Here is a 57,671-nt window from a genome sequence, read left to right on the forward strand (position 1 = left end):
GCAGCGTCAGATGTGTATAAGAGACAGCCGCCAGACTCTCGGTTCTGTCTTCCGACGCACGGCGCGGCGGGGGCACCAGCTTCGGCCCGTTCTTCAATGCCGCGAACGGATCGTTGCGCGCCTCCTCGGTGGCGTCGTCTGAATGGAAACATTGATCTGATACGCGTCGATGTACAGCAAGTCGCCGTTGCGCAACTGCTGCGGCTGCCCTCGTGTCAGCCGATTGTCAGGCGAATTGATGAATACGCCGTTGGTGCTGGTGTCTTCGATGAAGAACTTGCCGTTGACGTAGCGGATCAATGCATGCCGACCCGACACATACGGGTCGGGGAACACCCAATCATTGTCCGGCAGGCGCCCGATGGTGCCGCCGATGGCCTTGAAGACCTTGCGACCGGCGGCGCCTGTCGCCTGGGCCTGCGGGCCGGTCACTTCGAGGGTGAGAATCATGCGAAGCCACTGCCAGTCGATGGATATCCAGTCGATAATTGGTACTTATATCGGGCATTACACCAGCCGACCAAGCATCGCAGTATCGGCCAGAGGTCTGCAAGAATGATGAGTAAGAACCCACACTTCCCTGTTAAAACAAGCGTTTCGGCGCGTTGCACCGGTTTGTTACAAGGCTGGGCACGCGTCCTGGGCGCGGTGCTCTTGAGTGTGGCCGCGGGGTGGTCGCAAGTCACGCTGGCCGCCGAGCCGCAGGTCACCGAGGGATTTATCAACGCCTCGCCGGCTGAGGTGTGGCGAATCTTCACGACCGCCGAAGGTTACAAACGCACTGGCGTGGCGGCGGCGGACGTAGACTTCAGGATCGGCGGCACCATCCGCACGCACTACGACCCCAAGGGCCAGCTCGGCGATGCGCACACCATCGTCAATGAAATCCTGGCGTACGAGCCGGAGCGCATGCTGGCAACCCGCATCAAACAGGCGCCGGCGGATTTCAAATATCCGGATGCCATTGCGGGCACGTGGACGGTCATTTACTTGGCGCCCGCCGGGGACGGCATGACTCAGGTGCGCATCGTCGGGCTGGGCTATACCGACGCCCCGCAATCCCAGGCCATGCGCAAATTCTTCGCCGACGGCAACCGCTGGACGCTGGACCACATCGCCAAACCCTATTGGCCGAAGTGCGCCAAGTGCATGGCCGAGGAGGCCGCTCAGTCAGCCACGCCCTGACACTGACTAAAGTGTGTGCTGAATCTCACCGTCGAGTGATTTTGCGGACCGGCTCGACATTTCCGCCTACGTCCTTTTGTTAACCTGCCCCGCGTTATGGCAATCGGGCCGACGCGGATGGATCGCAAGTACATCGAGAATGAACATGTCGTAGATCGCTATCTGTCTGGCGATCTGACCGTGCGCGAAGCGCGCGACTTCGAGAAGTTCTGCCTCGACAACCCGGCCTTTTTGCAGGCGCTCCCCATTCCGGTGCGTTTGAAAACGCGCCTGTCGCGCCGCCCGGTCGAGGGCAGCGAGACCGGCGTGTTCGATGCCATTCCCTCCAGCTCGACCCGGGCAGTGCTGGAAGAAACCGAGGATGGCTTCGATCCCGAGGAAGCACGGGAAGAGATGCGCCGGAGCAGTGCCGGCGGCGCCATCAATCGCGTGCTCGTCCTGGCCCTCGGTTTGGGATTGTTGATCGCTGCGGCCGCAGCCGTGATCTTCGGCTTGCAGGTCCGCTCGCTTTCCGAACAGCTGCACGGCGCGACCAAACAGCTCACCAGCACACAGATGCAAGCGCCAGGCACTGTGCAGCGATACAAACTGCAGATGGTGAAAGCCAGGCCCGAACGGCCGACCTTCGCGCTCGGCTGGCTCGACCCGGCGCAACTGCTCGACATCAGCATCGATGCGACCGAAGGCAAGATCACTCAGTTCCAGATCACCATCGACAGGACCGATGGCGTGCGCGTGATGCAGATCAAACGCATCATGCGCGACTCCAACAAAGAGGTGCGCCTCAGCCTGAACTCATCGGCGTTCGGTCCAGGCGACTATCTGGTGAAGATCGAAGGTTACAACTGGCGCGGCCAGACCGAACCGGTCGGCTGGCTGATGCTCGGGTTGCAGTGATCAGCCACCGCGCAACGTGGCGATGGGCGGATGATTCACGACCGACCTCGTCGCCAATGTGCCACTGAGTCCAACCAGCACGGCCCCGGCGACCAACCCCACCGCCCACACGGTGATGTCGAACGTGTAGTCGAGATTGAAGACCCTGGTCGCGAGGAAATATCCCGCCGCCGTCGCACCGATCGCCGCGAGCGTGCCCGATAGCAGCCCCAAGGTCGTGAACTCCGCTGCCACGCCTTGCAACACAACGCGACGGCTCGCACCCAACGTTCGCAACATCGCGCTCTCGTAACGCCGCTCGTCACGAGTCGCTTGAATCGCAGCGAGCAGCACGGTGACGCCGGCAAGCAGCGTGAATCCGAATACGTACTGCACGGCCAATGATGCCTTATCCATCACGCCCCGGACTTGAGTAAGAATGGCTTCAAGATCGATGGCGGTCACTTCGGGGAACTGGCGCACGAAGTCCATCAGCACCGGGCGCTGCTCGTGAGGAATATGCACGCTCGTGATGTACGTGCCGGTGCTGTCGTTCAGCGTGCCGGGCGAGAACACCATGAAGAAGTTCGGCCGGAACGAATCCCACTGCACCTCACGGAAACTGGTGACCCGAGCCGTGATGGACTCGCCGGCGACGTCGTAAGTGAGCTCGTCGCCGAGCTTCAGGCCCAACGCTTTCGCCATTTCCAACTCCACCGACACGCGCGGCCCGCCCCCGTCGTTGGGACGCCACCATTCGCCGGCGACCAGCTTGTTGTCGTCCTGCATGGTCTCGGCCCAGGTGAGATTCGCTTCGCGATCCAGGAAATCCCGGCCGCGATCGCTCTTGATCTGCAGATCGCTCGCCGAGGTGCCGTCGATCTTGACGAGGCGAGCGCGAATCATCGGCACCAGCTGCGGCGGGGCGATCGCATGCTCAGCGAAAAAGTCGCGGACCTGCGTGGTCTGATCCGGACGAATATTGATCATGAAATGATTGGGTGCATTCTCCGGCAGGCTGGCGCGCCACTCCTGCATGAGGTCGTTGCGCACGACCGCCAGCAACAACAGCACCATCAGGCCCAAACCGAACGCGACGATTTGAATCACGCTGTCGCGACCCCGTCGCGCGATGTTCGCCATGCCGTAACGCCATGACACACCGACGCTGCCGCGCAGCCCGCTCAGGGCGCGCACCAGGAACCAGCCCGCAAGCATCAGTACTGCGAACGTCACAAACGTCCCGCCGAATACATACAACAACAGCTGGGCGTCGCGAACCAACCAGCCCAGCAATGCGATTAACGCGGCGAGTGCCATTCCGTAGACGGTCACATAGCGCAGCGGTGGTGGCTCGAGATTTCGCCGCAGCACTCGCGCCGGCGGCACGAAGCGCAGCTGTAACAAGGGCGGCAGCGCAAAGCCGATCAGTATCAGCACCGACGTGACGATGCCCAAGCCGCCGGCACTCAGCGAGGGACGCGGCAGCTCATTGCGCACCAGATCCTTCAACAGATAGGCGATGCCTTCCTGCGCCGCATAGCCAATGACCGCGCCGACGAGGCCGGCGATCAAGCCGATCATCAACAACTCGAGCACACTGATGGACAGCACGAGTCGCTGTGGCGCGCCCATGCTCTTCATCAACGCGACGGTGTCGAGATGTCGAGCAACATAGCGTCTGGCTGAAATCGCCACGGCAATTGCGGCCAGCAGGATGGTCACCAGCGCAGCGAGATTGAGGAATCGGCCCGCACGATCGATGGCGGAACGAATCTGCGGACTGGCATCGGCCAGATCGACGATGCGCTCACCGGGCTGCTTGATCTGCGTCAGCCGTTCCTTGAACGCCGCAATGACCTGCGGCGCGCCGGCGAACAATGCGAAGTGCGAGATGCGACTGCCTTCCTGCGCCAGTCCAGTGGCCTCGACGTCTGCGAGACGCATCAGCAAGGTCGGCGCGAGGTCGACGAATTGCGAGCCCTGATCGGGGCGATAGTCGAGCACCTTGGTGGCTGTGAGCTCGCTCGATCCGACCCGGATCTTGTCACCCACATTGGCGCCAAGCTGCGCAAACAAGCGCGCTTCGAGCCAGGCTTCGCCGGGGCCCGGCATCGTGTCGACTTCATGGGCCGGGCCGAACGGCACGTCCGCGACTTTGACACGACCTCGCAATGGATATTCGGGAGAGACGGCTCGGATCGCTGTCAGCGCGCTGTCTTCGCCCTTGAATACGACGCTCGGAAAGTTCGACAGCTCCGCCGTCTTCAGGCCGGCCTGCTGGGCCATTTGAAAATACTCGGGCCGCAGCGCCGAGCGCGCTTGCAGCCGCAGATCCGCGGCCAATACTTCGCCCGCCTGCTGATCGACCGCAAGGCTCACTCGGCTCGTGAAGAATCCGACGGCAGTCAGCGCCGACACGGCGACCAGCAATGCCAGCAGCAACACTCGCAACTCGCCCGACTTGCCATCGCGCGCCAGTGCGAGAATCGCGAGTCTCAGCGCTCTCATGCAGCGACCCTGCCGGCGTCGATGCGAATCGTGCGACCGCATCGTTGCGCAATTGCATTGTCGTGAGTGACCACGACCAGTGTGGTCTGCGTGGCGCGATTCAGCTCGAACAACAATTCGATGATGCGCTCGCCCGTGGCCGAATCGAGATTGCCCGTCGGCTCGTCCGCGAACAGCAGCGCCGGCCTGGTCACGAATGCACGTGCAATCGCTACACGCTGTTGCTCGCCGCCCGAGAGTTGACGTGGATAGTGCTCACGTCGCGGCGTCAAACCGACCTTCGCCAGCACTTCCGCCGCGGCTTCGCGCGCTCCGGATTTTCCAGCCAGCTCCAGCGGCAACATCACGTTTTCGATCGCGGTGAGCGAGGGCACGAGGTGGAAGCTCTGGAACACGAAGCCCACGTGCTGGGCGCGTACTGCGGCGCGGCCATCTTCATCCAATGCAGTGAGCTCCGCGCCGTTCAGCCAGATCTGTCCGTTGGTCGGTTCATCCAATCCCGCGAGCAACGCCAGCAACGTGGACTTGCCCGCGCCCGAGGCGCCGATGATGGCGACGGTCTCGCCGGCCTGAATGCTCAGATCGACGGCTGCGAGGATGGTCAGCGTTCCCTCCGGACTGCTAACCTGCTTGCTGATTTTTTCCGCTCTGAGGACCGGTTGCGCAATGCTCATGTCGGGATCTGAATCTGGATCGTTGTGCACGTCGGAATCGCGAGCGCTACCAGTGTTCGAACGTGTAGCGCGTGCCGCGGCAGTCTGCCATCGCAAACTTAGCGGAAACTTACGCAGGACTGTCACGATTGGTTTCAGCCTGGCAGTGTTCAGCCTGCTGGGGCTGGGACTGACGCTGCCTGGTTTGGTTCACGCCGCCGCGGCAACCCACACCATCCTGGTGCTCGGCGACAGCCTGAGCGCCGGCTATGGCGTCAAAGTGGATGCCACCTGGGTGGCCTTGCTGGAACAGCGCCTGGCCAAGCAAGGTTACGGGTACCGCGTAGTCAATGCCAGTATCAGCGGTGAAACGACCGGCGGTGCGCGTAGCCGGCTGCCTCGCGCTCTGGAGCTGCACCAGCCCGCAGTGGTCGTCATCGAGCTCGGCGGCAACGATGGTCTACGTGGCCTGCCTCTGAAACAGGTGCGTGGCAATTTCGAATACTTGATCGAGACCAGCCAGGCGGCGCAGGCCAAGGTGGTGCTGGTGGGCATGCGCATGCCGCCGAATTACGGTGCCGAATATGCCAATTCGTTCCACGCACTGTATGGTGAGCTGGCGAAAAAATACGACGTGCCGCTGGTAGATTTCTTTCTGGACGGCGTAGCGCTCGATGACAGCCTGATGCAAGCCGACGGCATCCATCCGAACGCGACGGCACAACCCAAACTGCTGGACAATCTGTGGCCGGCACTGAGCAAGGTACTGAAGAAATGAACGCAATTGCGCAGGGGGCGCCGATGACCGCCGAGTCCACCCAGCCCTGGCTGAAGAGCTACCCGGAAGGCGTGCCGGAACGGATCAATCCGGATCAGTATGCGTCGGCGGTCGAACTCATCGATGGCGCCTGCGCCCGCTTCGCCGAGAAGCCGGCGTTTACCAGCATGGGGCGCACCATCACGTTCGCGGATTACGACCGGCTGTCACGCGATTTCGCCGCGTACCTGCAGAACATCTTGCAGCTGAAGAAGGGCGACCGCATCGCGCTGATGATGCCGAACGTCCTGCAGTACCCGATCGCGCTGTACGGCGCGTTGCGCGCCGGCCTGACGGTCGTCAACACCAATCCAATGTACACCGCACGCGAGCTGGAGCATCAGCTCACGGATTCCGGCGCGAAAGCGATCGTCATCCTGGAGAATTTCGCGCACACGCTCGAACACGTGATCGCCAAGACGCAGCTCGAGCACGTAATCATCACGGGTGTCGGCGACCAGCTGCATTTTCCGAAGTCGGTGCTGGCCAATCTGGTACTGCGCTATGTGCGCAAGCAGGTGCCCAGCTACACCCTGCCGAACGCCGTGCCGTTCAACAAGGCGCTGCAGCGGGGGCGGTACGAGATCTTCAAGCCGGTGCCAACGACTCACGATGACATCGCGTTCCTGCAATACACGGGAGGCACGACTGGCGTCGCCAAGGGCGCGATGCTGACGCATCGGAATATCGTCGCGAACGTCTTGCAGGCGGAATCATGGATCGGCACAGCAGCGCGCGTCGGCCAGGACACGATCATCACTGCCTTGCCGCTGTATCACATCTTCGCGCTCACCGGGAATTGGGTGGTATTCGTGAAGCTGGGCGCGCACAACGTGCTCATCGTCAATCCACGCGACTTCCCGGCGTTCGTCGCCGAGCTGAAGAAATTCCGCTTCACTTACATCAGCGGCGTGAACACGCTGTTCAATGCGCTGCTGAATACGCCGGGCTTTTCCGAGGTTGATTTCAGCGCGCTACGGATCACGTTGGGTGGCGGCATGGCCGTACAACGCTCGGTCGCAGAGCACTGGAAGAAAGTCACTGGCAACGTGCTGACGCAGGCGTGGGGTTTGACGGAGACGTCGCCGGCGGCCTGTATCAATCCGTTCGGCGAGGATTTCAACAACTCGATCGGCCTGCCGATTCCTTCGACCGAGATCAGCATCCGCGATGACGATGGCAACGATCTCGGCATCGATCAGGTCGGCGAGATCTGCATTCGCGGGCCGCAGGTGATGCGCGGCTACTGGAATCGCCCGGACGAGACGGCGAAAGTCATGATGGGCGACTGGCTGCGCACCGGCGACATCGGCCGGCTCGACGCCAAGGGGTACGTGTTCATCGAGGACCGCAAGAAAGACATGATCCTGGTGTCCGGCTTCAACGTCTATCCGAACGAAATCGAGAGCGTCGCGGCCGCGCATCCCGGCGTGCTCGAAGTCGCCGCGGTCGCGCAGCCCGATGAGCACTCGGGCGAGGTGGTCGCACTGTTCGTCGTGAAGAAGGACGCGTCGCTCACCGAGCAGGCGCTGATCGACTTCTCGCGTCAGCAACTCACCGGGTACAAAGTGCCCCGGCATGTGCATTTCAGGAATGAGCTGCCGAAGACCAACGTCGGCAAGATCCTGCGTCGCGCGTTACGCGACGAATTGAAGAAGAAGTAACGACAGGGCGCGGCAAGCGCGCCCTCTGACTATTCATCAGTCACCAGTCATTAGTCACTTCTGCAAGTGATATTGCGGGCTCAGCTCGTGCACGGCGGCGATCATCGCGCCGGCGTGCTCGGGCGGCACCGCCGGATGAATGCCATGGCCCAGGTTGAACACGTGGCCGTGGCCGTGGCCGTAACTCGCAAGCACGCGCGCTACTTCCTCACGAATCTTCTCGGGCGCTGCGTACAGGCAGTTGGGATCGAGATTTCCCTGCAACGCCACGCGATCGTTCACTATGCGGCGCGCGTCGGCGAGGTCAGTCGTCCAGTCCACGCCCAGTGCGTCGCAGCCGGTTTGTGCCATCACGGCCAGTTGGTCGCCGGCTCCTTTCGTAAACAAGATCACCGGCACACGTCGGCCATCCGCCTCGCGCGTCAAGCCATCGAGGATGCTCTGCATGTAATGCAGCGAGAACTCTCGATACTGCGCTGGCGTGAGCACGCCGCCCCAGGTATCGAAAATCATGATGGCCTGCGCACCCGCGGCGATCTGCGCGTTGAGATACGCTCGCGTGGAATCAGCGAGCAGCTGTAGCAAGGCCCGCAGCGTCGCAGGCTCGTTGTACATCATCGTCTTGATGCGCGAGAACTCTCGCGAGCTGCCACCCTCGACGATGTACGTGCCCACGGTCCACGGGCTGCCCGCAAAACCGATCAGCGGCACGCGACCGTTCAACTCCTTTCGAATCAAGCTGACTGCATCCATAACGTAGCGCAGCTCGACCTGCGGATCCGGAACGCCCAGCTTGTCCACGTCCGCCTTGGAGCGCACCGGACGCTCGATTCGCGGGCCTTCTCCGGTCTCGAACTGCAGCCCCAGGCCGAGCGCATGGGGAATCGTCAGGATGTCGGAAAACAAAATCGCCGCGTCGAGCGGATAGCGATCCAGCGGCTGCAGCGTCACTTCGCACGCCAGTTCCGGCGTCATGCACAGTTTCAGAAAACTCCCTGCACGCGCTCGCGTCGCGCGGTACTCCGGCAGGTAGCGCCCGGCCTGACGCATCATCCACACAGGAGTGCGCTCGACCGGCTGCTTCAGCAGCGCGCGGAGGAGGAGGTCGTTGGTCAAATTGGGTCTGGGATTACCGCTCATGGTGAGTGGTAATTTAGCACTTGTTCGACCCGCTGGCCTGACGAAAGACACCGCCGGCACGCGGTGCCCGTGCACTCAATCGAGAGGATCTGGGATGGCGATCTTGCTGGGGGTGCTCGCAGCTTCTCGCGTCGAGGTTGATTCGGGCTGCTCGGTTTCATCGACACCAGCCGCATCCTTGAGCCATCCGGGCCAGCGGTCAATTCCCTGACGGGCCAATTCAATCTGCTCGGCGAGCTCAAAACGCTTCGGTGAGTTGCTCATTCTGAGGACTCCTGAGACATAGGCGAAACACCGCCGCGCCGGAGTGTGGCGGGCAAGACCTTACCAAGCACCTTATCCTCGATCAACATGTAAGACGGCACGAAGCGCTTCAGACGGGGCTCGGCTGTACCGTCGATCCACGTCACGGCATTTCCGTTGCGGTCCTTTCGCTCAGGCGCGCGAAACATCTCCGTATAAATGCTTGGTGCAATACCAACGAATGGTTCAAACGTAACGCGATCCGATCGTGTGGCGCGCGGATCGACATCGATCATGTCATCGTATAATTCACGCGCAAGGCTCTTCGGATACGGTTCGATATACACCACGCGACGGATTCCCGCAGAAATAATGTGCCTTGCGCATAAATGACAGGGAAACGTCGTGCTGTACATGCTGGCGCTCTCGACTGCAATTCCTCGATGAGCCGCTTCAGAGAGAGCCGACATCTCGGCATGCACCGAACGGCCGAACTCCAGCAAGTTCTGAATCTGAGTGCCGTTGAGTGTGCCAGCTTCAATCAATGATTCGGCGTCGCCGCGGGAGTTCTCCGGCGGCCTCCATCCAGCATCGCGAAGCCGGGTAAGCGCCGTTGTGAGCAGCAAGCGCTTGTACCTGGTGGTACTGTCGAAGCCCTTCATGAAATCCCTGTGATCTGGACTTTCTTCATTCCAGTACAGTCCCCCGCCAACCTTTGGAACATCGTTGCAGCCCACCGCGAGGATGCTTCCGTCACTGTTGGTAATGGACACGCCAACCTGCCGCCCCAGATCGGCGGATCGCAATGCAGCCGCGTATGCGTGAAACATCGCGAACTCATCTCGTGTGGGAGTTTCGAAAGGGTGGCCAAACAGCAGGCGAACATAGCGAGCCAAACTCGCCTGCAGTCGCTCGTGTGAGCGCGCGTCAACGAAAAAGTCGCCACACGGAAACGAATCGCGAACACTCTGTCCGAACTTGGTTTCTTCTTGCTCGTCGATCTGGATGAGCTCTTCTGCCGATGCTCGAAATCGGCCCGCATACGGATCACCGCAAGACTCTGCGATGGCCGAGGCTAGTTCTTCAACTCGGTCCTGCCGAGGAGAGTAGGTCGAGATGACGTTGAACGCTCTGCCGTAGACGTAGCGAAGAGACCTGATCTCGTCCGGATGTTTCAGGGATCGAATCAGGAAAGCGGTCCGCTCCAAGGGACGCCTTGCCGCGTCTTCGCGGGATCGGTTTGGTCGCCGCGCAATTCGCCGCTGACGAATTGCAGATATGGCAAGCAGCGCCATAATCTCGCCAGCCGCCGTCCTATGGCGCAGATCCGTTCCAGCCTTCATATGCTCTCGAATCCGCTCGTATTCGGACGCAAATACTCCGTTCTCCAAGTGTGCATAGAGGTCGAGTTGATGGAGAAGCGAGCTGACGTGTATTTCTTCAACCCTGTAGCGCACGCGCTCCAGCTCCGAAGTGAGCGTGCGCGTCACTGCTTTGAGATCGGAGCCCACGGCCCCGACGAGGCCGAACACTAACTCGGGGCCTGAGAGAGCTGATAACTGATCCATGGGCGATATGGCAAGGCTAGTGCATCTGCTAACTTTCCCTAGTTGATCGTGCTCGACGAGCAGTTCACCCCTACGCTGATGTGAAAAATTCCTGTAGATGCCGCGCAAATCGCGCGGCATGGTGCGCGCCCCGCATGCGCGCGCAACGCGCGGTAGCACCGACGCGCACCGGTGAAGTAATGAAGGCGAGAAGCTCAGCTGCGCTTGGAAGGATCGAAGATGCGCTCGTGCTCGACGATGGCGTAGCGGTCGGTCATGCCGGCGATGTAGTCGGCGACGGCGCGTGCGCGGCCGGGCTCGCCGGATTGCGCTTCCATCTGCGTGGCGATTTGCTGATGTTCCGTGGGCAGCAATTCGGGGCGAGCGAAGAAGGTTTGGAATAGGCTGCTGATAACCGCGTCGGCCTTGTTGGTCATGCGCAGGACGCGATAGTGGCGATAGAGGTGATCGAGCAGATATCGCTTGAGCTCCAGATGTTCCGCCAGCACGGACGCGCTGAATTTCACTAGCGCACCCGGCGCGGCCCGCACCGCTTCGACATCGGCAGGCGCTGACGCGCGTAATTGGGTAGCGGTGTTCTCGATCAAATCGGTGACGACGTACGCAATCATGCGGCGGATGACTTCATGCACGAGCCGCCGCCCGTTCAAGGCCGGATACGCCGCCATGACGACGTCATATTGCCGCCGGAACAGCGGCACTTGTTTCAGCTCATCGACGGTGATGAGCCCGGCGCGCAGGCCATCGTCCAGATCGTGATTGTTGTACGCAATCTCATCGGCCAGATTGGCGAGCTGCGCTTCGAGCGTCGGCTGGCGGCGGCGGATGAAACGCTCACCCAGCTCGCCAAGCTTGCGCGCATTGTTCAACGAGCAGTGTTTGAGAATACCTTCACGCGTTTCGAAGGTGAGATTCAGGCCCGCGAATGCCGCGTAATGTTCCTCGAGCTCATCGACCACGCGCAGCGACTGCAGGTTGTGCTCGAAGCCGCCGTAATTGCGCATGCAGGCATTGAGCGCATCCTGCCCCGCGTGACCGAACGGTGTGTGCCCCAGATCGTGTGCGAGACAAATGGCTTCGCACAGGGTTTCGTTGAGTCGCAGGGCCCGCGCGATAGTGCGAGCGATCTGCGCGACCTCGATGGAGTGAGTCAGTCGAGTGCGAAACAGATCGCCTTCGTGATTGACGAAGACCTGGGTCTTATAGACGAGGCGCCGAAACGCCGTGGAGTGCACGATGCGATCGCGATCTCGCTGATACTCACTACGGTAGCGCGGCGCCTCCTCCGGATGCTGACGACCCTTCGAGCGGGTGTCGCAGGAAGCGTACGGTGCGAGCGGCGAGGGCGCGGCGTTCATGCGGTGGTATCGAAATGCGTTCGCATCGTGGCGGCGAACGCTTCGCCTGAGTAGTCACTGACGACATCCGCCTTGCCCAGGCTGCGTAACAAGACCAGGCGCAACTTGCCGTCGAGTACTTTCTTGTCGAGCCCCATCAGCTCGCGCGCTCGCTCGGCGCCGATGCGCGGCGGCTCGACGGGTAACTTGAAGCGCTTCAGCAGAGCGATCGCGCGCTGTTTGTCGGTAGCGGGCAACCAGCCCAGCCGTTCGGACAAATCCGCTGCCATCACCATGCCCGCCGCGACTGCTTCACCGTGCAGCCAGTTGCCGTATCCCGAAGCGGTCTCGATGGCATGACCGAACGTGTGACCGAGATTCAGAATGGCGCGCAAGCCGTGCTCGCGCTCGTCGATGCCAACGACTTCGGCTTTGATCTCACAAGAGCGGCGCACCGCGTGAATGACGGCAGTATCGACCCGCTGCAACAAGGCCTCGGCGTGCTCTTCGAGCCACGCGAAGAACGCCGGGTCGTAGATCAAGCCGTACTTCACGATCTCCGCGATCCCCGCGGCAAACTCGCGCTCCGGCAGCGTGTGTAGCGTGGCGGTGTCCGCAATCACACAGCGCGGCTGATGGAACGCGCCGATCATGTTCTTCGCGCTCGGATGATTGACCGCGGTTTTGCCGCCCACGGACGAATCCACCTGGGCGAGCAACGTCGTCGGCACCTGGATGTAATCGATGCCGCGTTGGTAACAAGCAGCGGCGAAGCCCGCCATGTCACCCACGACGCCACCGCCGAGGGCGATCACGGCCGCATCGCGATTCATCCGTTCATGCACCAGGCCATCGAAGATTCGCGACAGGGTCTCGAGCGTCTTGTATTGCTCGCCATCCGGCAGGACGACCGAAGCCGTGCGCCGATCTTTCAGCGCCAGTTCCAGTGGCCGCAAATACAGCGGCGCGATGGTCTCATTGGTGACGATGAGCAGATTGCGCGCGGCGATGTGCTCGCTCAGCAACTCATCGTCGGCCAGCAGGTGCGGTCCGATCAGAATGGGATAGCTGCGCTCGCCCAGCGCAATGTCGACTCGTTCGTGCGGTTGATGGCTCATGATGGGGTCAGCTCCTGCAAACGCTGCACGACCTCGTCGGCGACCGCACGTACTTGCCGGCCATCGGTACATATGATGATGGCGGCGATGGATTCGTACAGCGGCGCGCGAATGGTCATCAGCTCGCGCAGCTTGCGCTCGGGATTCTCGGTGTACAGCAACGGACGCTGACGGCCATGACGCGTGCGCTCCAGTTGCTGATCGACGCTGGTCTGCAGATACACCACACGGCCACGGGTCGCCAGATGGTCGCGGTTCTGCGGCGACAGGACGGCGCCACCGCCTGTGGCGACGATCACATCCTGCAACTGAGTCAGCGAGTCGATCACTTCGCGCTCGCGCTCTCGAAAGCCGGTTTCGCCTTCCTTCTCGAAAATATAGGGAATGTCGACACCGGTCCGGTGCTCGATTTCCGCGTCGCTGTCGTAGAAATGAAGATGCAGCAGACGCGCAAGCTGCTTGCCCACGGCAGTCTTGCCCGAGCCCATCGGGCCGATCAGGAAGACGTTATTGCCGCGCGCGGGCTTGGTCGGTTCGGAGGTCATGCAAGGCGGGACTATAAACGAAAGAGGCCGCCCGAAGGCGGCCTCAGCCGTTGCCAGTATTGCCCGACCTTGCCTTTAATAAAGGCTGGAACCTTCGCGCAGGATGCGCGGGGTCACGAAGATCAGCAGCTCGTCCTTGTTGTCCGTGGTCGTGGTCTGCTTGAACAGGCGGCCGACCACCGGGATGTCGCCCAGGTACGGCACCTTGCGCTCGGCGTCGCGACGCTCGGTTTCCAGGATGCCGCCGAGCACCACGGTCTGGCCGTCGTTGACCAGCACCTGAGTCACGATCTCGCGGGTGTCGATGCTGGGCACGAAGCCGCCGGTGGCGCTGGCGACCAGCTGACCGACGCTGTCCTTGGACACGGTGAGGTCGAGGATCACGCGGTTGTCCGGAGTGATCTGCGGCGTCACCTTCAGGCTCAGCACTGCCTTCTTGAACTGAGTGGTCGTGGCACCGCTGGACGACGATTCCTGGTAGGGAATTTCCACGCCCTGCTCGATGGTGGCTTCGCGCTGGTTGGCCGTGATCAGTCGGGGCGAGGAGATGATCTCGCCGCGGCCTTCGGCCTGCGCCGCCGACAGCTCGAGGTCGACCAGGTAGTCGGAGTCGATCAGAGCCAGTGCGAGGCGGCCAGCCGGGTTGGCGGCCGGCAGGTTCACCAGATAACGATCGATCGCGTTTTCAGGCAGGCCAAAGCCACCCAGCTGACCGGAGTCGCCATTGGTCGGCGTGCCGATGGCATTGCCGTTCTGACCTGCAACCGCCGGGTACGGACTGATGCCGATCTGGTTTTCAGTGTTCAGCGGGCCGCCCAGCAGGCCGAGGCCGTCGCTGCCGCCCTGCGTGAAGGCGACGTTCGCACCGAAGCGCACGCCCAGGTCGCGGCTGTAATCGTCGCTCACGATCACGATGCGCGCTTCGATCATCACCTGCTTGACCGGGATATCGAGCGTCGACACCAGGCGGCGAATGTCCGCCAGGCGCTCGGACGTGTCCTGCAGCAGCAGGGTGTTGGTGCGCTCGTCGATCGCGACACTGCCGCGCTCGGAGATCAGTGAGCCGGCACCCGACTTGATCAGTGTGGCGAGATCGGCGGCCTTGGCGTAGTTCACCTGCAGGTACTCGGTACGCAGCGGCGAGAGTTCCTGAGCTTCCTTACGCGCGGTCAGCAGTTCCTTTTCGCGGGCGGCAATTTCACTCGCCGGCGCGATGAAGATGACGTTGCCTTCCTGACGGGAGTCGAGGCCCTTGGTACGCATCACCACGTCCAGCGCCTGATCCCAAGGCACGCTCTGCAGACGCAGCGTGACGTTGCCGGCGACGGAATCGCTGATCACCATGTTCTGGCCGCTCGTATCGGCCAACAGCTGCAACACGGCGCGGGTTTCGATGTCCTGGAAGTTCAGGGTCAGACGCTCGCCGACATATTCCTTCTTATCGCGCAGCTCGGGCGGCAGCTTCACGACCGGCTTCACTTCGATCGTGTAGATGTTGTCGGATTGATAAGCGAGTTGCTCGTAATCGCCGGACGCGGAGATCACGAGACGGGCGCCGTCGCCGACGCGCAGGGCATCGACGCTGCTCACCGGCGTGGCGAAGTCCACCACATCCAGACGCTGCAGCAGGTTTTCGGGAATCGCGGTCTTGGCGAAGTTCACGACGATCTTGCCGCCTTCCTGGCGCAGATCTGCCGGCACTTTGGCGTCGGTCAGCTCGACGATGACGCGGGCCGAGCCGTCGCCACCGCGGCGGAAATCGATGTTGTTGACGCTGCGAACGCCGGACACCGAGGCAGCGGCGGGACGCTGAGTCGCGGCGGCGAGGCCACCTGGCTGGGCGCTCGTCTGCAGCGAGCGGCCGGTGCCGGCGCCGGCGAGCGACACCACGATGGTGTTGCCTTGAACTCGGGTTTCGTAAGGCACCAGCGAGTCGACGTTGAGCACCACTCGGGTGCGGCCATTCGCTTCGGCGACGTTGACGGTGTCGAGCACACCTTGTTTCACATCGACGCGACGCGAGGTCATCGCGACCGAGGTGGCGGGCAGATCGAGCGCGATGCGCGCCGGATTGTCGACTGTGAAAGTCAGCGGTGTGGGCGCGGCGTCGGCCAGACGGAGGGTGAGCTCCACCTTGTTTCCGCTGGCCTGCGCCTGGATGCTTTCCAGCCGATTGGTGGACTGCGCCCATGCAGCCTGGCCGAACCCGGCCAGTGCCGCCAGGGTCAGGACCAGTCGTGCGGCAGACCGTGGCACGCTTGAGAACAACATTCTGTGTTTCTCCCTGAGAATCATTTGTTCAGCGCCAGCGCCGCTGGCCGCTCGATGTAGCCGCCGAGGCCGTCCGGGACGATCTCGATGATGGAAATACGCGTGGGCGTGATGCTGACCACGCGGCCGTCGTTCTGACCCATGAAGGCACCGGGCAGCACCCGATGCACCAAGCCATCCTTGCCCTGGACCAGAGCGAAGTTCTTGCCCTGCAGCTGCAGCGTGCCGACCATGGTCATGGTGTCGAGCGGGAACTGCTCGAGGAATTCGCGTGTGCGCTTGCTGTCCGGACGCACGGCGTTGGCCACATCACTGCGCGTCGGTGCGCTCGGCACGAATGGCGAGCGCATGCTCGATGCGTTGTACGTGAAGCCCTCGTAGGCCCTGATCTGCGGCAGCGGATCGATGCGCTCGCCAGGTCGACTCTTGATCTCGGCAACCTGCGCCTGCAGCTTGTCCATGTCCGTGGAGCAGCCGCTCAGCCACACCAGGGCGAGCGCGCCGGTCGCGAGAGTTCGAAGATGCTTGTTGTTTACCGTCATAAGTGACTGCTCTTGCCGCTGTTCCAAGGGCGCCGCATTACGTTGCGTTGGGCGGGCGAGCCCCGTTCGGTCTGCCACCCTTCGGCATCTTGGGTTCCTGGGCAGCCTGTTCCTCGTCGTCCAGGTAACGATAAGTCTTCGCGGTGACGTTCAACTGCAGCTGGTCGTTGCCTCCGTCCTTACCCGCCGGCACGATCTCCACGTCGTGCAGCGTGACGATACGCGGCAAACCTGCGATGCCGCTCACGAACGCGCCGATCGCATGGAAGCTGCCCGTCAAGCGCATCTTGATCGGCAACTCGGCATAGAAGTCCTTGTTGATCTGCGCCTCCGGCTGAAACAACTTCTGATCCAGGCCGGCGCCCGCGCCCTGCTGTGAAATATCGGTCAGCAGGTTGGGCACTTCGGTCTTGTCGGGCAGCTTGCGCAACATCGCGCCGAAGGAGCGCTCCATTTCGGCGAGCTGCGCCTTATACGCGTCCAGATTCGCAGCCTTGCGCGCCTTGGTTTCCAACGTGCCCAGCAATTGCGTTTCCTGCGCGCGCGCCGCATCGAGCTCCGGCTTCTTGTCCTTCCACGCCAGGAAATACGCCATCAGTCCGGCGGCGACCACGAAAATCAACAAGATCGCACCGAGACGGAACGGCAGCGGCCAACGACTCGGGTCGTTGGGATCGAGGTCGCGTAGCTGTTCGACGAATGTGCTCACGACGCATCTCCCGCACGACGTGCCGGCTTCGCTTTGGCCGCAGACGCATTCTCCGCGGCGGCGGCAACCTGTGGATTCTCCTGGGTCGCGTTCAGCGTGAACTGCGAACCGGCGTCGCTCGCGCCCTTGGTCTCCAGAATCTGCAGCGCCGGATCCTTCAGCCACTCGGAGCTGTCGATATTGCGCATGTAGGAGGCCACGCGTGTGCTCGACTGCGCGATGCCTTTCAACTCGATCTTACGGTCGGTCTGTTTCACTGAGGTGAGATAGATGCCGTCGGGCGTGGTGCGTACCAGCTGATCGAACACGTGCACGATTTCCGGCCGGCTCAGCTCGAGCTGCTCGATCACGCTGATGCGCGCCTGCAAGCGTTTCTTCTGCTCTTCCAGATCCAGGATCTCGGCAATCTGCTTGTCGAGCTCTTTGATCTGGTTGTTCAAATACGTGTTGCGCGCCATCTGGTCGTCGATCGCCGACTGCATCTGCCAGTTGACGACGAAGAACACCATGGCGGCGGCGGCCAGCGCGCCGACCGCGCCGACGCCGAATTCCTGACGTTTGCGTTTGCGCTCCGCTTCCCGCCAGGGCAATAGGTTGATTCTTGGCATGTCAGTCGAAGCTCCGTAACGCGAGACCGCACGCAGTCAACAACGCGGTGGCATCTTTCTTGACCGCCTGCGCCTTGGCCTTCTGACTTACCTTCATCTGACCCAGTGGATCGCCTCGTTGTGATTCGATGCCGACCCGACTTTGGATCATTTCGGCGGCGCCCGCGATGTTGGCGCAGCCGCCACAGATGAGAATCTGTTCAGGCTGCTCGCGACCGGCGCCGGAGGCGAGGAAGAACTGCAAAGAGCGGCTCACCTGCTGGCACATATCGTCGATGAACGGACCGAGCACTTCGGTCTCGTAGTTGCCCGGCAGCCCGCCTTCTTTCTTGGCACGGCCGGCCTCTTCCATGCTAAGGCCGTAGGTACGCATGACCTCTTCGGTCAACTGCTGGCCGCCGAAGGCGAAGTCACGTGTGTAGATGACCTTCAGATCGCGCAACACGCTGAACGTGGTGGAGCTGGCGCCGAAGTCGACCACCGCGATCACGCGGCCCAGGCCGCCATCGGGCATCTGGTGTGTCAGCAGGCGGCAGGCATTCTCGAGCGCGAACGCTTCTACATCGACGATCTTGGCGGTGAGGCCGGCAGCGGCGCACGCGGCGATCCGCTGCTCGACATTCTCCGAGCGGGTCGCGACCAGCAGCACGTCGAGCATGTCCGGATCCTTCTCGGAAGGACCGATCACTTCGAAGTCGAAGCTCACCTCTTCCATGGGGAAGGGGATGTACTGGTCGGCCTGCATTTCCACCTGGCCTTCCAGCTCGTTCTCGCCGAGCGTGCGCGGCATCTGGATGACCTTGGTGATGGCGGCATCGCCGCTGATCGCCACGGCCGCTTCCTTGGCGCGCGCACCTGAACGCTTTACAGCTCGCTTGATGGCCTCGCCGACGGCATTGGCGTCGACGATGGCTTTTTCGTTGATTGAATTCGGCGGAGTGGCCTCCGCAGCATAGGACTCCACGCGGTATTGACCGCCGCTCATGCTCAATTCGATGAGCTTGACCGAGGAGGTAGTGATGTCCAGCCCCAGGATGGGTCTGGATTTTGCGGTTAACAGCACGCTGGTTCCCTTTCCTGATCAGACACTTAGGTGACGATCGCAGAGCGGACGCGAAACACGGGTCGCAACTATATACAGCCGTGACTTAAGTTGAATGTGAGGAGCCTCACGAAATACCATCGCGGTATTCCCGCAGCAAAAGTGCTTTTTTTGCAGTAGTCGGCGCAACTCTGCCGCGTTCATTCGTTTGAGACGAAGTAGATCAGAGCCTTACCACCTGAACAGCGTGCACCTTCGTCCCGGCTCCGCGGTCTTCCTGCCGAGATCCCCGAATGCCGTTTGCGGTTTCGCGACCCAGGCCCGCGGCCGTGAAACCTGAGAGTCGTCTGCAACGATCTTCAGGGACTGACCTCAAAGTCAGTCTGGGAAGGCATTGGTACTATCGGCGTCGTGTCCCTGGATCGACGGCGGCGCCACGGGGCGGCCCAGCCATAGATTATGTTCAAGATTTCAGGGCTAATATTGCCTAGCAGCTTTTGATATAGCAACTGGCAAAGCAAGGACTTAGGATTTTTAGTTGCCATGCGACGTTACCTCAAATCTCCCCTCCGGCTGATCCTCGCAGGCGCTGTCGGAGCGGCTGGCGCGGCGGTCCTCGGACTGGCCGGTGCCTATCAGTACCTGCGTCCCGCGCTGCCCGACGTGACCGCCATCAAGGACATCCGGCTGCAGGTGCCGCTGCGCGTCTTCAGCCGCGACGGCCGGCTGATCGCTCAGTTCGGTGAGCAGCGCCGCATTCCGCTGGGCTTCGACGCCATCCCCCGCCAGATGATCAATGCGGTGCTCGCGGCCGAGGACGATCGTTTCTTCAAGCACGGCGGCGTCGACTATCCGGGTCTGGCGCGCGCCGTGATCCGGCACCTCCTGTCAGGAAACAAAGCCGAGGGCGGCAGCACGATCACGATGCAGCTCGCGCGCGGCGTGTTTCTGAGTCCGGAGAAGAGCTATCGCCGCAAGATGGTGGAAATCTTCACCACGCTGCGCATCGAGCAGGAGCTCACCAAGCAGGAAATCCTCGCGCTGTACCTGAACAAAATGTTTCTTGGCCAGCGCGCGTATGGCATCGGTGCCGCGGCGGAAGTTTATTACGGCAAGTCAGTCGATCAGTTGACGCTGCCAGAGATTGCCGTAATCGCCGGCACGTTCCGCCTGCCGTCGCGTGACAATCCAGTGGCAAACGCAGAGCTCGCTCGCCAGCGACGCTCGTATGTGCTCCGCCGTATGCGCGAGAAGGAATACATCACGCAGGCAGAGTACGAATCGGCGTTGAAAGCGCCGGTCGAATCGAAACTGCACGGGCCCGCAGTCGAAGTCGAAGCGCCCTACATTGCGGAAATGGTGCGAGCCGACTTGTTCAATCGACTCGGCGCCGATGCTTACACCGCAGGTTACGAAGTCATCACGACGGTCGACAGTCGCTTGCAACGTGCCGCCGTGAAGGCGTTGCGTGGCGCATTGCTCGATTACGATCAGCGCCATGGCTATCGCGGTCCCGCCGGTCGCGTCACGTTGCCGTCGGGCGCGCGTGCAANAAAAGGAATGGTCGCAAGCGATCGATGAATACGCAGTGCGCGGCGGTCTCGAGCCCGCGGTTGTGATCGCGACGGAAGAAAAAAGCGCGGTCGCTTACTCGCGCGGCGCTGGCCGCATCAACTTGGGCTGGAGTGGCATGAGTTGGGCTCGCAGCCCGCTGCCTGATGGCAGCGTCGGCCCGCAGCTGCAACGTGCGACCGATGTGCTCGCGGTCGGCGACATCATCTATGTCGCTCAGGAAGTCTCGGGCAACTGGCGCATGGTGCAGGTGCCGGAAGCGCAGGGCGCGTTTGTCGCAATGGACCCGCAGGACGGCGGCATCGCGGCGCTCACGGGTGGCTTCGATTATTTCGCCAGCAACTACAACCGCGCCGTGCAGGCCAAGCGTCAGCCCGGCTCGTCGTTCAAACCTTTCCTGTATTCAGCGGCGCTCGACCAGGGGTTCACGCCCGCGAGCATCGTGAACGACGCACCTCTGGTCATCGAGGATGCGGCGCTCGAGGGTAGCTGGCGTCCGCAGAACAACTCGCGCGAATTTCGCGGTCCCATGCGTCTGCGCGAAGCGCTGGTCCGTTCGCGCAATCTGGTTTCGATTCGTGTGATGAATTCGTTGGGGCCTGCGTACGCCACGCAGTTCATCTCGCGCTTTGGCTTTCCAGAAACCAGCTTGCCGCGCAATCTGTCGCTGGCGCTGGGCACGGCGCAGGTTTCTCCATTGGAGATGGCGAGCGCTTACTCGGTGTTCGCGAACGGCGGCTTCCGCGTCGAGCCCTATTTCATTCAACGCATCATCGACAGCAACGGCAAGGTCGAATTCGAAGCCGAGCCGAAGTTCGCCTGTGCCGACTGCGTGCAGCCGACGCCCGCCGAGGGTGGCGCGACCAATCTGCTCGATGCGCCGATCACCACTGCCACCAATGACGAGACGCGTTGGGGCGGCCGTACCTATCTGCAGGAGAAGTTCCTGGCGCCTCAAGTCCTCTCGCCGCAGAACGATTATTTGATGACCGACATGATGGGCGACGTCGTCAAGCGCGGCACCGCGGTCCGCGCGTTGCAGTTGAAGCGCAGCGACATCGCCGGCAAGACCGGCACGACCAACGATCGTCGCGACGCCTGGTTCTGCGGCTTCAACAACTCGCTGGTCGGCACCGCCTGGGTGGGCTTCGATCAGGAACGTTCCCTCGGTCCGGGTGAAGAGGGCAGCCGCACGGCGTTGCCGATGTGGATCTACTTCATGTCCGAAGCGTTGAAGGGTGTGCCCGAGCAAAAACGCACGCCGCCGCCGGGACTGGTGTCCATGCGGATTTCGGCGGATACCGGCCTGGCCGCACGGCCCGGCGATCCGAATGCTATTTTCGAGACATTCATGGCGGGCCATTTGCCACCGAAAGCCGAAATCGACTCGGCGCTGCCCGGCGATGACGAGGAGAACAAGGAAAAAGACGACTCGCTGTTCTAGAACGGCGGGGCGGTTCTGATTACGGGAACGAAGATGAGTAAACGAAGCAACCCACGCGCGGAACAGCTGCGCATGGCGCTGGCGCAGGAAGCGGCTCGCATCATGTCCGAACAGGGCATCGACGATTACGGCCTGGCCAAGCGCAAGGCGGCCGAGCGCCTCGGCGCGACCGATATCGCGGTATTGCCGAAGAACACCGAGATCGAGGCGGCGCTGGCGGCGCATCATCGTTTGTTCGAGGGTCACAAGCATTCGACGGCGCTGAGCGCATTGCGCCGGACAGCGCTGCAGGCCATGAAGTTGCTGGGTGACTTTCAGCCGCGGCTAGTCGGGCCAGTATTGAGCGGCACGGCGTCGGCGCACTCGGAAGTGAATCTGCATCTGTTTGCGGAAGGCTCGGAGCCGGTGGCGCTGCATCTGATGGAGCGGGGCATTCCGCACCACATCGCCGAACGCCGGCTGCGCTACGAGCCGAACCGGCTGGTCTCGTATCCGGTGGTGCAATTCGTTGCGGGGGATCGGGAAATCGACGCGGTCGTGTTTCCCATCGATGGCATTCGTCAGTCGCCGGCCAGCCCGGTGGATGGCAAGCCGATGCGCCGCGCGGACGCGGCTGAGTTGGAGTCTCTGCTAGAGGAAGCGAGCAGCGATGACTGAGTCACCGCTGCTCGCCTGACGATCAGCGCTTTTCCATCTCGACGTACTGGCGCGTCGCAGGTCCCGTGTACAGCTGGCGCGGACGGCTGATCTTCATGGTCGGATCGGCAATCATTTCCTGCCAGTGCGCCACCCAGCCGACGGTGCGGGCGATCGCGAACATCACCGTGAACATCGACTGCGGGATGCCGATCGCGCTGTAGATGATGCCGGAGTAGAAATCCACGTTCGGATACAGCTTGCGCTCGACGAAGTACTCGTCCTTCAGCGCGATTTCTTCCAGCTTCAGCGCCAGTTCGAACAGCGGGTTGTCGGACTTGCCGAGCTTCGCCAGCACCTTGTGGCACATGGCGCGGATGATGGTCGCGCGCGGGTCGAAGTTCTTGTAGACGCGGTGGCCGAAGCCCATCAGCTTGAAGTTGTCGTTCTTGTCCTTGGCCTTGGCGAGGAACTTCGGCACGTTCTCGACGGTGCCGATCTGCTCCAGCATCGCCAGCACCGCTTCGTTCGCGCCGCCGTGAGCCGGGCCCCACAATGCCGAGATGCCCGAGGAAATCGCGGCGTACGGATTGGTGCCCGTGCTGCCGGCGAGACGAACCGTGGACGTGCTCGCGTTCTGCTCGTGATCGGCGTGCAGGATGAACAACAGATCGAGGGCCTGCGCCTGCACCGGATCGATGTTGTACTGCTCGCACGGCACAGCGAAGAACATCTGCAGCAGGTTCGAGCAGTAGTCCAGATCGTTGCGCGGGTACATGAACGGCTGACCCAGCGCATGCTTGTACGCGGCCGCGGCGATCGTCGGAATCTTGGCGATGATGCGATGGGCGAAGATCTCGCGATGGCGCGGGTTATTGATGTCCATCGAGTCGTGATAGAACGCCGCCATCGATGCCACCACGCCCGAGAGCATCGCCATCGGATGCGCGTTGGCCTGGAAACCGTTGAAGAATCGCAGCAGCGATTCGTTGATCATCGTGTGGTATTGGACCGCGTGCTGAAATTCAGCGAGCTGCTCGCTGGTCGGCAATTCGCCGTTGATCAGCAGATACGACACTTCCAGGAAGTTGCTCTTCTCGGCCAGCTGCTCGATCGGGTAGCCCCGGTACAGCAACACGCCGTTGTCGCCATCGATGAAAGTAATTTTACTTTCGCACGACGCCGTGGCCATGAAGCCCGGGTCGAAGGTAAACATGCCATGTTCCTTGGCGAGGTTGCCGATGCTGAGCACATCGGGCCCGAGCGTGCCGCTCTTCACTTCGGCGAGCGACTTCTTGCCGGTCGCCAGATTGGTCAGTTCAAACTTCTTCTCGGCCATGGAGCTAATTCCGCAGACAGATGCCACAGGGGAGCCTGACCGGGCGCTTCGGTGAAGGGAGCATCTGGCCAAGCCGTGGAAAACGAGCGAGCCCCTCCGTAGGCGTGCGTTCGTCGCGGCTTTTTGCAAGCGCAAAAATCGGAGGCGCAGACTTACACGTCATCGCCAGCGAATCAAGCATGCAGACTGACGACTGACATTACTAATGTGCATCGCGGCGGCTGCGACGCTAGAGCCCGTCAATCGATGTCGTGAAGTCCGCCGTTGTCTATTAGGCCGACTTATTTTTCCTTCGGTGCGATTAATCTTCGTCCCATAACTCGGACTACTGCACGATCTTGATCAGCTGGCCGGGCTGCGGCTCTTTGTTCGGGTACAGATCGTTGAGCAGGCGCAGCTGCTGTTCGGCGTACTCGGGCAAGGGTGAAGTTTTCGCAAGATCCGCGATGCGCGTGGTCTCGGTGGCGCGGATCGTTTTGATCTTGTAGGGCTCGGCGAGCGCGAACTCGTTCTGCTTCAAGCGGCGGAACGTTTTCACCGTCGACATGAAGAGCGGATCGGCCTTGGGCGTGCCGGTCGAACCCTTGCTGGCGCCGGCAAAAATGTAGGCCAGATTGTTGTGGTAGAGAACCACGTAGCGGGCCGGCATCAAGCCGAAGGGCGTGGCCGCGGCCCGCACGACGGCGGTGTAGCCCTGCAATCCATTCACTTCGATGGGCTCGGATTGGCTGGCGCTGGAGCGCGCGAGCAGCCGTGAAAGAAATTCACGCGGACCGGTGTTCGGCGGCGGCGCTTGCGTCTGCATCTGCAGGACGCTGTCCTTCTGCGGCGAGAGCGCGACGACGCGATCGGCCTGATTCTCCACCGTCCAGCCGCTCGGGAAAGCGAGTGTCAGCCCCAGATCGACGTGATAGAAGCGATTGCCTTTGAGCACGCCCTGCGAGCGGCTCGGCCCCATCGGCAGCCCTTCGATCACCTTCAGATATTTCTCGCGACCGGGATCGAGATTGTCGGTGGGACCGCCCTTGAGCTTCTCCGCCGCCTTCACGACTTCGGTGAGACGCTGATCGTTGTCGGGGTGGGTCGCGAACACGCCGTGATACACGCGCGGCTCGCGCTTTTCCTCACGTGCGCGCTGGATCTCGAACATCTCCTGGTTCTTCAGCAGCCGCACCACGTCGATCATGTTGGTCGGTGCGTAGCCGACATTCTTGAGATATTCCGCGCCGAGCCGATCGGCCTCGAGCTCCTGGTCGCGACCGTAGCCGCTGACCAGCGCGGCGCCGGCGTAGTTGGCGAGACCGGCGAGATCGGCACTGCCGGTGAAGATGCCGACCGCGGCGGCACCGATGTTCGACAGCGCCGACTTGCTCTGCTGACGCACCGGATGGCGCGCCGTCACGTGCCCGACTTCGTGACCCAGCACGGCGGCCAGCTCGGCCTCCGAGTTGAGGTAATTCATGATGCCGCGAGTGATGTAGACATAACCGCCGCCGGTGGTGAACGCGTTGATGTCCTCGCTATCGAGCACCATGAAGTGATATTCGAGCTCAGGGCGGTGGCTGGCCTTGGCGGTGCGCTGGCCCACCTCGTTGACATAAGCCTGCAGCTGCTGGTCGTCATAGGGCCCGCCGAACTGCTGCATGATCAGCGGATGCACTTCCTTGGAACGCTTGATCTCGCCGGCTTCGCTCTGGAACACCAGATCCGGCCGCCCGGTCACCGGGTTGGAAGCACAGCCGCTCAATAGCGCCGCGGGTCCGGCAGCGAGGGCGATAAGCAACACGGCGCGAATTGTGTTTTTCAGCGGCATGGCGGCGTCCGGCTCGGCAACGGCTGGGCGGCCATTGCACTCTATAGCTGTATGTTGATGCAAATCGTCGCGAGTTCCCCGACTGGATTCTCTAGGTACCTGGGGAGTGCGAAAACGACAAAAAGGGCGCCCGGAAACCGGAGCGCCCCTTTGGGTGTAGTGCCCGCCTGCTGAACGCGTGCTTAACGCGGCTGGCGTCAGCCGACTCGCCGATGCTGTCCGCGGAAAGCTTCCGCGCGACCGCTATTAGCGAGCGTACTTCTTGCGGAACTTGTCCACGCGACCGCCGGTATCGACGATCTTCTGCTTGCCCGTATAGAACGGATGGCAGTTGGAGCAGACTTCGATCTGCAGGTCATGGCCCAACGTGGAGCGGGTAACGAAGGAGTTACCGCAGCTGCAAACCACGTTGATCGCTTTGTACTCAGGATGGATGCCGTCTTTCATGGCTCTGTATCTTGGGTCGGACCGGGCCGAAAAAAGGGGGCGAAGTGTAGCGGCCGCTCGCCCCCCTCGCAAGAAGAAAACTTTCGCTCGGATGGGGGCGAATGGATTCGTAGGTACTTGACGGCGGTTATCCACAAAACCTGTGGATAAGTTTGTGGATGAATGGGCGCCGGGTCGACCTCAGACCTTGCAGAAATGTGACGCTGTCAAATTGCTCAAATTTTCACCAGGGTATTTCACCCTGCGCGATCAATGACTTACAGAGCCCTGCTGATATATCGCATTGAATTTTGTCATCAACGTGGGGCGCACACCACGCACCTTCCTGCGTGTGCATAACCCACGCGCGGGCAGGGCTAAGGGAGTGGTTTTCAAAGAGAATTTTGTGGCTTGGTTCACACGCCGGAGTAGCGGTAAGAGGAACTATTCGGCGCCCCGCCACGTTCAGATTTCTTCCTACGAGGGTAAGAAGAGCTCCTGCAGATCGTTGAGGAAGCGCTGCCCGTCCCCGGTCGCCCGCCACTGCCGATGGCCCTCCTGCTCGAGCAGACCTTTGCGCTCAGCCGCCGCGATCTTCCCCCCGAGCACCTCGAACGACAGGCCGGTGCGTGCTTCGAAGGCTTGCTCATTGAAGCCCTCGATGAGTCGCAGACCGTTGAGCATGAACTCGAACGGCAGATCCTCGCCCGGGACCACGCGACGTTCGCTCAACCGCGAGTCCGCAGAACGGGACAGGTACTCGCGGGGTTGCTTCACGCGAGTGGTCCGCTCGATGACCTCGCGCGCATCGAGCCGCGTCAGCTTGCCGTGCGCGCCGGCGCCGATGCCGATGTAGTCGCCGAATTCCCAGTAGTTCAGATTGTGGCGGCTCCTGCGCCCCGTTCGCGCGTAAGCCGAGACTTCGTATTGCTCGTAGCCACGCGCCGCCAGCAGCTCCTGAGAATCGATCTGCATCTGCCAGCAGTCGTCCGGATCGGGCAGCGGCGGCGGACGGTGATAGAACACCGTGCCGGGCTCCAACGTCAGCTGGTACTGCGAGAGGTGGGCTGGCTGAAGTGCCAGCGCGCTTTCCAGGTCCTGCAGCGCTTGCGCCACGTTCTGCGCCGGCAGCCCGTACATCAGATCGAGATTGAAGTTGTCGAGCCCGGCTTGCCGCAGCTCTTCGACCGCACGGGCAATGTCGCCGGCGCCGTGAATGCGCCCCAACAACTTCAACTGCTCCTCGTTGAAAGTCTGCGCGCCGAGCGACACGCGATTCACCCCAGCATCGCGATATCCCGAGAAGCGGCCGTGCTCGATCGTGCCGGGATTCGCCTCGAGTGTGATCTCGATGGCCGGATCGAAGGGAATGTGTCGGCGCACCCCTTCCAGCAACCGGCCGACCTGATCGGGAGCAAACAGGCTGGGCGTGCCGCCCCCGAAGAAGATCGAGGTCAGCGCGCGACCCTGCACCGCCGCCACGTCGTTCTGCAGATCGTCGAGCAGCGCATCGATGTACTGCGCCTGGGGCACCAGCTCCGGCGCCGCATGCGAGTTGAAGTCGCAGTACGGGCATTTGCGCACACACCAGGGCATGTGCACGTAGAGGGACAGCGGGGGCAGGGCGAGTGACACGACCAGCTTGCTACGAGATCGGATGGATCTCTCTCAATTGGGCCACCAAGCCACGCAGCGCCTGGCCGCGATGGCTGAGCAGATTCTTCTCCACCGCAGACAGTTCCGCCACCGTCACCGGGCGTTCAGCGAGCTCGAAAATCGGGTCATAGCCGAAGCCGCCCGTGCCACGACGATTGCTCGTGATGCGACCTTCCCAGCTCGCCTGGCAAATCAGGGGCGACGGATCTTGCGGCGAACGCATGTACACCAGCGCACACTGATAGCGAGCCGAGCGCTCCGCAGGCGATTTGCCTTCGAGCGCCGCGAGCAGCTTGACCAGATTGTCCTCGTCGCTCGCGCCCTCGCCAGCGTAGCGCGCGGAATAAATGCCGGGCGCACCTTCGAGTGCATCGACTTCGAGCCCCGAATCGTCGGCGATGGCCGGCAAGCCAGACGCTTGCGCCGCGTGCCGCGCTTTCAAAATGGCGTTCTCGACGAACGTCAGTCCCGTCTCCTCGACACTGATCGAAGTGAACTGAGATTGCGGCAGGACTTCGAATGCCGGCGGCGGCAGCAGCTGGCGCAGCTCCTTCAATTTGCCGGCATTGCCGGTGGCGATGACCAGACGCATGACGCTCAATCCGCGTTGAGCGCTTCGAGCTGACGCGCCAGCAGCTGACCACAACCGTTCGCGGCCAGGTTCAGCAGCTCATCGAGCTCGCTGCGCCGGAACGCGTGACCTTCGGCGGTGCCTTGCACTTCGATGAAGCCGCCGCCGTTGTTCATGACGATGTTCATGTCGGTCTCGGCCTCGGAATCCTCGGCGTAGTCCAGATCCAGCACCGGCTGGCCCGACCAGATGCCGACGGACACCGCAGCGACCTGACCGTGAATCGGGCTATCGCGCAGCGCGCCCTTGCGCACGAGTGAATTGATGGCGTCGACCATCGCCACATAACCGCCGGTGATCGAGGCGGTGCGTGTGCCGCCATCCGCCTGGAGTACGTCGCAATCGACGGTGAGCGTGCGCTCGCCGAGCGCTTTCAGATCGATCACCGCACGCAGCGCTCTGCCGATCAGGCGCTGAATTTCGAGGGTGCGGCCACCTTGCTTGCCAGAGGCGGCTTCGCGCTTGTTGCGAGTATGAGTCGCGCGCGGAAGCATGCCGTATTCGGCGGTCACCCAGCCCTTGCCGGAGTTGCGCAGGAAGGAGGGAACGGTTTCCTCGATGCTCGCGGTACAAAGCACGCGCGTATCGCCGAACTCGATCAATACCGAGCCTTCGGCGTGACGGGTGAAACGACGAGTAATGCGGATCGGCCGCAGCTCATCGGGAGCGCGGCCACTGGGTCTGGATTTCATGCTTCCTCCTAGGAAGCGAATGGAGAGCGATACGACTTCCGAGATGCCTGGGCTCAATTGCCCAGGTAACGCATCACGGCAGCGGTCGAATTATCGCTGAAAGGTGACGATGCCTGCACTGCGCGGCGGCCGAGGGCTTCCAGCCAGGCTCGCAGCTGTTGCGTATCGTCGCGGAAAAATGCGGCGATATCCGTATCGCGGAGGTTTGCCCAGATGCCATCGGTGCACAACAGGAGCACGTCGCCGGCCTGCAGGACATGCCGGCCGCTGATGGTCATCTCGGGAATCGCGGGATCGCCACCGAGGCAGCATTCGACGAAGTTGCGCATCGGGTGATTGGGCAGCTCTTCCTCGGTGATCTTGCCCTCGCGCAACAGCAGCTCGACATGGCTGTGATCGCGGGTCCGCGTCACCAGCTTGCCGTGACGAATGTGATAGATGCGGCTGTCGCCGATATGCGCCCAGTAAGCTGCACCTTCCTGGACCAGGCACACGGCAATCGTGGCGCGCGGCCGCGCATCGATGCTCTGGCCGTTGCCCAAGCGGGCGACGTCGTCATGCGCGCGACTCAACGACAAATGCAGGAAGCCGATGGGATCGAACATCGGCACAGGCGTTTGCTGGAAGGAATCGAGGAGGCTTTTCAGTGCCGTATCGGCGGCGCGGCTGCCATCGGAATGGCCGCCCATACCATCAATGACCACGAGCAGCGCAGCCTTATCGGTGGCGGCGACGGTCACACGGTCCTGGTTGTCCTCACGATCACCGATCAGACTTAAATCTGCATGCTCGATCCGCAAGCGCGGGCTCCGGCCGGACGGCTCTTCTGCTGTTACACTTGCCCCTTCCAAGGCGTCGCTTTATAGCATCGCGTCACGCACCGTGTAAGACAGCGTTTGCCTTAATCTCTCCTACGGCACGAAATAAATGATCCGCAGCATGACAGGTTTCGCCCGGCGTGAGCGCGCCGGCCCATGGGGTACGCTGGTGTGCGAGCTGCGCACGGTGAACCATCGCTATCTGGAAACCTCGCTGCGCCTCCCAGAAGAGCTGAAGACGCTGGACAACGAGGTGCGCCAGGCCATCACGGCGGCGCTGCGCCGAGGCAAAGTGGACGCCAATCTGTATCTGAAGTCGGCGGCGGGCACGCAGCGCTCCTTGGAATTGGATACGCAGTTGCTGGATGAGTTGGTCGCCCGGGTGGAACAGGTCCGGGGCCAGCTGAAGTATCCCGCCCCGGTCAGTCCCATCGATGTGTTGCGCTGGCCGGGTGTGGTGCGCGAAGCGGAAGTGGACATCAAGCCGGTGCTCGCGGCCGCGCTGGAGTTGGTCCAGGAAGCGCTGAACGAGTTGAATGAGACGCGCCTGCGCGAAGGGCAACGCATTCGCGAATTGCTGTTGGCGCGTTGTGCGACGATGCGCACACAAGTCCAAGCCGTGCGCGCGCGCTTGCCGGAAGTGTCGCGACGCATGCGTGAACGCATCATTGAGCGAATCACGCAACTGGGCAGCACGCCGGATCCGGAACGCCTGGAGCAGGAGCTGGTGCTGTACGCCCATAAGATGGATGTGGACGAGGAGCTGGACCGTCTGGGCGCGCATCTGGAGGAAGTGACCTCGGTGCTGGGCTCCGCCGAGCCTGCCGGTCGTCGCCTGGACTTCCTGATGCAGGAGCTGAATCGCGAAGCCAATACCCTCTCGTCGAAGTCGCAGGACAGCGAAACCACGCGCGCAGCGGTGGACATGAAAGTCGCCATCGAACAGATGCGCGAACAAGTACAGAACGTGGAATGAGTGAAGTGTCGGTACCCCGGGGAAAGCTTTTCGTGATCGCCGCGCCGTCGGGCGCGGGCAAGACGACCTTGGTGCGCGCTCTGATGGCGCGCGTGCCGTCGCTGCGCTTTTCTATTTCCTATACCACTCGCAAGCCGCGGCCCAACGAACAGCACGGCCGCGATTACTTCTTCGTCGACCATGCCGAATTCGAGCGCATGGTCGCTGCCGGAGAATTCCTCGAGCACGCGCGCGTGTTCGACAATTATTACGGCACGTCGAAACCGCAAGTCGAAAGCATGCTTCGCGATGGCGAGAACGTGCTGCTCGAGATCGACTGGCAGGGCGCGCAGCAGATTCGTCGCGCCATGCCCGAATGTCAGTCCATCTTCATCCTGCCGCCTTCGCGCGCAGCGCTCGAACAACGCCTGCGCGGTCGGCAGACGGACAACGACGAAGTGATCGCCCGCCGCCTGCGCGACTCGATCGCCGACATGTCGCATTGGAACGAGTTCGACTACGTCGTCATCAACGATACTTTCGAGCGCGCCACCGCCGAGCTTGAAACCATTGTCGCGGGTCGCGGCGAAGCGCTGCGACGGGACCGATCCGAACTGCAAACGCTGCTGCCCCGTCTGTTGGGTTAGGCCCACCGATATTTTTTTCTGGCGCGGTTGAGCGCTGAACTTGCCGTGGCGGCGACAGACAAAGCTTCTGACTGCCGCGGCTAGCGGCTTCATCAAGGAACAAGCTACATGAAACTCAGAACCCTTCAGCTCACCACTGCCGCCGCTTGCGCGTTGCTGGTGTCCGGCTGGGCTGCCGGCGCGGAAGCCGAGCGTCCTCGCACCATCAGCGTCTCCGGCCAAGGTGAAATTCAGGCCGAGCCGGATCGCGCTCTGGTGACGCTGGGCGTGGAAGCACGCAAGCCGAAGATGGAGGACGCGCGCGCTGAAGTGTCGAAGACCGTCGACGCCGTACTGAAGCTGACGCGCGATTTGAAGATCGATCAGAAGTACGTGCGCACGACTCGTGTCAACGTTCAGCCCGAGTACAACTGGGACAACAATGCCAAGGAGCGCAATCTGATCGGCTACTACGTGTCGCGTCAGATCGAGATCGAGCTGCGCGATCTGGACAAGCTCGGTCAGTTGATGGAGAAGTCGTTCGATCTCGGCGTGAACTCGGTCGGCGATCCGCGCCTGGATTCGACCAAGCGGCGCGATCTGGAACGCGAGGCGCTCGCGAAGGCCGTGGCTGACGCGAAGCTGAATGCCGAAGCGGTGGCGAAAGCCGCCGGCGCCCGCTTGGGTGCGCCGCGTAATATTTCTGCCAGCTCCGGCTTCGTGCCGCCGCCGATGCCCATGATGAAGGTCCAGATGGCGCGCGCCGAAATGGCGTCCGATGCGGCCGGCTCATATCAAAGCGGTCAGATGGGATTCAACGGCACGGTGCAGGTCGAGTACGATCTGATCCCGAACACTACGCCGTAATCGAGGTCGTCAGCGGAGGCGGCTTTTCCCATGAATCGCAGCTTTCACCGCACCACCCTACGCAGCGCTGCCTTGGCAGCGCTGCTCTCATTTCAAGGCGCGGCGCACGCCATCGAAGCCCCGAAGCAGGCGCCGCCTCCCGAAACGCCCCCGGAAGCGCCTGCGGCCACCGTCGTGCCGACGGATGAGACTGCGTTCCAGCAAACCCTGCAGCGGGTCACCACGTTTCGTAACTTTCGCGGCCTCAACGTCAGCGATGAAGTCATCGATCAGCTGGCGCGTGGCGAAGCGGATAAAGCCGTCGCGAGCCTGAGCACGCTGGCGGCGCAAGGCAACCGGGATGCAAACATTGCACTGGTGCGCGTCCAGCACTGGTGCAATTCCGTTGCTCAAGCGCGCCAGCAGGATTGGCAGGCGCAGCTGCCCCAGGTTGCCAAACAATTTCCGCCGGAGCGGGCCGGTCGAGTCGCCGGCGTGCTGAAGGCGGAAGCCGAATTCAGTCCGCGCGCGAGAACCGGTTGCAGCCAGGCGCGCTTCGACTTTGGAGGCATCGAATCCCGTCTACGCGCAGCGGCCGAGGCGGGCGATCCCGCAAGCGCGACCGAGTTGGCCCCATTCCTTCGTGATCCAGCCAAGCGCGAGGAATTGATACAAACGGCGATCAGTAAAAATTACGCGCCCGCGATGTATGCAGCCGCGAGCAATCTGTTGATGGCGGTTCAGCGCGGCGAGACCACCGAGAACGTCAGCAAAATCCGCGAGCTGCTGAAGAGCGCAGGCCGTTCCGTGCCAAGAGCGAAGTTGGATTTGGCGAACTGCATGGCACTCGGCTGCGACGGTCACCCGGCTGATGCTCGTACCGCTATGGCATTCGGTGTCGACGCCGCGCGCGATGGCGAACCAACGGCTTTCCTGTCGATGGTGCGAATGCCGTGGGGACGGCAGATGCCGCGCGTTCAAATGCTGGCGTGGCAATACTTTGGAGATCGGCTGAATGAAGCCGGCTGCATGGGCGATGCTTACATCGTCACGTCGCTAGGCTTCGCACAGAGCATTCCGATGCTGGAAAAAGGTCAGCCCACGCAAGTGCTGGATGCAGCGCAGTCGCAGGCCGAGACCTGGTGGAAAGATAACGGCGAGCGCGCGAAAAAGGAAAACGGCTGCCGTTAGGCTTCGGTCAGGCAGCGACGCGATCGACCAGCAGTACGGTGCCATCCACGCCGGTGACGCGAGCTTTCGCGCCGGGCGGCAGATTCGGCCCGCGAATCACCCACTCCCGATTGCCGAGCCGAATGCGGCCCGCGCCGTTCTGCAGGCCCTGCTCCAACACCACGACCTGACCAATGTGGCTATGGCCGGAGCGATGGCTGGCGAGCGGGCTGTTCAACTCGCGCTGCCTCTGGACGTATTGCCGCCAGAAGTACAAGCCGAACACGGTGGTGGCAAATAGAACGAACCAGATCATGGATGTGCAAAGTTAAAAACGTGAACGGACTGTAGCAGCAAGCCCTCGGGGAAACGACGAATGAGGTCACAGCCGCGCTGTGACCCTCGTTCCAAACATCGAGCCCGAGATCCGCGGACTTTACGGAATGGTGGGCGCGGATGCCACGCCCCTTCCACAAGTTGTGAAACAACTTCGAGTTCGGCGCAAACGACGCGAAATCAGCCCGCCCGCTGTGAGGGAACGCCTTGCCGACGCTTCAGATGAACCAGCAAAAGTGAAATCGCCGCTGGAGTAACGCCGGGAATCCGCGCTGCGCGACCGACCGTATCCGGCCGTGCTTCCTGCAAGCGCTGGCGAACTTCCATCGACAGGCCACGCACCTGAGCGTAGTCGAGGTTGTCGGGCAGCCGCGTGTCTTCATGACGTCGCTGACGCTCGACCTCATCCTGCTGTCGATCGATATAGCCGGTGTACTTGGCCTGCACTTCGACCTGCAGCTGTACCTGCTCGACGAGCCGCTCGTCGGCGTCGGCGGCGTTCATCCAGTCCGCCTTGCCAACTTGTTCGATCGACGCGAGCGCTGCGTACGACACTTCCGGTCGCCGCAACAGATCGAAGCCGTGAGCCTCGCGAGCCAGCGTCGTGCCGAGCAATTCCAGCGAGCGCTCTTCGGTCAGGTGCTGCGGCCGCACGATGGCTTTGTCCAGACGCGTCACTTCGGCATCGATCGCTGCGCGCTTGGCGTTGAAGAACGCCCAACGCTCGTCGTTCACCAGGCCAAGCTCACGACCCTTCGCGGTCAAGCGCAGATCTGCGTTGTCTTCCCGCAGCAGCAGTCGATATTCGGCGCGGCTGGTGAACATGCGATAGGGCTCACTCGTGCCGCGAGTGATCAAATCATCGACCAGCACACCGATGTAAGCCTCATCGCGACGCGGCGTCCACGCTTCGCGCTCTTGTGTCAGCAACGCCGCATTCACGCCCGCGAGTAAACCTTGCGCCGCGGCTTCTTCGTAACCGGTCGTGCCATTGATCTGTCCGGCGAAAAACAGACCGCCGATGAACTTCGTCTCCAGGCTGTAACGCAGATCGCGCGGATCGAAGTAGTCGTACTCGATCGCATAGCCAGGCCGCGTGATGTGTGCGTTCTCGAAGCCTTTGATCGAGCGCACCAGGTCCAGCTGCACATCGAACGGCAGGCTGGTGGAAATGCCGTTGGGATAGATCTCGTGAGTCGTCAGGCCTTCCGGCTCGATGAAGATCTGGTGCGACGTCTTGTCGGCGAAGCGATGGATCTTGTCCTCCACCGACGGGCAATAGCGCGGCCCGACGCCTTCGATGACGCCGGTGTACATGGGCGAGCGATCGCAGCCCGCGCGAATGATGTCGTGCGTGCGCTCATTGGTCGCCGTGATGTGGCAATTCACCTGGCGAGGATGATCGCTGCGGCGGCCGAGATACGAGAACACCGGCGCTGGCTCGTCGCCGGGCTGCACGAGCAGCCCCTCATAGTTGATCGTGCGGCCGTCGATGCGCGGCGGCGTACCGGTCTTCAAGCGACCGACGCGGAAAGGCAGGGCGCGCAACCGTTCAGCGAGACGATTCGACGGCGGATCACCCGCACGGCCGCCCTGATAGTTGCTGAGGCCCACGTGAATCTTGCCGGCCAGGAACGTGCCCACAGTGAGCACCACCGCCCGGGCACGAAACTCGATGCCGGTCTGAGTCACAACGCCTTGCACCCGTTCTTGCTCGACGATGAGATCGGCGACTTCCTGCTGGAACAGCGTCAGGTTGGGCTGATTCTCCAGCATGAAACGGATCGCCGCCTTGTAGAGCACGCGATCGGCCTGCGCCCGCGTGGCGCGAACCGCCGGGCCCTTGCTGGCATTCAGGGTACGAAACTGAATTCCGCCGCGATCCGCAGCCTGTGCCATGGCGCCGCCCAGCGCATCGATTTCCTTGACCAGATGGCCTTTGCCGATGCCGCCGATGGCGGGATTGCAGCTCATCTGGCCCAGGGTCTCGATGCTCTGCGTCAGCAGCAGCGTGCGCACGCCCATCCGGGCCGAGGCCAGAGCAGCCTCGGTACCGGCGTGACCGCCGCCCACCACGATGACATCGAAATCTTGCGGAAAACGCATGGGAATCAGGGTGCTCGCGCACCTGGCCCGGGGGAAAGGGCGCTCATTCTAGTTCAGGCGCCCCGCGATTTCTCTAATTGGCCCGTCAGTTCGTGGGATGCCGTACACGTTTCAGCAGCGACAGGGCCATTGCGACCAGCAGCGCCACGCCGACCACCAGCACCCCCCACAAAATCACTACTTTGACCGGCGTCTTTTTCGGCGTCGGTTTCAGGGCATCGGCGCCACCGAGCTGCACGATTTGCTCGACGAAACCCTGCTCGATCATCCGCTCGCGGTCGGCCGGAGTTACGTCCGCCAACAGACCATCGCAAACCGCCGGCTGGGCCGGTTCTGCCCGGCGGCTGCCGAAAGCCACAGTAAACGGCCCCGGACCCTGCGCGAGGAATCGGAGCTTGGCGGGCCGATAGCCCAGCTCCAGTGTGCTGTCCTGATACACCTGCGGATCTTTCAGAATCTGCAGGCGCCAGTATCGATCGGTGGTCCCTTGGAAGTGCGCTGGCGGGCTCTCCCGTCGCACTGTGTCCGAGACGATGACATAACTTTCGCCCGTCCAACGCTGGCGCCACGACGCCTGTTCGTCCGGTCGACTCTGCAAACTCACGTTGACCGTGCTGTTCTGCTGCGCCAGACGCACGCGCGCATATGTGACAGGCGCCAGGTGCTGCGCATCGAAATACAGAACATCCGCTTCCTTGGATTCCATGGGCAGCGCGTTGAACCACATGGGCTCGATTTCTTCCGCCGCCGCGACCTGCTCCGCCGTGACCGAATTCAGAATCAGCGGCGGACCGCTGTCGACTCGCTGCACGCGCAGATACTTGTACTGGCGATTCGGCAACTCGATGCGCTCTCGACGCAGTTCCTGATCGCCCTGTTGCGCAAGTAACAAAGTGCTCGCCGGCACGATGATTTGCCACCGATCCAGATCGTCACTCGCCTCGATGCGAACTTTCACCTCGGAGGCGCCGTCCGGGCTGCGCCAATCGAAACGAATGGCGCGCAAAGGCTCCGTCTCGCGAGCATCGATGATGTGGATCAGCCCATTCACAACTTCCGGCTTGGGTGCAGCAGTTTCCTCCACGTTCACTCGGGTGCCTGACGACGTTTCGACGGCGACGCGCGAGTTGTCCGTATAAACATGATCTCGACCACGCAGCACGAATACCGGCAGGGACACTTCAGTCACCTGCGGCGCCGCGCTCGCCGGCGTCGCGCAAAACGCATGCGGCACGGGCATGCCATCGGCGTTGAAGACCCGCAGATCGCCGAGATCGGCCCGAGTCACGACCCGATACACGTCATCGGGCAGCACGGTCTCGACCATCGGCTGCGCATAGTTCGCTCTGATCGACATGCCGCTGGAATAGTCGTTCATGCTGGGCGGAGCCGCACCGACGCCGGCAGCCAGCAGACAGCCCAGTGAAACAAACATTGCACGCACGGTCATAGACGATTCCAGGATCCTGTTGCTCGAGTCCATCATTCCGTTACCTGCTCGCTCACCTTGCGCGGCGGCAAGGGCGCGAGATAGCCCGTCACCAGCAGCAACGCGCCCACCGTAAGGAACGACATGATGCGCGCGACAGTGCCGACATTGGACAGATCGACGAGGAACAATTTCGCCACGACGACGATCATCAACGCCGCACCCACCATCCACACGTAACGCCAGCGCTGCCGCGCCGCCAAAGTCATGGCAGTGAAGCCAAGCACGCCCCAGAAGATGGACAGCGAGGCCTGCACCAGCGTGGAATGCGTCATTCCATAGAGCGTGATCGGTGCCCCGAAGTTGTGGTGGAGCGTTCGAATCAACGCAGCGTTCAGCCAGATGAACACCAACCCGGCGACGATAGCGATCAAGACACGCGGATCGAACTGCCAGCAGGTCGCGCGCTGCGCGTCGCTGAGCGAGCTCCACCACATCGCAAGCGAGGCGAAGCACAGCGCGACGCTGATATCGAGCGGATTCAACAACGGCATATAGGGCAGCCAGGTCGAATCGCCGGTGTTGTTGACGTTGATGACGAGTATCCAAACGCCCATCGCAACGACGGCCGGAATGGCGCCATAGATTCGATACGCTTGCTCACGTACCGCAACCGGCCAGCTCGGACGCAATTGCTGACGGCCGAGCCAGGCAACTACCAATGCCGGCACGACGCCCCAGGGTAACAGCGCCCAGACGCCGGTCGTCAGCTCGGCGATTTGATAACTCGCTTCCCAGGCGACAACCAGCGCGAACACCCAGGTTGCGCCGGCATGCAGCCAGTTGAGACCTGGCACATCGCGCGTTTCGCCAAGACGCAACATGGCGAAGTGCGCCGCGAACAGCAGCACCCAACCCACCGCGCCCCAGTGAGCGAAGGGATGCGTCAGCGTCGCACTCGTCAGAGCGAGCAAGGCGCAGAGCGGCGGCAGGCATGTCGCAATGAGCAGGGGCAATCGCCACTCGCGCTTCAAGCTCGTCCAGGCGAGCAGGGCGACCGTCAAGGCCACAAAGCTCAGCGTCCCGCCATACCAGGCCTCTGGCAGGAACATTTCGATCTCGCGCACGCCACCGAGCAACCACCAACCCACACCCCAAAGCGTGAACACGACATCGGCGCCCGTCTCGTAGCGGGCCTGTCGCGCTTGATTGCGAAACAACCAGTAGCCGCTACAGATGCCGGAGATGCTGAGCATGACTGCGCCAAGCATGGTGCTGTTGAGAACTGGCCAATCGGCGGCATTCCGGTAGGTCATGCTGATCAGATACCCCATGCCTGCCGCGATCTGTAGCAACGCACCGAACGCGCGAGCCAGCTTGCGCTCTTGACGCACACCGAGCCACAACAAGCCCGCGCCTTCGACAGCCCACATCGCTGCCGTCGTTCGAGAATCGAACGCAAGCGGAATGGCGAGACTTCCGAAGATCACGCCGAGCGCGGCGAACGCCTCGACCAACAAGCGGAAGTTCTCGCGGCGCGTCAGGTACAGCACCCAGCCGAGCAGCAGATAGAACGCACCGAGCGCGAACGCACTCCAAGCCAACGCGTATTCGATCCCCGAGAGCATCGACGCGTGCAAACCGAACGCGACGACCGGCAAACCGAACACCAGCGCGCCAGAGACGTAGCCCTTCAGGTCGGGCGGCTGACGGACGCAGTTCAGAATCGACACGCCGACGTACATCAAGAAGAACAAGATGAGGAATGCATCGGCAGCGAACAGATCGCCGCTTTCGTAACCGTTCACGCGCCACAGGCCGGTGATCGTGAACGTAAACAGGAAGCCCAGCACATTGAGCACTTTCCACGGACGGAACCACGCCACCGCAAACACGCCGAGATTGAGCACGGCGTAGTAACTGAACAGAGCGATGTAGTTGCCGCTGCCGGTCGACACCATGATCGGTGCAAGGAAGCCACCGGCCGTGCCGATGACGGCAAGTGAGAGCGCGTTCTGTCCGACCGCGAGAATGGCAGCGGCCAGCACAATCACGACCATCAGGCCAAAGGCCAGTCCGGTGGGCAGCAAATCAAAGCGTGTCGCTGCGTAGACGGTTAGATACAAGCCAGCGATGCCGCCACCTTGCAGCACTTCTGAGTACATGGGCCGCTTTTCACGCAAGCGCCAACCGACGATGAGCAGCGCGAACGCGCCAATGGCGATGCCCACGAAACGCAGCTCGATGGGGAACAGACTGTTCTCGGCCGCGTACTTCGCCAGGAAGGTGGCACCGAAGAACAGAATGACGATACCGATGCGCGCCAGTGGATTGCCGCGCTTGAGCCAGGCGATGAACTCGCCGGTCAAACGATCGATAGCAGAAGGCTCTGGCGGAGGAGCAGGACGCCGCGGCGGCTCGGGGCGTGTAGTAGTCGTTGGCTGAGCGATGCTGGGCGATACGGCCGATGTAACTTGCTCTGCGGGAGCTTGAACAGCTGGGATGGCAGGCGAGGGCGCCGGAGCTGGTGTGACTTCCGGCGTCGGTGCTGGCGGCGGTGCCGGTACGCGAAACTCGACGGTCCTGCTCAGCGACCGCAACTGCTCATCCAATGATTGGACCCGGCCCCGCAGATGAAAAATCTGCGCCAGCAAGGCGCCCAGCAAGGCACCGAACCAGAAGATCTCGAGATCCGAGTACAGCGACGCGCCGGCCACGCCGAACAGCAACGCCAGACAGATGGTCAATCCCTTGGAAGACGTTTGTTTTTCCGGCTGCATGCGCGCACTGATTATGTGCCGGGCTGCGTCCCGGCGCGCGCATCTTGCTGGAGCGCCGCCTGAAGCGCAAACGAACTAGGGCCTGTGAACACTCATTGGATGGGCTGCGACGAGCTATTGCGGTTCAGGGCTAGGCGCGACGACCGCCGTGTACTCTCCGTACATAAGGGAGGAGTAACGACGTCCTGAATCGCAATAGCTCGTCCCATAAAACAATATTCATTCATCAGAGGGTTGCGCCTCCAATGAGTGTTCACAGGCCCTTAACGCTTGTCTTATTCTGAACCTTGAGCAAAGCCAGTGCCGCCTGCTCCATGCGTCGCGGCGACATCGACGTGCGTGGCACCCGCTTCTCGACGATTCCTGCCTTCCAGGCATCGAACACGACCGGGTTGATATATGACTTACGGCAAACCGCCGGCGTGTTGCCCAAGGCCTCGGCAACGTTACGAGCCGTCGCGGCTACGCAGCCATTGAAGGCACGCTGACTCAGGGGCTCGTGACGCGACTGGCAGGCAAGGAATGCGATGGCTCTGACCGTGCCGCCCCAGGTGCGAAAGTCCTTGGCGGTGAAATCATTGTCTGTACCCATAGCCTCGCGCAGATACTCGTTCACCATGCCCGAGTCCACGGGCTGGCGCTGACCATCGTCGTCGACGTATTGGAACAGCGCCTGACCGGGCAGCTGCTGAATGTGTTTGATCAGGCGCCCGAGCCTGCGGTCATCCAACACCACTTCATGCTGGCGCCCGCTCTTGCCACGGAAGCTGAAGGAGGCACGCCCGTCCCGCAGGAACTTCACGTGCTTGTTTCTCAATGTCGTCAGTCCATAAGACTGGTTGGTGCGCGCGTACTCTTCGTTGCCGACTCGAATCAATGTTTCTTCGAGCAAGGTGACGATAACTGCCAGCACTTTGTTCTTTGGCAGGCCGGGCAACGCCAGGTCCTGCTTGAGCCGACGCCGCAGCTTGGGCAACTGCGCGCCGAACTCGGTCATCTTGGAGAACTTGCCGTTGTCGCGCGTAATGCGCCACTCGGGGTGATAGCGATACTGCTTGCGCCTGCGAGCATCGCGACCGGTGGCCTGCAAATGCCCGCGTTCCTTGGTGCAGATCCAGACTTCCGTATAGGCCGGCGGAATCGCCAGCTTGCGAATGCGCGCTAGCACGCGCTCCTCGGTGATGCGCTTGTGGTCGGGCCCGACATAGTAGAAGCCCTTGCCGCGCTTGTGACGCTCGATGCCCGGCTCGGCATCCGACACATAGATCAATCCGTTGGCGCGTGCATGCTGATGAGCCTGCAGCACCGATTCCGGGAGATCTGGCGGCAGGTCACGCATCGGCAACGATCAAATGTTAACCGGGATGGTCGGCGTGCCCTCGATGCAGCAGGCCCCAACCGATCAAGACCACGCCGATCAACAGCAGCGCGTGTACGGCGAACACAGCCATCTTGACGCCGAGCCAGAGAATGCCCCACGCCACGACCAATGCGATTCCCAACCAGACTAACGGCTTCATGCTTGCGTCTCTTGCGCCAAATGAGTGGCTGCCGTGGGAAAACGTTCGGAAAATGCCTTGGTTCCGCGCACCCGGCTCAGCGTGGTGAATTGACGGAGGATTGGCCGTGCGACACTCTGGCGCTCTCTTCCTCCGGGAGCGCGTTCCGATGTCGGTTGCCACGTTGCGTGCCTTGCTACTGGGATTGGTGGTTTGTCAGTTTGTTCCGTCGACGGGCCTGGCAGCGGCCGAGCGCCGCGCCCTCACTGCCGACGACATCAATGCCGTCCGCGACCTGAGCGATCCCCAGCTGTCGCCCGATGGGCAGTGGGTCGCTTACGTGGTGCGCACCGCCGATCCGGTCAAGGACAAGAACAACAGCCACATCTGGATGTCGAGCTGGGATGGCAAGCAGAGCGTGCAGCTCACCAACTCCGACGACAGCGAGAACATGCCGCGCTGGAGTCCCGACGGAAAATATCTGGGCTTTCTCACTGCCCGCGGTGAAGAGGACGCGCCGGAGCAAGTGTGGGTGCTGGATCGACAAGGCGGCGAGGCCAAGCCGCTCACCGGCTTCAATGGCGACGTACTGGAATTCTCCTGGTCGCCCGACGGCAAGAAGCTGGCGCTGATCGTCAACGACGAAGATCCCCGCAAACCCAGCGGCTCCGACAAGGACGGGACGCCGCCGCCCATCGTCATCGATCGTTTCTACTTCAAGGAAGACGGCACCGGCTATCTCGGCACGCAGCGCCGTCATTTGTATGTATTCGACATGGCCACGCGCAAAGCGGACAACCTGACGCCGGGCCGCTTCGATGAAAGCATGCCGAGCTGGTCGCCCGACGGCAGCCGCATCGCCTTCTATAGCAATCGCAACGAGGATCCGGATCGCAACAACGAGTACGGTTTGTACACCATCGAGCCGCGTGTCGGCGCGAGTCCGACGCTGGTCACCAAGTTTCAAGGCGATGTCGGCGACTCCTCGTGGATGAGCGCACCGACCTGGCGCCCCGACGGCCGAGAGCTCGGCTTCGTGACCGCAGGCGATCCGAAGCTCATTTACTACTCGAATCACAACCTGGCGATCGTCGCAGCGACAGGTGGCACGGCGCGCATCGTCACCCAATCTCTGGACCGCAATGTCATCGAGCCGCAGTGGTCGGCCGACGGCAAGTCGATTTACTTCTTGCTGGAAGACGATCGCAACCAAGTCCTGTCGCGCTTGCATGTGGCCAACGGCGAGATCGATCGTTTGCTCACTGGCCGGCGCGAGACGACGGATTACGATCTGGGCAGCAAAGGCCGCATCGCTTTGCTCGACAGTACGGTGGACACGCCAGACGCAATCTATGCGTTCGATGGCAAGCAGGCGCGAGTGCTGTCACATCAAAATGACGAGTGGCTCGCGAGCGCGCGGCTCGCCACGACGGAGGAGATCTCCTTCCCGTCGAAGGATGGCACTCGCATCAGCGGCTTTGTAGTGAAGCCGCCGGGCTACGTTGCCGGCCGGCGCTATCCGACCTTGCTTTGGATTCATGGCGGTCCAGTCTCGCAGTACGCGAACTCCTTCACACTGCCCTGGCAGATCTTTGCTTCTCAAGGCTATGTGGTCGTCTCTGCAAATCCTCGCGGCAGCTCGGGTCGCGGCGAAGCGTTCGCAACCGCGATTTATAAGGATTGGGGCGGCAAGGATTCGGAGGACGTGCTAAGCGCAGTGGACTACGTCGTGCAGCAGGGCATCGCCGATCCCAATCGCTTGGGCGTCGGCGGCTGGAGTTATGGCGGCATTCTCACCAACGTCGTGATCGCCAAGGACACGCGCTTCAAATCAGCCACCAGCGGCGCCTCGATCTCGAACGTGCTGGCCGGCTACGGCACGGACATGTACATCCGCGAGTACGAGATAGAGCTGGGCCAGCCATGGAAGGATCTTGACGCCTACCTCCACAACTCATACGCATTCCTGCATGCCGATCGCATCAAGACGCCAACGCTGTTCCTGTGCGGCGCTGAAGACTTCAACGTTCCTTTGCTGAACTCGGAGCAGATGTATCAAGCGCTACGCAGCCTCGGCGTGCCGACCCAGCTGGTGATCTATCCGGGTGAGCACCACGGGATTCGCAAGCCGACGTATTTGAAGGATCGGATGCAGCGCTATCTGGATTGGCACGGCAAGTATCTGAATCAGCCGCAGTCGTAAGCGGCGCTACGTTCACCGGTCAGCGCCGTTCGACAACAGCTATTTGTTCTTGGCTGTTGGGCGGCGGCGCTTGCTGGTTGGGCGCGGGTGCGACGCGCTCTGTCGCAGACCCTCGATCAATTCGTCAGCGCGATTCGTGCCTACGATCTGATCGCCCTGCAGATCATCGCGAATGCCGAGCGCTGCCGCGGCCGGTTGGCGAATGAGATACGCGCCGCGCGGCGTGAACGCCGCTGACTTCGGGTCAGATGCCGTGGGGTGATACGCCTGGTACCACCAGCGGGCCGCCTGCCAGATCGCCTCGGGACAACTCGACGCCGACGGCAATCCCGGACTGAGATCGATGCTGGCCAGGCCATGCGCCCGCTCGAGCAGCGTTGCGGACGGAATGCCGTGTCCATGCATCAACGGATTGCCGCGATCGCCGACTGCCCAGCAATAGCCCAACCACGCAACGATCTGCGCCAGCAAGTCGACGATGTTTCGCTCCTGGCCAATGCGCGCGACATGCTGCCTGATGGCGGCGTGATCGTCCGTGAACTGCAGAATCGCGATGTTGGGATAGAACCTCGAATCGCCATAGCGCGACTCGGCGTCCAGCATCACGGCTTCCAAACCGTTCCGTTCCACACGTGCGCTGCTATTGCTGATCGCATCGACCCGTGCCGTCATCAACACCTCACCGTCGATGAGCAGCCCACAGGTGGACCAGAAGCTCGGCAGTAAATCCTGTCGCAACTCCGATTGCGCGACGCGCATCCGAAAATCGACGATGGCTGTGCCACCGAGCAGCACGACGCCATCGCGATAGCCCGTCGAGCTCAGCCAGGTGAAGTTGGCCGAGTCGCCCTGGGGAGCTGCATCCGGCGGCGTCTCTTTCAGCAAAGGATTGCCGCTGGCAACATCCGAGCGGCGCAGTCCGGACAGATTCATTGGCTGATTCCTAAGAAGTATTCCTGTCGAAACGACGGTCGGCTGGCGTCGAGATCGTCCAGCCGCCACTGCGAAACGGTGCAAAACACGCGTTGTCCGCGCCGATATAACTCCAGCAGCATCGTGCCCTCGGAGGCGGAACGCAGCGACTCGTCCGTTTGCAGGGTCGTGCCGCTGAACGAATGTCGCGCCGGGAGACTCGCCTTCGCAGGTGCCGCGACCCAATTGCCGAACAGCGACAGCAACTCGCCACCAGCCACCAGCGCCAGCGGCGAGCTGATCAATTCAGTGACGCGCCGCTCGTTGCGTGCGATTGCGCCCGCTGGAAATGACGAGCGGGCAATGCGGCTGAAATGCACATCGCCGGTGAGCACGGCCGTACTGCGAGCCGAGCGGCCAATCAGATCCATCAGCTCGCTGTAGTCACGCTCATAGTCTGCAAGACGATAGTCGCCGAAGCTGCCACGGCGCTTCGAGACGCTCTCGAAGATCGGTTGGCCCAGCACCAGCACGCCCAACCCATTCGGCTCCGCAGCCCAAGCTCGGAGCTGTTGCCATTGCGTGTCGGAAAACAAACCCTCGCAGCACTCGCTGCGATTCACTCGGGTGTCCAATACCAGGAAATCCAGCGGTGGCACGCGGAATCGCTGCCCATTGGCGGTGTCGCCTTGAAACGTTTGTCCGAGCGCGCGAGCCATCGCTTGCCACGCCTTGCGCTTGCTGGGCTCACTCGTATCGAGAGCGGTTGCGCTGGGATGAGGCGCGTTGTTCCACAGCTCGTGGTCGTCGGTGCAGAACACGTTCGTTCCTTGAGTCAGGACCCTGCCCAGCCCCTGATCTGCAAACCATGTGCGCGCATAGGTCGCTGAATGCAGCTGCTCCAGCTCCGGGACGCTGTGAGATTTGATCGCGAATTCGTACCACGGCGCGTCCAGATACACTTGATCGCCCGCCCAGATCCGCAGGTGCGGCCGCAGCCCATTGCGATCGAGCTGCGAGAACAACGATGTGGCCAGGCGCGAGCGCTTGTTGCCGGTGAAGTAACAGGACGACAGCAACACTCGCAGCGGCTTGGTTTCATCGCCCAACTGCTCGGGCAAAGTGTTGAAGCGCGCTTGCACCGGCTCGCTATCGCCGAGACTCGCACTGGCTTCGTACAGGCGATCCGGCTGCAACGTCCCTTGGTCGATGAACTGATAGTGCAACGGCATGGCGCCGGTCGGCTGCCAGGCGCTGGAGCCTGCAGGAGGAAATCCCTGCCAGTCTTTCACCGGCACGGGCACGTCGATGCCGTTTACTCGCAACGAGATCGCGCCGAGCTCCGCTCTATCGACAGCCCGCGCACAAAGCCAGAGGCGAGCACTGCGCTGTGTGACCAGATGGGGCACTAAATAGAGCATGGCGCCAAATTCTGCTGATCCGTGCATTACAGCGGCAAGCGAGCGGGTCTGTCGTTATATACAGTTTTGCGCCATCATAGCCGGCGATGAGTATCGCAGCCAGCACCGCCCCGGATAGCACCCCAGTCTTTGGAGAAACCCTGAACGCCGCTCAGCGGCGGGCAGCTCTCCATGGCGCGCGCGCGGCCGAAGGATTCAGCGCTGGCCCGTTGCTGATCATCGCCGGCGCCGGCACTGGCAAAACCAACACGCTTGCCCATCGAGTCGCGCACTTGCTGCTCGAAGGCGTGGCGCCCGAGCGCATTCTGTTGCTCACGTTCACACGTCGTGCCGCCCAGGAAATGCTCCGGCGAGCGGAGCGGATCGCCACCCAAGCATTGGCCAACTCTCCGCGAGCGGGTTCGATTCATATCAACGCCGCTCGCCTGCTCTGGTCCGGGACGTTCCACTCCATTGGTAACCGGCTGATCCGTGAGTACGCGCATGTCGTCGGCCTGGAGCCGTCGTTCTCGGTCATGGATCGAGGCGACGCGGCCGATCTGCTCGACGTGGTCCGCCAGGAACTGGGCTTCTCCAAGAAAGAGAAGCGCTTTCCGCGCAAGGACACTTGTCTGGCGATCTACTCGCACAAGGTCAACAGCCGCGCGCCGCTCGCGAAAACGCTGCTGGATGCATTTCCCTGGTGTGCCGAGTGGGCCGACGATCTCACCAAACTGTTCCGCCGCTATGTCGAGCTGAAGCATTCACAGCAGCTGCTCGACTACGACGACCTGCTGCTCTACTGGCATCTGCTCGTTCAGGAATCCGAACTCGCTCAGGCCATCGGCACTCGGTTTGCGCATGTGCTGATCGACGAATACCAGGACACCAACACGCTGCAGGCCGAGATCGTGATGGCCATGAAACCGCACGGTGCCGGCGTGTGCGTCGTCGGCGATGATGCGCAGGCGATTTATTCGTTTCGTGCTGCCTCGATCGAGAACATCCTCGAATTCCCAGCGCGCTTCACGCCGGCTGCGGAGATCGTCAAGCTGGAGCACAACTACCGCTCCGTGCAGCCCATTCTCGACGCCGCAAACCTGTTGATGAGCGACAGTCCGCGGCAGTATCAAAAGGAATTGCGCTCGGGGCACGCCTCGTCTCGCCGTCCTTTCTATGTATCGGTTCAGGACGACAAGGCTCAGGCCCTCTACATCGTCGAACAGATTCTGGCCACGCGCGAACAAGGCGTCGCGCTGCGCCGGCAAGCGGTGTTGATGCGCAATTCACATCATGGCGACATGCTCGAGCTGGAGCTGATCCGGCGCAATATTCCTTACACGAAATACGGCGGCCTGAAATTCCTCGAAGCTGCGCACGTCAAGGATGTGCTCGCGCTACTGCGCTGGGCGGACAATCCACGCAATCGCATCGCCGGTTTCCGTGTGCTGCAATTGTTGAGTGGCGTCGGCCCCGCGGTGGCCGATCGTTGTCTCAAGGTCTTTGAAGCGAGCGGCTACGCGTGGCCGACGCTGGCTTCGTATCGCATGCCCTCGGCGGCCGAGCGGGATTGGGCGGGTTTGGTGGAATTGGTGAATGACCTCACCCAGGCGCGCGAATGGATCGGCCAACTGAGCCGTCTGCGCAAATGGTACGAGCCGCAGCTCGAACGCATTTACGACGCTGCGCGCGTGCGCATGGGCGATATCGAGCAGCTGGAACGGCTGGCCGGTCAGTACACGTCACGCGAGCAGTTCATCACCGAGCTGACGTTGGATCCACCCCAGGTCACCAGCGATCTGGCCGGCGATCCGGCGCGCGATGAGGACTATCTGATCCTCTCGACCATTCATTCGGCCAAGGGCCAGGAATGGGATTCGGTGTATGTGTTGAACGTGGCCGACGGCAACTTCCCGAATGAGCACGCCACTGGCCGGCCCGATTTGATCGAGGAAGAGCGACGGTTGCTGTACGTCGCAATGACGCGCGCCAAGCATGACCTGCACCTGGTCGCGCCGCTGCGGTACTACATCACTCAGCAAAGCCGCACTGGCGACGCGCATGTTTACGGCGCGCGCAGCCGTTTCATGACCGATCAGCTCATGCAATGTTTCGAGCAACGCGCATGGCCAGCGACGCCTCAAACGCCGAACAGCAAAGCCTCTGACACCAAAGTACGAATTGACGCCGCCGCTGCGCTGCGCGCAATGTGGGACTGACTCTCCCATAACAACTCTCAGGGTCCGCTCTTATGGCGAAGCGCACGGCACGCGCGTCGGCTGGCAGCAAGCGCGCGAAAACAAGAACCTTCGACGTCCGCCGCGACACGCTCGATTTCCGGGACAAGATGTATGCGCCGACCCTGATCGAAGTGCCCACCGAGCGGGAGCTGGCGCGCTATCGCGAGCTGCGCATTCCCATCCTCAACCAGGGCTCTGAAGGGGCTTGCACAGGCTATGGCCTGGCGACCGTCGTGAATTGCTTGCTGACTACACGCCGTGTGATGAGCGACTGCAATCCCGTCAGCCCGCGCATGCTGTATGAGTTGGCGAAACGCTATGACGAATGGCCGGGCGAAGGCTATTCAGGATCGAGTGCGCGGGGCGCGATGAAGGGCTGGCACAAGCATGGCGTGTGCTCCGAAACGCTGTGGCCCTCGGTGGCCACCAGGAGCAACAGAGGACAGTTGCTGACCGGACTGAATGACACCCGCACCGCCGACGCCCTGCGCCGTCCGCTTGGCGCCTACTATCGCGTGAATCACAAAGATCTCGTGGCCATGCACTCCGCCATTGCCGAGGTCGGCGTGTTGTTCGCCACATCGAACGTGCATCAAGGCTGGAGCCAGCCCGGCGATGACGGGTTGATCGAATATTCGGAAACCCAGCTCGGCGCGCATGCCTTCGCCGTCGTGGGCTACGACCGGCGCGGTTTCTGGATTCAAAACTCCTGGGGCGAGGAGTGGGGCTACGAAGGCTTCGCGTGCATCAGCTATGACGACTGGCTGCAAAACGCCACGGACGTGTGGGTCGCACGCCTGGGCGCTCCGATCGAGCTGAAGAAGAGCGGTTCGAGCGCGGTCGCGCATTCCGCTTCGGCGGGTCAATCCGCTGCGTACTCCTATCCAGATCTGCGGCCTCACATCATCAGCCTCGGCAACAACGGCGAGTTCAAAGCCGGCGGCAACTACGGCACCTCGGCCGAAGAGGTCGCGCAACTGTTCAAGAGCGAGCTGCCCAAAGCCATCGAGAATGCCGATTACAAGCACATATTGCTCTACGCGCACGGCGGCTTGGTCAGCGAAAACTCGGCGGTACAGCGGCTGGCGGATTACCGCTCGACCATGCTTGCGTCGGGCATCTATCCGTTCACCTTCATCTGGCACACCGATTATTGGACGACGGTGAAGAACGTGCTCGACGACGCGTTCAGTCGTCGCCGACCGGAAGGCGTGCTCGATTCAGCCAAGGACTTCATGCTCGATCGGCTCGATGACGCGCTCGAGCCGCTGGCCCGCGTGCTCACAGGCAAAGCGGCGTGGGATGAGATGAAGGAGAACGCGCTCGCGGCCACTCAGAGCACCAAGGGCGGCGCGCGTGCCGTGGTCGGTCATCTCAAGCGATTGGTCGACAAGCTACCGGCCAAGCAAGTGCCGAAGATTCACTTGGTCGGCCATAGCGCGGGCAGCATCTTCCATGCGCCTTTGATCACCGCGCTCAACGAGGCAGGAATCGACATCGAGTCGGTCACGCTTTGGGCGCCGGCCTGCACGGTCGAGCTGTTCAAGCAGCATTACTTGCCGGCAATCAAGAAGAGGCGCATCAAGCGGTTCGCGTTGTTCGCGCTGTCCGATAAGTCCGAGCAGGACGATCACTGCGCCAACATCTATCACAAGTCGCTGCTGTACCTGGTCTCGCACGCCTTCGAGGACAAGCCGCGCATTCCGCTATTTCGGGAAGGCGTGCCCATTCTCGGCATGGAGAAGTACCTGCGCAAGGATGCGGAGCTGACGGCGTTGTTCAAAGGTGAGCATGCCAGCCTGGTCATCTCCCCAAACAACAAGGCGCTGAACTCCATCGACGCGTCGACCGCTCTGCGTCACGGCGATTTCGACGACGACGCGGCGACGGTGAAAGCGACGTTGCGCAGGATTCTGGATGACGGCGCGGGCAAGACCGAAGTCATCAAGTTTCAGCGTTCGGCTTCGTCGTTACGGGAGCGTCGGGTACGCGCCGATAAGGCTGCGGGGTTCTGACCGCCGAGCCGGAGCAGCGCCGTCCCAACGGCAAGCGCAACGAAAATTGAATGGGCGTTCGCTCGCACGGCATGCGCTGCAAGCGCGGCTGCTTGATCGTCGGGCGTTCGCTGGGATCGTCCGAGAATCGGTCGACGATCAGGTAAGTGCCGGCTGTCAGTTGCGTGGTCGCGATCTTACCGGCGGCAAGCTCCAGTACGCGCGCCGTGCTCCTCGGTGCGATCACAATGCGCCAGGGCGCCACATTCTCGGCCAAGCTCAGCACTCGCATGTGCCGGTTGAGAAACACGACGTCGATGTTGAAGCGCATGCCGAGCGTGTGAACGCTGCCGCCCGGCACCAGGAGCAAGCCCTCCTGCTCGGGCAAGCTTCGCCGGCGTATCAAGCCGACGCAGCGTGAACGAAACGAACAAGCCATGTGCACGTGACGAGCGATGCATCGTCCGTCGGCGGTACGTAGTTCCAAAGGCTTCATGGTGCTTCCTTGCACGTCTCGATCAGAACAAGCTGAGCGCGCCCGCTTCCAGCAACTGAATCACGATCGGAAAGCCGATGATGATGAAGGTCGTGGGAAACAACAGCGCGATCAGGGGGAATAACATCTTTACCGGTGCCTGATTCGCCAGCTTCTCGGCGCGCAGGAATCGTTCCTGTCGCCGCTGGCGTGCTTGATCTGCCAGCACATCACCGAGCGAGCCGCCGGTCTGCTCGGCTTGAGTGACGGCAGCAGCAAAGTTCGTGACTGCCGGCAACATGACTCGGGCGGCGAGCCGGTCTAGCGCCGCCCGGCGTGACAGACCGGCGCGTGACTCACGCAAGTAGCGGGAGAATTCCTGTTTCACCGGGCCGTCGCGGAGTGAGTTGACGGCTTGTTCCAACGCTGCGATGAAGTTCAGCCCCGCCTTCATCGCCAGCACGAGCACATCGAGGAAAAAGGGAAAGTCCTTCTCGAAGCGTGACTGGCGGCGCTTGGTGACTTCGCGCAGCCGCAGATCGGGATACAGCATCGCCAGTGGGATGAACGCTACCGTGACTGCTATGTAGAGCGGATCTCTCAGCTTGAAGCCGAGCAGGACGGCGGTAGCGGTAATTGCGCCCACTACACCGACGACACGACGAATGATGAGAAATTCCGCTGGGCTGATGAGGTAGGCGGCGCCCGCTGCGTCGAGCTGTGCTTGCAGCACTTCGCGTCGATGTGAGGGGAGCGAGGCGTCGACTGCTTCACTGTACCAGCGCATCGCGGGTCGAAGCGCTCTCAGAAACCACGGTAGTTGATCGCGCCACGCCTCGTCGCGCGCCGGGGATGGTTCGCTGTCAGTACGCAAGGCTAACGGGAGCAGTAGCAGCAGGCCGCAACTCAAGCCGGCTAGTGACATTGCCAGGTAAAGGCTCATGATTCTCTGCTGCCGCTCGATGCTAGACGTCGATTCGCACGATCTTGCGAATCATCCACGCCGCCAGCGCCATCATCGCCGCCACGATCGACAGCACGACCCAGCCATACCATTGCGTGAACAGCAAACTCATGCGCGCGGGTTGCTGCTGATAGAGGACGAACCCGATAAAGACAGGCAAGAGCCCGACCACCCATCCCTGCGCTCGGCCCATCGACGTTAGGGCGTCGATCTTGCCTTCCATGTGCGCTTTCTCTCGCAGCGTCCTCGCAAGCGATTCGAGAGTATCGGCGAGATTCCCGCCGACGCGACGCGAAACATTCATCGCGGTGTTCATCAGATCCAGCTCCGGCGCACCGACGCGCCGACGCAGATCATCCAGCGACTCCGCTAACGGCCGGCCAACTCGCTGCTCGGCGAGCACGATGCTGAACTCCTGACTCAGCGGCGCAGGTTGACGCGCCGCCATTAGCTCCAGGCCACGCGCGAGATTGGAGCCCGCTAGTAGCGCTGAGCTCAATGCAAGCAGCGCGTCGGGGAGTTGATAGACGAAGCGCTTGCGCCGTTGGGTGGCAATGTGTGTCGCGACCAGCCACGGCCCGATGAGGCTCATGATTGTGGTAGCAACGACGCCTACCGGGCCTGCCAGGACGTAAGCAAGCGCGCCTGCGGCCACGGTCATGATCGTGCTAACAACGAACAGCGAGCGCGGGTTCGCGAGCACGAAGCTCTGCTTCAAGGTGGCGCCGATGCTGGTGATGAACGAGCGACGGTAGCTCAATACAGCTCTTATCAGCAGCGTTGCGAGCAGCACAGCGGCCACGGTTGTGCAGACGATTGGGAGGAGAAGCGTGTGTGGGAGTTGCTGCATCTCGCCTCCTGTCAGCTGACGCGTTCCGACGCGTCGGTAAAGATGCTCCGATCCAGGCGCACGCCCGCCTCATCCAATGCTTCGTAGAAAGCTGGCGGCTGACCACATCCCTGGTAGCTTCCGACAACAGCTCCGCGCGCGCCGACGCCCTTCTGTCGGAAGTTGAACAAGGGCTGCGTCAGGATCACATCGCCTTCGAGCCCTTCGACAGCCACGATGGCGGTGACACGCCGGCGCCCATCGCTGAATCTGGACAGCTGCACGATGATGTCGACGGCTGACGCAATCTGCTCCCGAATCGCACGGACCGGCAGGTCCATGCCAGCCATCAGCACCATCACTTCCAGGCGTGACAGCAAGTCTCGCGGCGAGTTGGCGTGCCCGGTCGTGAGCGAGCCATCGTGACCGGTGTTCATGGCTTGCAGCATGTCCAGCGCTTCGCCACCGCGACACTCGCCGACGATGATTCGATCGGGCCGCATGCGGAGCGCGTTCCGCACCAGATCGCGAATAGTGACTTCACCACGGCCTTCGACGTTCGCCGGCCTCGCTTCGAGCGACAGCACATGAGGTTGTACGAGCCGCAGCTCGGCGGCGTCTTCGATGGTGACGATGCGCTCGTTGCTGTGAATGTACTCGGATAGTGCGTTAAGGAACGTCGTCTTGCCGGTGCCCGTACCGCCCGAGACGATGATGTTCTTCCGATACTGCACGCAAATCTTGAGAAACTCGGCCATCGCTGTAGTCAGCGCGCCGATGTCCACCAGCTTGATCATGGAATAGCGCTGACCGGCGAAGCGCCGGATGGTGAGGATCGGCCCGATCAACGAGAGCGGCGGAATGATCGCGTTGACTCGCGATCCGTCCGGCAACCGCCCGTCGACCATCGGCACCCCTTCATCGATGCGCCGACCCAACGGCGCCACGATGCGTTCGATCACGCGCATCAAGGATTCGCCACTGATGAAGCGAGCGGGGACGGCGCAGAGCAGGCCATTTCGCTCTACATAGATCTTGTTTGGACCATTCACCATGACTTCGCTGATCGAGTCGTCGTGCAAGTAGGGCTCGATCGGACCGTAGCCCATGATCTCTGCGGTCATCTCCTGCACGAAGCTGTGGAGGTCCAGGCTCGCTGGCAGCCGCACCGATCCCGATGCGAGGATGGTTTCAATGGCTTGTTTCGCTTCCGCTCGCAGATCCGTGTCTGCAAGCGTGTTCAACGCGGTACGGCGGAACAAATCCAGCTCGCGTAGCACCAGTGGCTGAAGTTGTTCCTTGAGGGCCGCTGACAACTCGATGTGCGGTGTGGTCATCGTGCGTTCCTTCGCTGTGGTCTTCGTCAATCCAGATAGCGGAGATGCGTCCAGGAGCGACGCACGTGCTCGGCGACATGCGTCAACTTGCCCCTCAATGTCACCACTTGCATCACCACCATGGGCTTGCCTTCGCGATGGCCGCAAAAGACCCGCACGTCGACGGGCACGCTCTGCGGCTCTGCCTGAAACGTCGCTTCGTAGCCGATCATGTCGCCGTATTGCGCTTGAGTGATTTGCTCTGGCGGATGCGTGCGATAACGAACCGCCATCTGATGCATGACTCCGCGAGCTGCGGATTCGAGCTCGCCGGGCTCGAACTTCAGTACCGGCGCGATCGTCCAGCTCATGTGGGTTGGTGGGTAAGTGAGGGCGGGTGTCTCCGCGGTGAAGGTCAGTGCGCTGGGCCTTCGCTCCAGACTGGTTTCCCACTCGGGATCTTGTTCGGTCCAGATTTCGAGATTCATTTCAGGCAACCGATGAATGATCATTGGACGGCCCACCCTGGTTGTCGCGCTGACGTCGATCGGTCCGATCGTGCATAGACCTGCAATGAGCAGCGCCGCGCGCGTCATGGCGCGGCTCCATTCGATTGCGCCGCTATCAAGCCGATCAGGAAGGTGGTCGTCGTTGCGACCAGACCGCCCCAGTGATTCGAGCGTCTGAATGCATTACGCCAGCTCAGTCGGGACATCAGAAACATGACCAGCCAGATGAGGGCGTACGAGAGTACGAAGCGGCCCAGGAGATTGCCGAGCAGGTAAGCGGTCATGGGAGTGACCTCGCTCTGTCGCTCGTTGAGGCTGCGAGGCTGTCGGCTGCGTTGAGCGTTCCGTTGCTTGGCGGTTTCATTGGCGGGGTTTCTGCTTGGGGCGTGTGCCGTTAGGGTGGTGGTGGCGTGTAGATCACGCGGAGTTGCTGTTCGGTGATGTTGGTGTAGTCGGCCAATAGCTCGCGCACTCGGTGGGCGGGCTCTTCCAGGCCGATGTGCCATTCAATGGGCACGCCGCCCGCTTTCGCTGCGGCTCGCACCTGCCGCTTCGCTTCGTTCAACACCGGGCCGTCCCAGCCTCTCAGGCCCCATTCTTTGGGGTGGCTCTTCAGACGCCGGAATAGTTTGGCGTAGAGCAATACTTTGCGGTCGGGGTCGTAACCGTCGAAGTTGATGCAATGGACGGTGTACTTGCGATTCGCCGGGGCGCCGCTGATAAATTGCTCGTAGATCGTTTCTTCCTGATCTGGCGGCCAGCCTTCTATTGCGTACGTCGCGTCGTTCACCAGACCGAATTCGTCGAGCACATCCCGCACTCGCTTTCCCGCCGCAACGTCGGCTGGGTTGTTGGCGTCGGGCATGTGAGGGGTTGTTTCAATGAGAATGCCGTTGGCGAAGGGCTCGTGACGGATGTCGGGTGGGAGGCAATTCGCGAGGTGGGGGAAGGGGAGGTAGAAGAGCCATTGGCCGGCGTAGGAAGTTCGGCTCTGACCTTTTACTGCGCGCTCATAATCGTACAACGTGATGCCGCCGACCCTGCATTCCCACGTTTTGATGAGCGCCTGTAAGAACTGTCGAAGGCGGGCCGGGCTTCGATCGCCATCGACGGGCAACTCCATAACAGTCCCACCGTCGGGCTCTGAAGAAATGGAGCACCCTCGTAGGCGGAGATACACCCCGCCATCGTCCGCAGGCAGAAGCGATCGGTCCTCCGCGTAAGCGCAATATGAGACAGCGAATCCACTGCGGCTAAGTGACTCGCTGCCAAGCCCTCCTCCAGGAGACAGCTTAAGAAAATCGCTCGCGTGGCTCTCATCGAACGCGTGCCTACGGATCAACTCGGCTGATAGCTGCTTGTCTAGCGGCGATAGTGGTAATGGTTCAGGAGCAACTATCGCTAGCCTCTGGAAGGAGGCCTCCAACGTTGCGAGGGTTGCCAGGACGTCTTGGCTCTTCTGCTGATACGTACCAAAGTCTGGCCTTTCCCAAGTACCGCCCGAGGTCCACAGGGAGATTATGCGGCTAGTGTCCTTCATACGCCTTGCCTCTGTATGTCGGACAACGGAGTGTAAATCACAGTGATTCTGTCCCTGTCGACGCGTCGGGTAATGCCTCTATCCAATATCGCGCTGATCCGCAGAGCCATTTCCTCATCCACGACCCGCCACTCAACAGCTGTATCCGCTGTCCTCACAGCTGCGATCTGACGTTCGGCTTCCGCTAAGAGTCTCTCGGTCATGAGTTGCTTCAGCGGCTCCGACCGACACTTGTCTCCCAACGGGCACTCCTGCGTCCAATGCTTCGCATCTAACAACACGCCGCGCTGTGCGTCGTATCCATCGAAGTGCACGCCGTTGACATTGTACTCAACACCGCGGGGTGCGCCGGTGATGAGTTCCTGGTAGCGATAGGCATCGTTGTCCGGGCGACTGATGGAGGACCAGGTGCCAGGCCCACCATCGCTGGCACCGACAGCAAAATTGCTTGGGCTGCGTGGGACGGAATAGCGGACACGGACAGTGCAGGTCGCGTTGTGCGCCCAGACGCGTTCGTCGCCGACGAAGTAGCTCGAATCACTCGCGACCGTGAGATTGAAAACCGGCAGCGGCGCATCGACGCGGCGGTTCGCGAGGACGAGCGTGTCGCCGTCGGCGGTGGCGATGGGCGCGCCCAGTTCGATGTCGCGAACGGCAGTCCAGCCACGGCCTTGCACCCAAAGCGGATGCTCTTCAGTAACCGTAAGCCGTGACGCTTCCGTCTCAACGACGTGGTAAGCCGACGCGCGTCGCTCGAATACATGAGTGACGAGCCTCTGCTGATCGCGATAGTCACGATCGCTACGCGCATCCACCCATTCGCCAGGCTCGAGCGCTTGAATGGGAGCACTGCGATCACCGCTCCAAACGGGCGTGTCGGCGGCGAAGCTCGCGCAGCCGAGCTCATGTTTGGTGGCATCGGCGGCTGCTCGAAGTCCAGCGCGACCGAAGCGGGCGAGCTTCGCCGCGAGCTTGAGCATGAAGGCTGGGCTGACGTAGCTGCCCAGCACGCGGCCGCGATCGAACGCATCACATTCGATGAGCTGGCTGAAGTCGTGGCCCAGCGCGGCACCGATGGTGCGCGCGGTGCCGGCGGGGTCCTCCATGAAGGACATCGCCAGCTCATAGATGCCGCGCGCCGTTTCGATCGGGTGCGTGATCGCAGCGATGAGATCGCCGATTTGATCGCGCAGTCCTTCCCAGAAGCCGCGCACAAATTCGTACGCGCCGGCAGCGAGGCTGCGCAGCTCATCCCAAACGCGGCCCAGCGCGCTGCGATCTTCAGGAGTGGGCGGAGCATCGCCCGTTGCGACAGTGCAGAGCGGCTGTTCATTCCCAACGCCGGAAGAGCCGCTATCGCTTTCCTCGTCGCCGGCGTCGTTATCGTCTGCATCGCGCGGCGGTGGTGCGTGGCCCTCGCCGAAGCCAAAGAAGCCCTCGCCCAGCGAGCTGCCTCTGCCATCTGCAGTCCCGGACGAGCTATCCGTATCGCCGGACGCAGCTCCACCGTCGTTGCGACCGTCACCGTGACCCGGCGTGCCGGCTCCGGCGGCGATTCGTTCAACCTCTGGAAGATCCGCACGCGAAACCAGCAGCTCGCTAGAGCGCAGCGGGCTCTGCATGCGCACAGTCGCCGTTGCAGTGATTGGCAACCGAGTCCGACGCAGCTGCTGCTGATGAAATGCA

Annotated in this window: 51 protein-coding genes (1 of these 51 running past the window's edge); 14 read left to right on the forward strand and 37 right to left on the reverse strand. The window is 61.9% G+C overall.

Features of this window, described 5'->3' with window-relative positions; translation table 11 throughout:
- Nucleotides 1-93: 93 nt before the first annotated feature.
- Nucleotides 94-450: a type VI secretion system-associated FHA domain protein gene (locus D0550_RS23580; RefSeq protein WP_116811704.1), complete on the reverse strand. Its 357-nt coding sequence runs from the start codon at nucleotides 448-450 to the stop codon at nucleotides 94-96.
- A 105-nt stretch (nucleotides 451-555) separates the two neighbouring features.
- Between D0550_RS23580 and D0550_RS23585 the strand changes: the two genes are divergently transcribed.
- Complete coding sequence (locus D0550_RS23585) at nucleotides 556-1,185, forward strand: SRPBCC family protein (RefSeq protein ID WP_161966002.1); 630 nt, start codon at nucleotides 556-558, stop codon at nucleotides 1,183-1,185.
- Between the two features lie 117 nt (nucleotides 1,186-1,302).
- Nucleotides 1,303-2,082: a hypothetical protein gene (locus D0550_RS23590; RefSeq protein WP_153067301.1), complete on the forward strand. Its 780-nt coding sequence runs from the start codon at nucleotides 1,303-1,305 to the stop codon at nucleotides 2,080-2,082.
- On the opposite strand, the gene D0550_RS23595 is transcribed toward D0550_RS23590, so the two are convergent.
- Complete coding sequence (locus D0550_RS23595) at nucleotides 2,083-4,572, reverse strand: ABC transporter permease (protein ID WP_161966003.1); 2,490 nt, start codon at nucleotides 4,570-4,572, stop codon at nucleotides 2,083-2,085. It lies immediately after the preceding gene.
- Complete coding sequence (locus tag D0550_RS23600) at nucleotides 4,569-5,246, reverse strand: ABC transporter ATP-binding protein (protein WP_116811653.1); 678 nt, start codon at nucleotides 5,244-5,246, stop codon at nucleotides 4,569-4,571. The genes D0550_RS23595 and D0550_RS23600 overlap by 4 nt, the downstream gene beginning before the upstream one ends.
- Here D0550_RS23600 and D0550_RS23605 point away from each other — a divergent pair.
- Complete coding sequence (locus D0550_RS23605; RefSeq protein ID WP_116811654.1) at nucleotides 5,245-6,003, forward strand: arylesterase; 759 nt, start codon at nucleotides 5,245-5,247, stop codon at nucleotides 6,001-6,003. The two genes, D0550_RS23600 and D0550_RS23605, sit on opposite strands and share 2 nt — an antisense overlap.
- On the forward strand, nucleotides 6,000-7,706 hold the full coding sequence (locus D0550_RS23610; RefSeq protein WP_275129277.1) for an AMP-binding protein: 1,707 nt from the start codon (nucleotides 6,000-6,002) through the stop codon (nucleotides 7,704-7,706). Before D0550_RS23605 ends, D0550_RS23610 begins: the two co-directional genes overlap by 4 nt.
- 54 nt (nucleotides 7,707-7,760) lie before the next feature.
- Here the strand turns inward: D0550_RS23610 and hemE are convergent, their stop codons facing one another.
- The 11 genes from hemE to D0550_RS23665 form a co-directional block, all read right to left on the reverse strand.
- Nucleotides 7,761-8,846 (reverse strand): uroporphyrinogen decarboxylase, encoded by a 1,086-nt coding sequence (hemE, locus tag D0550_RS23615; protein ID WP_116811656.1) that lies wholly within the window; start codon nucleotides 8,844-8,846, stop codon nucleotides 7,761-7,763.
- Between the two features lie 75 nt (nucleotides 8,847-8,921).
- Entirely contained in the window at nucleotides 8,922-9,110 is a 189-nt protein-coding gene (locus D0550_RS23620) for a hypothetical protein (RefSeq protein WP_116811657.1), read from the reverse strand.
- Nucleotides 9,107-10,657, reverse strand: a complete 1,551-nt coding sequence (locus D0550_RS23625) for an anti-phage dCTP deaminase (RefSeq protein ID WP_161966004.1) — start codon at nucleotides 10,655-10,657, stop codon at nucleotides 9,107-9,109. The genes D0550_RS23620 and D0550_RS23625 overlap by 4 nt, the downstream gene beginning before the upstream one ends.
- Before the next feature lie 194 nt (nucleotides 10,658-10,851).
- A complete protein-coding gene (locus tag D0550_RS23630) occupies nucleotides 10,852-12,015 on the reverse strand; it encodes a deoxyguanosinetriphosphate triphosphohydrolase (protein ID WP_116811659.1) in 1,164 nt (387 codons plus the stop codon).
- Nucleotides 12,012-13,112: a 3-dehydroquinate synthase gene (gene aroB / locus D0550_RS23635; RefSeq protein WP_116811660.1), complete on the reverse strand. Its 1,101-nt coding sequence runs from the start codon at nucleotides 13,110-13,112 to the stop codon at nucleotides 12,012-12,014. The genes D0550_RS23630 and aroB overlap by 4 nt, the downstream gene beginning before the upstream one ends.
- Nucleotides 13,109-13,657, reverse strand: a complete 549-nt coding sequence (aroK, locus tag D0550_RS36485) for a shikimate kinase AroK (RefSeq protein ID WP_116811661.1) — start codon at nucleotides 13,655-13,657, stop codon at nucleotides 13,109-13,111. Before aroK ends, aroB begins: the two co-directional genes overlap by 4 nt.
- A 75-nt stretch (nucleotides 13,658-13,732) precedes the next feature.
- Nucleotides 13,733-15,928, reverse strand: a complete 2,196-nt coding sequence (locus D0550_RS23645; protein WP_206606494.1) for a type IV pilus secretin PilQ — start codon at nucleotides 15,926-15,928, stop codon at nucleotides 13,733-13,735.
- A gap of 20 nt (nucleotides 15,929-15,948) precedes the next feature.
- On the reverse strand, nucleotides 15,949-16,470 hold the full coding sequence (locus tag D0550_RS23650) for a pilus assembly protein PilP (protein ID WP_116811663.1): 522 nt from the start codon (nucleotides 16,468-16,470) through the stop codon (nucleotides 15,949-15,951).
- Nucleotides 16,471-16,507: 37 nt separating this feature from the next.
- On the reverse strand, nucleotides 16,508-17,179 hold the full coding sequence (locus tag D0550_RS23655) for a type IV pilus inner membrane component PilO (protein WP_206606495.1): 672 nt from the start codon (nucleotides 17,177-17,179) through the stop codon (nucleotides 16,508-16,510).
- Nucleotides 17,176-17,787: a PilN domain-containing protein gene (locus D0550_RS23660; RefSeq protein ID WP_116811664.1), complete on the reverse strand. Its 612-nt coding sequence runs from the start codon at nucleotides 17,785-17,787 to the stop codon at nucleotides 17,176-17,178. Before D0550_RS23660 ends, D0550_RS23655 begins: the two co-directional genes overlap by 4 nt.
- 1 nt (nucleotide 17,788) lies before the next feature.
- Nucleotides 17,789-18,850: a pilus assembly protein PilM gene (locus D0550_RS23665; protein WP_206606496.1), complete on the reverse strand. Its 1,062-nt coding sequence runs from the start codon at nucleotides 18,848-18,850 to the stop codon at nucleotides 17,789-17,791.
- Nucleotides 18,851-19,372: 522 nt separating this feature from the next.
- Between D0550_RS23665 and D0550_RS23670 the strand changes: the two genes are divergently transcribed.
- The 3 genes from D0550_RS23670 to D0550_RS23680 are packed head-to-tail and all read left to right on the forward strand — an operon-like array spanning nucleotide 19,373 to nucleotide 22,502.
- A complete protein-coding gene (locus tag D0550_RS23670) occupies nucleotides 19,373-20,410 on the forward strand; it encodes a transglycosylase domain-containing protein (RefSeq protein ID WP_116811665.1) in 1,038 nt (345 codons plus the stop codon).
- Complete coding sequence (locus D0550_RS23675) at nucleotides 20,328-21,845, forward strand: penicillin-binding protein 1A (RefSeq protein ID WP_116811666.1); 1,518 nt, start codon at nucleotides 20,328-20,330, stop codon at nucleotides 21,843-21,845. The genes D0550_RS23670 and D0550_RS23675 overlap by 83 nt, the downstream gene beginning before the upstream one ends.
- Before the next feature lie 33 nt (nucleotides 21,846-21,878).
- Nucleotides 21,879-22,502, forward strand: coding sequence for a hypothetical protein (locus D0550_RS23680; protein ID WP_116811667.1), 624 nt, complete (start codon nucleotides 21,879-21,881; stop codon nucleotides 22,500-22,502).
- Nucleotides 22,503-22,524: 22 nt separating this feature from the next.
- Here D0550_RS23680 and D0550_RS23685 read toward each other — a convergent pair whose 3' ends face one another.
- From D0550_RS23685 to D0550_RS23715, 7 genes are all read right to left on the reverse strand, one after another.
- On the reverse strand, nucleotides 22,525-23,820 hold the full coding sequence (locus D0550_RS23685; RefSeq protein WP_116811668.1) for a citrate synthase: 1,296 nt from the start codon (nucleotides 23,818-23,820) through the stop codon (nucleotides 22,525-22,527).
- 325 nt (nucleotides 23,821-24,145) lie between these two features.
- A complete protein-coding gene (locus D0550_RS23690; RefSeq protein ID WP_116811669.1) occupies nucleotides 24,146-25,633 on the reverse strand; it encodes a M48 family metalloprotease in 1,488 nt (495 codons plus the stop codon).
- 246 nt (nucleotides 25,634-25,879) lie between these two features.
- Nucleotides 25,880-26,080: a 50S ribosomal protein L31 gene (gene rpmE, locus D0550_RS23695; protein WP_116811670.1), complete on the reverse strand. Its 201-nt coding sequence runs from the start codon at nucleotides 26,078-26,080 to the stop codon at nucleotides 25,880-25,882.
- Between the two features lie 456 nt (nucleotides 26,081-26,536).
- Nucleotides 26,537-27,694, reverse strand: a complete 1,158-nt coding sequence (hemW, locus tag D0550_RS23700; RefSeq protein ID WP_241520898.1) for a radical SAM family heme chaperone HemW — start codon at nucleotides 27,692-27,694, stop codon at nucleotides 26,537-26,539.
- A gap of 10 nt (nucleotides 27,695-27,704) precedes the next feature.
- On the reverse strand, nucleotides 27,705-28,307 hold the full coding sequence (rdgB, locus tag D0550_RS23705; protein WP_116811672.1) for an RdgB/HAM1 family non-canonical purine NTP pyrophosphatase: 603 nt from the start codon (nucleotides 28,305-28,307) through the stop codon (nucleotides 27,705-27,707).
- A gap of 5 nt (nucleotides 28,308-28,312) precedes the next feature.
- Nucleotides 28,313-29,038, reverse strand: a complete 726-nt coding sequence (gene rph, locus D0550_RS23710) for a ribonuclease PH (protein ID WP_116811673.1) — start codon at nucleotides 29,036-29,038, stop codon at nucleotides 28,313-28,315.
- Nucleotides 29,039-29,091: 53 nt separating this feature from the next.
- On the reverse strand, nucleotides 29,092-29,838 hold the full coding sequence (locus D0550_RS23715) for a PP2C family protein-serine/threonine phosphatase (RefSeq protein ID WP_161966005.1): 747 nt from the start codon (nucleotides 29,836-29,838) through the stop codon (nucleotides 29,092-29,094).
- A gap of 139 nt (nucleotides 29,839-29,977) precedes the next feature.
- On the opposite strand from D0550_RS23715, the gene D0550_RS23720 reads away from it, so the two are divergent.
- From D0550_RS23720 to D0550_RS23735, 4 genes are all read left to right on the forward strand, one after another.
- Entirely contained in the window at nucleotides 29,978-30,832 is an 855-nt protein-coding gene (locus D0550_RS23720) for a YicC/YloC family endoribonuclease (RefSeq protein ID WP_241520899.1), read from the forward strand.
- Nucleotides 30,829-31,458: a guanylate kinase gene (gene gmk / locus D0550_RS23725; protein WP_116811676.1), complete on the forward strand. Its 630-nt coding sequence runs from the start codon at nucleotides 30,829-30,831 to the stop codon at nucleotides 31,456-31,458. Before D0550_RS23720 ends, gmk begins: the two co-directional genes overlap by 4 nt.
- A 108-nt stretch (nucleotides 31,459-31,566) precedes the next feature.
- The gene (locus D0550_RS23730; RefSeq protein WP_116811677.1) at nucleotides 31,567-32,304 is read left to right on the forward strand and encodes an SIMPL domain-containing protein; all 738 of its coding nucleotides are present in this window, start codon (nucleotides 31,567-31,569) and stop codon (nucleotides 32,302-32,304) included.
- A gap of 30 nt (nucleotides 32,305-32,334) precedes the next feature.
- Nucleotides 32,335-33,474: a hypothetical protein gene (locus D0550_RS23735; protein ID WP_116811678.1), complete on the forward strand. Its 1,140-nt coding sequence runs from the start codon at nucleotides 32,335-32,337 to the stop codon at nucleotides 33,472-33,474.
- A 7-nt stretch (nucleotides 33,475-33,481) separates the two neighbouring features.
- On the opposite strand, the gene D0550_RS23740 is transcribed toward D0550_RS23735, so the two are convergent.
- From D0550_RS23740 to D0550_RS34985, 6 genes are all read right to left on the reverse strand, one after another.
- Entirely contained in the window at nucleotides 33,482-33,769 is a 288-nt protein-coding gene (locus D0550_RS23740; protein ID WP_116811679.1) for an NfeD family protein, read from the reverse strand.
- Nucleotides 33,770-33,969: 200 nt separating this feature from the next.
- On the reverse strand, nucleotides 33,970-35,895 hold the full coding sequence (mnmG, locus tag D0550_RS23745) for a tRNA uridine-5-carboxymethylaminomethyl(34) synthesis enzyme MnmG (RefSeq protein ID WP_116811680.1): 1,926 nt from the start codon (nucleotides 35,893-35,895) through the stop codon (nucleotides 33,970-33,972).
- An 85-nt stretch (nucleotides 35,896-35,980) separates the two neighbouring features.
- On the reverse strand, nucleotides 35,981-37,345 hold the full coding sequence (locus tag D0550_RS23750) for a DUF3999 domain-containing protein (protein WP_161966006.1): 1,365 nt from the start codon (nucleotides 37,343-37,345) through the stop codon (nucleotides 35,981-35,983).
- A 32-nt stretch (nucleotides 37,346-37,377) separates the two neighbouring features.
- The gene (locus D0550_RS23755; RefSeq protein ID WP_116811682.1) at nucleotides 37,378-40,104 is read right to left on the reverse strand and encodes a DUF2339 domain-containing protein; all 2,727 of its coding nucleotides are present in this window, start codon (nucleotides 40,102-40,104) and stop codon (nucleotides 37,378-37,380) included.
- 253 nt (nucleotides 40,105-40,357) lie between these two features.
- Nucleotides 40,358-41,443, reverse strand: coding sequence for a DNA topoisomerase IB (locus tag D0550_RS23760; protein WP_116811683.1), 1,086 nt, complete (start codon nucleotides 41,441-41,443; stop codon nucleotides 40,358-40,360).
- Between the two features lie 16 nt (nucleotides 41,444-41,459).
- Complete coding sequence (locus D0550_RS34985) at nucleotides 41,460-41,624, reverse strand: hypothetical protein (RefSeq protein ID WP_161966007.1); 165 nt, start codon at nucleotides 41,622-41,624, stop codon at nucleotides 41,460-41,462.
- A gap of 148 nt (nucleotides 41,625-41,772) precedes the next feature.
- Here D0550_RS34985 and D0550_RS23765 point away from each other — a divergent pair, with 148 nt between their 5' ends.
- Nucleotides 41,773-43,806 (forward strand): S9 family peptidase, encoded by a 2,034-nt coding sequence (locus D0550_RS23765; RefSeq protein WP_116811684.1) that lies wholly within the window; start codon nucleotides 41,773-41,775, stop codon nucleotides 43,804-43,806.
- 39 nt (nucleotides 43,807-43,845) lie between these two features.
- Here the strand turns inward: D0550_RS23765 and D0550_RS23770 are convergent, their stop codons facing one another.
- Together D0550_RS23770 and D0550_RS23775 are read right to left on the reverse strand one after the other, a co-directional pair.
- Nucleotides 43,846-44,739 carry a hypothetical protein gene (locus D0550_RS23770; protein WP_116811685.1) on the reverse strand — a complete coding sequence of 298 codons (894 nt, stop codon included), beginning with the start codon at nucleotides 44,737-44,739 and terminating at the stop codon, nucleotides 43,846-43,848.
- Complete coding sequence (locus D0550_RS23775) at nucleotides 44,736-46,139, reverse strand: metallophosphoesterase family protein (protein ID WP_153067302.1); 1,404 nt, start codon at nucleotides 46,137-46,139, stop codon at nucleotides 44,736-44,738. The genes D0550_RS23770 and D0550_RS23775 overlap by 4 nt, the downstream gene beginning before the upstream one ends.
- 86 nt (nucleotides 46,140-46,225) lie before the next feature.
- Here D0550_RS23775 and D0550_RS23780 point away from each other — a divergent pair, with 86 nt between their 5' ends.
- Nucleotides 46,226-48,337, forward strand: a complete 2,112-nt coding sequence (locus D0550_RS23780; RefSeq protein ID WP_116811687.1) for an ATP-dependent helicase — start codon at nucleotides 46,226-46,228, stop codon at nucleotides 48,335-48,337.
- 32 nt (nucleotides 48,338-48,369) lie between these two features.
- Nucleotides 48,370-50,373 carry a C1 family peptidase gene (locus D0550_RS23785; protein ID WP_116811688.1) on the forward strand — a complete coding sequence of 668 codons (2,004 nt, stop codon included), beginning with the start codon at nucleotides 48,370-48,372 and terminating at the stop codon, nucleotides 50,371-50,373.
- On the opposite strand, the gene D0550_RS23790 is transcribed toward D0550_RS23785, so the two are convergent.
- The 8 genes from D0550_RS23790 to D0550_RS23825 all read right to left on the reverse strand — a co-directional run.
- Nucleotides 50,303-50,848, reverse strand: a complete 546-nt coding sequence (locus D0550_RS23790; RefSeq protein ID WP_116811689.1) for a DUF192 domain-containing protein — start codon at nucleotides 50,846-50,848, stop codon at nucleotides 50,303-50,305. The genes D0550_RS23785 and D0550_RS23790 overlap by 71 nt on opposite strands.
- 22 nt (nucleotides 50,849-50,870) lie before the next feature.
- Nucleotides 50,871-51,614: a type II secretion system F family protein gene (locus tag D0550_RS23795; RefSeq protein ID WP_206606497.1), complete on the reverse strand. Its 744-nt coding sequence runs from the start codon at nucleotides 51,612-51,614 to the stop codon at nucleotides 50,871-50,873.
- Nucleotides 51,615-51,792: 178 nt separating this feature from the next.
- Nucleotides 51,793-52,551, reverse strand: coding sequence for a type II secretion system F family protein (locus tag D0550_RS23800; RefSeq protein ID WP_161966008.1), 759 nt, complete (start codon nucleotides 52,549-52,551; stop codon nucleotides 51,793-51,795).
- Between the two features lie 101 nt (nucleotides 52,552-52,652).
- Nucleotides 52,653-53,957: a TadA family conjugal transfer-associated ATPase gene (locus D0550_RS23805; RefSeq protein ID WP_116811692.1), complete on the reverse strand. Its 1,305-nt coding sequence runs from the start codon at nucleotides 53,955-53,957 to the stop codon at nucleotides 52,653-52,655.
- A 26-nt stretch (nucleotides 53,958-53,983) separates the two neighbouring features.
- A complete protein-coding gene (locus tag D0550_RS23810) occupies nucleotides 53,984-54,532 on the reverse strand; it encodes a hypothetical protein (RefSeq protein WP_116811693.1) in 549 nt (182 codons plus the stop codon).
- Entirely contained in the window at nucleotides 54,529-54,729 is a 201-nt protein-coding gene (locus tag D0550_RS23815; protein ID WP_116811694.1) for a hypothetical protein, read from the reverse strand. The genes D0550_RS23810 and D0550_RS23815 overlap by 4 nt, the downstream gene beginning before the upstream one ends.
- A 110-nt stretch (nucleotides 54,730-54,839) precedes the next feature.
- A complete protein-coding gene (locus D0550_RS34665; RefSeq protein WP_153067303.1) occupies nucleotides 54,840-55,568 on the reverse strand; it encodes a Tox-REase-5 domain-containing protein in 729 nt (242 codons plus the stop codon).
- Nucleotides 55,569-55,981: 413 nt separating this feature from the next.
- Nucleotides 55,982-57,671, reverse strand: partial view of a TadE/TadG family type IV pilus assembly protein gene (locus tag D0550_RS23825; RefSeq protein WP_116811696.1) — the 3' portion only. It continues 557 nt past the right edge of the window; the window shows 1,690 of its 2,247 coding nt (coding positions 558-2,247); its start codon lies off the right edge, out of view; its stop codon occupies nucleotides 55,982-55,984.

It is taken from the genome of Steroidobacter cummioxidans, from assembly GCF_003104955.1.

Bases quoted from the DNA above. Each gene is read 5' to 3' on its own strand.
- D0550_RS23580 (WP_116811704.1), bottom strand. From the start codon at position 450: ATGATTCTCACCCTCGAAGTGACCGGCCCGCAGGCCCAGGCGACAGGC.
- D0550_RS23585 (WP_161966002.1), top strand. From the start codon at position 556: ATGATGAGTAAGAACCCACACTTCCCTGTTAAAACAAGCGTTTCGGCG.
- D0550_RS23590 (WP_153067301.1), top strand. From the start codon at position 1,303: ATGGATCGCAAGTACATCGAGAATGAACATGTCGTAGATCGCTATCTG.
- D0550_RS23595 (WP_161966003.1), bottom strand. From the start codon at position 4,572: ATGAGAGCGCTGAGACTCGCGATTCTCGCACTGGCGCGCGATGGCAAG.
- D0550_RS23605 (WP_116811654.1), top strand. From the start codon at position 5,245: ATGTCGGGATCTGAATCTGGATCGTTGTGCACGTCGGAATCGCGAGCG.
- D0550_RS23600 (WP_116811653.1), bottom strand. From the start codon at position 5,246: ATGAGCATTGCGCAACCGGTCCTCAGAGCGGAAAAAATCAGCAAGCAG.
- D0550_RS23610 (WP_275129277.1), top strand. From the start codon at position 6,000: ATGAACGCAATTGCGCAGGGGGCGCCGATGACCGCCGAGTCCACCCAG.
- hemE (WP_116811656.1), bottom strand. From the start codon at position 8,846: ATGAGCGGTAATCCCAGACCCAATTTGACCAACGACCTCCTCCTCCGC.
- D0550_RS23620 (WP_116811657.1), bottom strand. From the start codon at position 9,110: ATGAGCAACTCACCGAAGCGTTTTGAGCTCGCCGAGCAGATTGAATTG.
- D0550_RS23625 (WP_161966004.1), bottom strand. From the start codon at position 10,657: ATGGATCAGTTATCAGCTCTCTCAGGCCCCGAGTTAGTGTTCGGCCTC.
- D0550_RS23630 (WP_116811659.1), bottom strand. From the start codon at position 12,015: ATGAACGCCGCGCCCTCGCCGCTCGCACCGTACGCTTCCTGCGACACC.
- aroB (WP_116811660.1), bottom strand. From the start codon at position 13,112: ATGAGCCATCAACCGCACGAACGAGTCGACATTGCGCTGGGCGAGCGC.
- aroK (WP_116811661.1), bottom strand. From the start codon at position 13,657: ATGACCTCCGAACCGACCAAGCCCGCGCGCGGCAATAACGTCTTCCTG.
- D0550_RS23645 (WP_206606494.1), bottom strand. From the start codon at position 15,928: ATGTTGTTCTCAAGCGTGCCACGGTCTGCCGCACGACTGGTCCTGACC.
- D0550_RS23650 (WP_116811663.1), bottom strand. From the start codon at position 16,470: ATGACGGTAAACAACAAGCATCTTCGAACTCTCGCGACCGGCGCGCTC.
- D0550_RS23660 (WP_116811664.1), bottom strand. From the start codon at position 17,787: ATGCCAAGAATCAACCTATTGCCCTGGCGGGAAGCGGAGCGCAAACGC.
- D0550_RS23680 (WP_116811667.1), top strand. From the start codon at position 21,879: ATGAGTAAACGAAGCAACCCACGCGCGGAACAGCTGCGCATGGCGCTG.
- D0550_RS23685 (WP_116811668.1), bottom strand. From the start codon at position 23,820: ATGGCCGAGAAGAAGTTTGAACTGACCAATCTGGCGACCGGCAAGAAG.
- D0550_RS23690 (WP_116811669.1), bottom strand. From the start codon at position 25,633: ATGCCGCTGAAAAACACAATTCGCGCCGTGTTGCTTATCGCCCTCGCT.
- rpmE (WP_116811670.1), bottom strand. From the start codon at position 26,080: ATGAAAGACGGCATCCATCCTGAGTACAAAGCGATCAACGTGGTTTGC.
- rdgB (WP_116811672.1), bottom strand. From the start codon at position 28,307: ATGCGTCTGGTCATCGCCACCGGCAATGCCGGCAAATTGAAGGAGCTG.
- rph (WP_116811673.1), bottom strand. From the start codon at position 29,038: ATGAAATCCAGACCCAGTGGCCGCGCTCCCGATGAGCTGCGGCCGATC.
- D0550_RS23720 (WP_241520899.1), top strand. From the start codon at position 29,978: ATGACAGGTTTCGCCCGGCGTGAGCGCGCCGGCCCATGGGGTACGCTG.
- gmk (WP_116811676.1), top strand. From the start codon at position 30,829: ATGAGTGAAGTGTCGGTACCCCGGGGAAAGCTTTTCGTGATCGCCGCG.
- D0550_RS23730 (WP_116811677.1), top strand. From the start codon at position 31,567: ATGAAACTCAGAACCCTTCAGCTCACCACTGCCGCCGCTTGCGCGTTG.
- D0550_RS23735 (WP_116811678.1), top strand. From the start codon at position 32,335: ATGAATCGCAGCTTTCACCGCACCACCCTACGCAGCGCTGCCTTGGCA.
- D0550_RS23740 (WP_116811679.1), bottom strand. From the start codon at position 33,769: ATGATCTGGTTCGTTCTATTTGCCACCACCGTGTTCGGCTTGTACTTC.
- mnmG (WP_116811680.1), bottom strand. From the start codon at position 35,895: ATGCGTTTTCCGCAAGATTTCGATGTCATCGTGGTGGGCGGCGGTCAC.
- D0550_RS23750 (WP_161966006.1), bottom strand. From the start codon at position 37,345: ATGACCGTGCGTGCAATGTTTGTTTCACTGGGCTGTCTGCTGGCTGCC.
- D0550_RS23755 (WP_116811682.1), bottom strand. From the start codon at position 40,104: ATGCAGCCGGAAAAACAAACGTCTTCCAAGGGATTGACCATCTGTCTG.
- D0550_RS23760 (WP_116811683.1), bottom strand. From the start codon at position 41,443: ATGCGTGACCTGCCGCCAGATCTCCCGGAATCGGTGCTGCAGGCTCAT.
- D0550_RS34985 (WP_161966007.1), bottom strand. From the start codon at position 41,624: ATGAAGCCGTTAGTCTGGTTGGGAATCGCATTGGTCGTGGCGTGGGGC.
- D0550_RS23765 (WP_116811684.1), top strand. From the start codon at position 41,773: ATGTCGGTTGCCACGTTGCGTGCCTTGCTACTGGGATTGGTGGTTTGT.
- D0550_RS23770 (WP_116811685.1), bottom strand. From the start codon at position 44,739: ATGAATCTGTCCGGACTGCGCCGCTCGGATGTTGCCAGCGGCAATCCT.
- D0550_RS23775 (WP_153067302.1), bottom strand. From the start codon at position 46,139: ATGCTCTATTTAGTGCCCCATCTGGTCACACAGCGCAGTGCTCGCCTC.
- D0550_RS23780 (WP_116811687.1), top strand. From the start codon at position 46,226: ATGAGTATCGCAGCCAGCACCGCCCCGGATAGCACCCCAGTCTTTGGA.
- D0550_RS23785 (WP_116811688.1), top strand. From the start codon at position 48,370: ATGGCGAAGCGCACGGCACGCGCGTCGGCTGGCAGCAAGCGCGCGAAA.
- D0550_RS23790 (WP_116811689.1), bottom strand. From the start codon at position 50,848: ATGAAGCCTTTGGAACTACGTACCGCCGACGGACGATGCATCGCTCGT.
- D0550_RS23795 (WP_206606497.1), bottom strand. From the start codon at position 51,614: ATGCGCTGGTACAGTGAAGCAGTCGACGCCTCGCTCCCCTCACATCGA.
- D0550_RS23805 (WP_116811692.1), bottom strand. From the start codon at position 53,957: ATGACCACACCGCACATCGAGTTGTCAGCGGCCCTCAAGGAACAACTT.
- D0550_RS23810 (WP_116811693.1), bottom strand. From the start codon at position 54,532: ATGACGCGCGCGGCGCTGCTCATTGCAGGTCTATGCACGATCGGACCG.
- D0550_RS23815 (WP_116811694.1), bottom strand. From the start codon at position 54,729: ATGACCGCTTACCTGCTCGGCAATCTCCTGGGCCGCTTCGTACTCTCG.
- D0550_RS34665 (WP_153067303.1), bottom strand. From the start codon at position 55,568: ATGGAGTTGCCCGTCGATGGCGATCGAAGCCCGGCCCGCCTTCGACAG.